This is a genomic window from Methanomicrobia archaeon (genome assembly GCA_016930255.1).
In the GTDB taxonomy this organism is placed as follows: domain Archaea; phylum Halobacteriota; class Syntropharchaeia; order Alkanophagales; family Methanospirareceae; genus JACGMN01.
Genome location: JAFGHB010000035.1, coordinates 1 through 44,728, shown reverse-complemented (window position 1 = coordinate 44,728; position 44,728 = coordinate 1). Strand labels below are relative to the sequence as shown.

General features: G+C 50.3%; 43 protein-coding genes and 1 pseudogene. 18 read left to right on the top strand and 26 right to left on the bottom strand.

Translation table 11 applies throughout. The features are described from left to right. Positions 1-563 precede the first annotated feature (563 nt). The 7 genes from JW878_05595 to JW878_05565 all read left to right on the top strand — a co-directional run bounded on the left by JW878_05595 (position 564) and on the right by JW878_05565 (position 6,048). Positions 564-1,595, top strand: a complete 1,032-nt coding sequence (locus tag JW878_05595) for a hypothetical protein (protein ID MBN1762534.1) — start codon at positions 564-566, stop codon at positions 1,593-1,595. A gap of 65 nt (positions 1,596-1,660) precedes the next feature. Next, positions 1,661-2,245, top strand: a complete 585-nt coding sequence (locus tag JW878_05590; protein ID MBN1762533.1) for a methyltransferase domain-containing protein — start codon at positions 1,661-1,663, stop codon at positions 2,243-2,245. A gap of 220 nt (positions 2,246-2,465) precedes the next feature. Continuing rightward, positions 2,466-3,500 carry a hypothetical protein gene (locus tag JW878_05585; GenBank protein MBN1762532.1) on the top strand — a complete coding sequence of 345 codons (1,035 nt, stop codon included), beginning with the start codon at positions 2,466-2,468 and terminating at the stop codon, positions 3,498-3,500. 240 nt (positions 3,501-3,740) lie between these two features. Further along, entirely contained in the window at positions 3,741-4,184 is a 444-nt protein-coding gene (locus tag JW878_05580) for a DNA-binding protein (protein ID MBN1762531.1), read from the top strand. Between the two features lie 361 nt (positions 4,185-4,545). Beyond that, positions 4,546-5,016, top strand: a complete 471-nt coding sequence (gene msrA / locus JW878_05575; protein MBN1762530.1) for a peptide-methionine (S)-S-oxide reductase MsrA — start codon at positions 4,546-4,548, stop codon at positions 5,014-5,016. Positions 5,017-5,113: 97 nt separating this feature from the next. Next, the gene (locus JW878_05570; protein ID MBN1762529.1) at positions 5,114-5,623 is read left to right on the top strand and encodes a gamma carbonic anhydrase family protein; all 510 of its coding nucleotides are present in this window, start codon (positions 5,114-5,116) and stop codon (positions 5,621-5,623) included. 116 nt (positions 5,624-5,739) lie between these two features. After that, positions 5,740-6,048, top strand: coding sequence for a DUF59 domain-containing protein (locus JW878_05565; GenBank protein MBN1762528.1), 309 nt, complete (start codon positions 5,740-5,742; stop codon positions 6,046-6,048). A 166-nt stretch (positions 6,049-6,214) separates the two neighbouring features. On the opposite strand, the gene JW878_05560 is transcribed toward JW878_05565, so the two are convergent. Then, complete coding sequence (locus JW878_05560; protein ID MBN1762527.1) at positions 6,215-6,961, bottom strand: SIMPL domain-containing protein; 747 nt, start codon at positions 6,959-6,961, stop codon at positions 6,215-6,217. A 152-nt stretch (positions 6,962-7,113) separates the two neighbouring features. Then, positions 7,114-7,806, bottom strand: coding sequence for a helix-turn-helix transcriptional regulator (locus JW878_05555; protein MBN1762526.1), 693 nt, complete (start codon positions 7,804-7,806; stop codon positions 7,114-7,116). 133 nt (positions 7,807-7,939) lie between these two features. On the opposite strand from JW878_05555, the gene JW878_05550 reads away from it, so the two are divergent. Then, positions 7,940-8,584 carry a hypothetical protein gene (locus JW878_05550; GenBank protein ID MBN1762525.1) on the top strand — a complete coding sequence of 215 codons (645 nt, stop codon included), beginning with the start codon at positions 7,940-7,942 and terminating at the stop codon, positions 8,582-8,584. A gap of 53 nt (positions 8,585-8,637) precedes the next feature. On the opposite strand, the gene JW878_05545 is transcribed toward JW878_05550, so the two are convergent. Continuing rightward, positions 8,638-11,418 (bottom strand): right-handed parallel beta-helix repeat-containing protein, encoded by a 2,781-nt coding sequence (locus JW878_05545; protein ID MBN1762524.1) that lies wholly within the window; start codon positions 11,416-11,418, stop codon positions 8,638-8,640. A gap of 157 nt (positions 11,419-11,575) precedes the next feature. Here JW878_05545 and ilvD point away from each other — a divergent pair, with 157 nt between their 5' ends. Beyond that, positions 11,576-13,213: a dihydroxy-acid dehydratase gene (ilvD, locus tag JW878_05540; protein ID MBN1762523.1), complete on the top strand. Its 1,638-nt coding sequence runs from the start codon at positions 11,576-11,578 to the stop codon at positions 13,211-13,213. 23 nt (positions 13,214-13,236) lie between these two features. Here ilvD and JW878_05535 read toward each other — a convergent pair. From JW878_05535 to JW878_05495, 9 genes and pseudogenes are all read right to left on the bottom strand, one after another. Beyond that, positions 13,237-13,566, bottom strand: a pseudogene (locus JW878_05535) (cupin domain-containing protein). Between the two features lie 26 nt (positions 13,567-13,592). Next, positions 13,593-13,994, bottom strand: coding sequence for a PaaI family thioesterase (locus tag JW878_05530; protein MBN1762522.1), 402 nt, complete (start codon positions 13,992-13,994; stop codon positions 13,593-13,595). A gap of 119 nt (positions 13,995-14,113) precedes the next feature. Beyond that, on the bottom strand, positions 14,114-14,401 hold the full coding sequence (locus JW878_05525; protein MBN1762521.1) for a helix-hairpin-helix domain-containing protein: 288 nt from the start codon (positions 14,399-14,401) through the stop codon (positions 14,114-14,116). 47 nt (positions 14,402-14,448) lie between these two features. After that, positions 14,449-14,973 (bottom strand): hypothetical protein, encoded by a 525-nt coding sequence (locus JW878_05520; protein MBN1762520.1) that lies wholly within the window; start codon positions 14,971-14,973, stop codon positions 14,449-14,451. Positions 14,974-14,976: 3 nt separating this feature from the next. After that, complete coding sequence (locus JW878_05515; protein MBN1762519.1) at positions 14,977-15,471, bottom strand: hypothetical protein; 495 nt, start codon at positions 15,469-15,471, stop codon at positions 14,977-14,979. A gap of 169 nt (positions 15,472-15,640) precedes the next feature. Next, positions 15,641-15,889: a hypothetical protein gene (locus tag JW878_05510; protein ID MBN1762518.1), complete on the bottom strand. Its 249-nt coding sequence runs from the start codon at positions 15,887-15,889 to the stop codon at positions 15,641-15,643. A gap of 431 nt (positions 15,890-16,320) precedes the next feature. Next, positions 16,321-17,538: an ORC1-type DNA replication protein gene (locus tag JW878_05505; GenBank protein ID MBN1762517.1), complete on the bottom strand. Its 1,218-nt coding sequence runs from the start codon at positions 17,536-17,538 to the stop codon at positions 16,321-16,323. 151 nt (positions 17,539-17,689) lie between these two features. Further along, a complete protein-coding gene (locus JW878_05500) occupies positions 17,690-18,031 on the bottom strand; it encodes a hypothetical protein (GenBank protein ID MBN1762516.1) in 342 nt (113 codons plus the stop codon). Between the two features lie 215 nt (positions 18,032-18,246). Next, on the bottom strand, positions 18,247-18,831 hold the full coding sequence (locus JW878_05495; GenBank protein MBN1762515.1) for a flavodoxin family protein: 585 nt from the start codon (positions 18,829-18,831) through the stop codon (positions 18,247-18,249). Between the two features lie 326 nt (positions 18,832-19,157). Between JW878_05495 and JW878_05490 the strand changes: the two genes are divergently transcribed. From JW878_05490 to JW878_05480, 3 genes are all read left to right on the top strand, one after another. Beyond that, entirely contained in the window at positions 19,158-20,051 is an 894-nt protein-coding gene (locus JW878_05490) for an NAD-binding protein (protein ID MBN1762514.1), read from the top strand. Positions 20,052-20,236: 185 nt separating this feature from the next. Further along, positions 20,237-21,523 (top strand): hypothetical protein, encoded by a 1,287-nt coding sequence (locus tag JW878_05485; GenBank protein ID MBN1762513.1) that lies wholly within the window; start codon positions 20,237-20,239, stop codon positions 21,521-21,523. 279 nt (positions 21,524-21,802) lie between these two features. Then, positions 21,803-22,783 (top strand): hypothetical protein, encoded by a 981-nt coding sequence (locus JW878_05480; GenBank protein MBN1762512.1) that lies wholly within the window; start codon positions 21,803-21,805, stop codon positions 22,781-22,783. 59 nt (positions 22,784-22,842) lie between these two features. Here the strand turns inward: JW878_05480 and JW878_05475 are convergent, their stop codons facing one another. The 10 genes from JW878_05475 to JW878_05430 form a co-directional block, all read right to left on the bottom strand. Beyond that, positions 22,843-25,035, bottom strand: coding sequence for a hypothetical protein (locus JW878_05475; GenBank protein MBN1762511.1), 2,193 nt, complete (start codon positions 25,033-25,035; stop codon positions 22,843-22,845). 76 nt (positions 25,036-25,111) lie between these two features. Continuing rightward, positions 25,112-26,233: a Coenzyme F420 hydrogenase/dehydrogenase, beta subunit C-terminal domain gene (locus JW878_05470; protein MBN1762510.1), complete on the bottom strand. Its 1,122-nt coding sequence runs from the start codon at positions 26,231-26,233 to the stop codon at positions 25,112-25,114. A gap of 1 nt (position 26,234) precedes the next feature. Continuing rightward, entirely contained in the window at positions 26,235-27,188 is a 954-nt protein-coding gene (locus tag JW878_05465; GenBank protein MBN1762509.1) for a pyruvate synthase subunit beta, read from the bottom strand. Continuing rightward, a complete protein-coding gene (gene porA, locus JW878_05460) occupies positions 27,188-28,375 on the bottom strand; it encodes a pyruvate ferredoxin oxidoreductase (GenBank protein MBN1762508.1) in 1,188 nt (395 codons plus the stop codon). Before porA ends, JW878_05465 begins: the two co-directional genes overlap by 1 nt. A gap of 73 nt (positions 28,376-28,448) precedes the next feature. Beyond that, positions 28,449-28,739: a 4Fe-4S binding protein gene (locus JW878_05455; GenBank protein ID MBN1762507.1), complete on the bottom strand. Its 291-nt coding sequence runs from the start codon at positions 28,737-28,739 to the stop codon at positions 28,449-28,451. A gap of 79 nt (positions 28,740-28,818) precedes the next feature. Then, on the bottom strand, positions 28,819-29,364 hold the full coding sequence (locus JW878_05450; GenBank protein ID MBN1762506.1) for a 2-oxoacid:acceptor oxidoreductase family protein: 546 nt from the start codon (positions 29,362-29,364) through the stop codon (positions 28,819-28,821). A gap of 53 nt (positions 29,365-29,417) precedes the next feature. After that, complete coding sequence (locus tag JW878_05445) at positions 29,418-30,578, bottom strand: aminotransferase class I/II-fold pyridoxal phosphate-dependent enzyme (protein ID MBN1762505.1); 1,161 nt, start codon at positions 30,576-30,578, stop codon at positions 29,418-29,420. Positions 30,579-30,710: 132 nt separating this feature from the next. After that, entirely contained in the window at positions 30,711-31,232 is a 522-nt protein-coding gene (locus JW878_05440; protein ID MBN1762504.1) for an Lrp/AsnC family transcriptional regulator, read from the bottom strand. A gap of 34 nt (positions 31,233-31,266) precedes the next feature. Beyond that, positions 31,267-32,772, bottom strand: coding sequence for a serine--tRNA ligase (locus tag JW878_05435; GenBank protein MBN1762503.1), 1,506 nt, complete (start codon positions 32,770-32,772; stop codon positions 31,267-31,269). 13 nt (positions 32,773-32,785) lie between these two features. After that, positions 32,786-33,031 (bottom strand): hypothetical protein, encoded by a 246-nt coding sequence (locus JW878_05430; protein MBN1762502.1) that lies wholly within the window; start codon positions 33,029-33,031, stop codon positions 32,786-32,788. Positions 33,032-33,087: 56 nt separating this feature from the next. Between JW878_05430 and JW878_05425 the strand changes: the two genes are divergently transcribed. The 5 genes from JW878_05425 to JW878_05405 all read left to right on the top strand — a co-directional run bounded on the left by JW878_05425 (position 33,088) and on the right by JW878_05405 (position 40,255). Further along, positions 33,088-35,433 (top strand): hypothetical protein, encoded by a 2,346-nt coding sequence (locus JW878_05425; GenBank protein MBN1762501.1) that lies wholly within the window; start codon positions 33,088-33,090, stop codon positions 35,431-35,433. Beyond that, positions 35,433-36,263: a restriction endonuclease gene (locus tag JW878_05420; protein ID MBN1762500.1), complete on the top strand. Its 831-nt coding sequence runs from the start codon at positions 35,433-35,435 to the stop codon at positions 36,261-36,263. Before JW878_05425 ends, JW878_05420 begins: the two co-directional genes overlap by 1 nt. Positions 36,264-36,279: 16 nt before the next feature. Beyond that, positions 36,280-37,062, top strand: coding sequence for a hypothetical protein (locus tag JW878_05415; protein MBN1762499.1), 783 nt, complete (start codon positions 36,280-36,282; stop codon positions 37,060-37,062). 150 nt (positions 37,063-37,212) lie between these two features. Then, entirely contained in the window at positions 37,213-38,859 is a 1,647-nt protein-coding gene (locus tag JW878_05410) for a phosphomannomutase/phosphoglucomutase (protein MBN1762498.1), read from the top strand. Between the two features lie 394 nt (positions 38,860-39,253). Then, positions 39,254-40,255 (top strand): hypothetical protein, encoded by a 1,002-nt coding sequence (locus JW878_05405; GenBank protein ID MBN1762497.1) that lies wholly within the window; start codon positions 39,254-39,256, stop codon positions 40,253-40,255. Positions 40,256-40,426: 171 nt separating this feature from the next. Here JW878_05405 and JW878_05400 read toward each other — a convergent pair whose 3' ends face one another. From JW878_05400 to JW878_05385, 4 genes are all read right to left on the bottom strand, one after another. Next, complete coding sequence (locus JW878_05400) at positions 40,427-40,810, bottom strand: hypothetical protein (GenBank protein ID MBN1762496.1); 384 nt, start codon at positions 40,808-40,810, stop codon at positions 40,427-40,429. 474 nt (positions 40,811-41,284) lie between these two features. Beyond that, entirely contained in the window at positions 41,285-41,449 is a 165-nt protein-coding gene (locus JW878_05395) for a hypothetical protein (GenBank protein ID MBN1762495.1), read from the bottom strand. A 41-nt stretch (positions 41,450-41,490) separates the two neighbouring features. Continuing rightward, a complete protein-coding gene (locus tag JW878_05390; GenBank protein MBN1762494.1) occupies positions 41,491-41,640 on the bottom strand; it encodes a hypothetical protein in 150 nt (49 codons plus the stop codon). Positions 41,641-41,869: 229 nt separating this feature from the next. Continuing rightward, on the bottom strand, positions 41,870-42,403 hold the full coding sequence (locus JW878_05385; GenBank protein ID MBN1762493.1) for a hypothetical protein: 534 nt from the start codon (positions 42,401-42,403) through the stop codon (positions 41,870-41,872). A gap of 121 nt (positions 42,404-42,524) precedes the next feature. Here JW878_05385 and JW878_05380 point away from each other — a divergent pair, with 121 nt between their 5' ends. Beyond that, on the top strand, positions 42,525-44,471 hold the full coding sequence (locus JW878_05380) for a transporter substrate-binding domain-containing protein (GenBank protein ID MBN1762492.1): 1,947 nt from the start codon (positions 42,525-42,527) through the stop codon (positions 44,469-44,471). Positions 44,472-44,728 lie beyond the last annotated feature (257 nt).

Below are 44,728 nucleotides of genomic sequence, written 5' to 3'. Positions count from 1 at the left end.
ATTCTGCCCGGTCTTCTTCGCATGCTCTACAAACGTATCCGCAACTCGCCCTCCTGCCTGTCCATAACCCAGTACAAATACCCGCATTTCGTATTCCTCTGAGGATTGTATTAACTCTAGAATGAGCGCTTATATTGTGAATGAATAAAAACATTGCCCGATCTGAGCAGTAAAACCGTCTACTCAGTTTATTCACCCGCATATAAATGGCGTATCAATTCCTTATAATCGAATCGCAAAGACCGCGTTGGCGACCTCGGAAGGCACAATCAGACGAGATATGAATCTGCACACTATTCCTAAATCTCTGGTTGACCGAGGGAAAAAGAGGGGGGGTATAATTTTTCGTCTTGGGAGGTGAATAAATTCGACCCCCCCTTTTCCTCCCGGTATTCTGTGTTTGTATCAAAAGCATAAAAAGTTTAAAAAATTGCTTCCTATCGGTTCACAGGCCATCCGTTTCAGAGGATGAGCGAAACATATAAATAAAAGGACGAGTGTCTTTTATTTCAAGAAAATGGCATCGCTATTGCCATACGAACCAAATCGGGAGGATCAACCAAATGCCCATCGAATTCAAACGCGAAACAAAACCGGTGGAGGTTCTGACACCTGACGGAACGCCCGTGAGTTACGAACTGGAATATCGCTGGGACCCTTTGACGGGGAGGGTTTCGATTATTTGTCCGCATTTGAAGGAGAAGTGGACGGAGTTTTACAGCATTCGTGATGAGAAGTGGCTGAAGACAATGGTTGAAGAGTCGAAGGAAAAGTGCCCGTTCTGCCACCCTGTACTCGATCAGATCGCCGCGAAATTTTCGCCAGACCAACTGGATGAGCACTCAATTACGGTTAACGGCGTCCGTGTCTTTCCCAATCTCTTCCCGCGTACGGATTTCGAAGCGGTGATCACGGCACCGGACGTGCATTATCTCTCGCTCAACGAGTTCACCCCGGATTTGCTGTACAGGTTCCTCACCGCCGCACTGGAGTGTATAAAGAAGGCGTATCAGAAAAACGGTAAACTCCGGTATCCCGTGATCGGCGGCAATTACCTGCCACCCGCGGGTGCAAGTCTCGTCCATTATCACATGCAGCTTTCGATGCAAGAATATCCGTTCGAATCAGTCAGGACGCTTATTGACGCTTCGGAACGGTATGCGAATACGGAAAATGCGAATTTCTGGATAGATCTGATGAACGTCAACACCGATCGAGAAATTGTAAGAAAGAACGCTATTTATTGGTACGCACCATTTGCACCGACGGGTTTCTGTGAGGCGCGCGCTAGCATAAGAAAATCAAACTTCCTAGATTTTACAACGCAGGACGTAAGAGCTCTGGCTGACGGGTTATCTGCTATTTTACGCTATTATGACGATCAGGGCTTTGCGGCATTCAATTTCATCGTATATTCTGGGAAGCTGGAGACGGGAAATGACGGGTTCCTCTCGGGACTTCAGATTGTTGCGCGACCCAACCCGCGACCGAATTACCTCAGTATCGATTCGTGGTACATGCCCCTGTTGCTCCAGCAGACGGTTGTGCTCGAACGGCCAGAAGAGTTAGCGCGAGAGTTGAAAGGCTATTTTTAGCTCGTCTTGAAGCTTAACTTCAGCGACTGGTAGTGACTTTTTACTATTTATGTATTGGGTAATTAATGGATGAACAGAAGCAGAAGAAAATGCGCAAAAGACCAGGGCACTCGGATCGTCATATGTCGAATTTCTCGTTCAGAATAATCGCTTTGATGCATGATAATCGACTGCTGCCATATTTTAGAAATCCATACAAACTGTTACAGACTGCCGGCCTGAAACTGGGTCAGACGGTGCTGGAAGTCGGTTGCGGCCCGGGGTATTTTACGATCCCTGCAGCAAAACTCGTTGGACCCCAGGGCGTTGTATATGCCGTGGATGTGCATCCACTTGCCGTGGCGCGTGTGAAGGAGAAAATCGAGGCAGAGGGTGTAAAGAACGTAACGCCGATGCTCGCAAATGCTGCCAATACAGGGCTGCCAGACCAGAGCATTGACCTTGCGTTCCTCTTCGGGCTGCGGTACATTGCCGGTGGGCTGGAAGACGTACTAACCGAGCTTCGGCGGATCGTCAAACCCGGAGGCGTGGTGTCATTTGAGAAGACACGGGGTTCGGCGGAAACATTGATTGCCGATGTAGAGCGCGCCGGATTTCGTTTTTCTGAGACCCGAAGAAGGATTTTCGTGTTTGCGAATGAAACTGGGTGAAAGGGAAAAGTCATTGCGATTTGTTCTTCTATCAGAGACGCAACACTTCGGAGGAGAAAGCTTGGAAAGATTTGTAAAAAGGTTTTCAAGATTCCGATGGTACATGCACGCACTTTCGTGGTGCTTTATGATACAACGATCGATATGAAATCCAACGCCAGCATAAATAGCGAAAGATATAAATGCAAGGACTGTTCACTATACCATTATGGGACCTTCTATGGACTGGAAGGATACCATTCCAGGGGATTCCCCAGTTTGCCTAGTAGGGGCGGGTTTTCAAAAAGCAGCTCTTAAAGAGCCTATGCCTTCAACGGAAGATATTATTGAAGAAACAGTTAATAATAACGGAGAGCTATTTCCAATTCTTTCGGCGCTATGTAACGGCAACATTGCCATTCGATTAGATTTGAATTATATATGGGGGAATATTGCTTTTTTATCCAAAGCATTAATGGGTTACTATCAGCAGATAAGAGAGGATTATCTATCACTAAATAATATGATTACTAAGGTAATAGAAGAATATGAGAGATATATAAAGAACGATGGATTAACTATTCTAGATAGTATAGCAGTAGTCTTAGAATTAGAATTAAAAAATATGATCGCATATCACTATGATTTCAACAAAATTGGCGATTTTAAGGAAAGTGTCGTAGATAACATGAACAGCATAATCTCAAAGGGAGAGAGGTTCACTTGGATTTCTTTAAACTATGATATTATACTTGAAAAATTGTTGGTGAGTGAGATTTATAGGGAAAATGAATTTAATTTAGACGTTAGGCAGGTAAAGTATTCATTTGATTCATTATTGACTAACAAAAGTTCTAAGACTGCTGATTCAGAACACTTACTTATCAAGCCTCATGGCAGCCTCAATGTTGTTTTTGAAACTGATAATCAAAATACAGCCAAAAAAATTCATAAACTTTACTATACGGACGAAAATAATTATTTTGATACTTTTGATTGGACGGATATGGGATATAACCTCCAGCAAAATAAGATTAATGAAAAAAGACCGTGGATGATTGGTTATTTGCCGGACGATCTAAAAGCCGAATTGAATTCAAAAGCCTACTTTTCCGATTTGGCACATGATTTGTGTAAGTGGAATATGGCTTATTCGTCATTTGCATTAGAAAAGGCAACATCTCTTTTCATTTTAGGTACAGTATGCCCGATGAAGATGATTGGATCTGGACGAGAGTTGGAAATATTGGAGATAAAAAAATCAAAATTTACATAGCATCTCGTAATGCTAGCCCAAGAATATTGAAGTCCTTTGAGAACATTGGTTTTAAGGGTGCGCATATTGTTAATGATGGTAAACTTGATTGATGAAGAGAAACAAGGTGAAATGTTAGCTGCTCGGTTCACCTTCTATGGATCTCCAACTTCCGGTTTCTTCGTAAACGCTTGTAGCCCTGCTTGAAAGCTCTAGTCCTAGATATTTAACTATCAGCGGTATTCATAGATTATCTGACAAATGAAATACTCTGAGGCAAACCAGGGCCGCACCTTTATCCTGCGCCTGGAAGACGGAGAGGTCCTGCATGAGACGATCGAAGCCTTCGCTATCGAGCACTCGATTAACGCAGCTGCTGTTATCGCAGTTGGCGGCGCAGACGAAGGCAGCACGCTCGTCGTAGGGCCTGAGCACGGCCGGAGTGAAGTCATCACGCCGATGGAGCACATCTTAGACGACGTCCACGAAATCGCAGGCGTGGGCACGATCTTCCCCGATAAAGATGGTAAGCCCGTGCTGCACATGCACATCGCCGGCGGTCGGAATGACAGAGCGGTAACGGGTTGTGTGCGCCGCGGCGTGAAGGTCTGGCATATTCTTGAGGTTGTCCTCTTTGAACTGGCTGATTCGAGTGCACGCCGGGTGCTGGATGATCAATTAGGATTTGAGCTGCTGGAGCCGTGAGATCGTTTTAACACCAATCTTTTTATGGTTCTTCTCTAACTTTAGGAATGAACAAAGGAGATAAAACTACAGCGAGATAAGTTATTTGATGAAACTATGCCTCGACTGAAGCTCTCTCCCCTATTCAGAAAACTCTTTGATTTCCGCGGATATACACTTTGAGATCTCCGCGAGGATGAGCATGGATGGGATAACGCTGGTATTGAACCGTACGCGCAGGACCGGAGACTGTTCTCATATTTTTAACTTTACATTGAGTTTATACTTATATCGGTCCCGTACTACAATTAGTTATCGGGTGATTGTTTAACCGTGAACAAATCTCATGATCAGTGTTCCGGGTTGAACGGAGGATGATAAGATGCAAAAAGCGACCTTTGGTGCAGGCTGCTTCTGGGGCGTGGAATCCCACTTTCGCTGCGTGAAGGGTGTTCTTGAAACGACGGTTGGGTATATGGGCGGCACGTTCGAGAACCCGACCTACAAGGATGTCTGTACCGATACGACCGGCCACGCGGAAGTTGTGGAAGTCGTCTACGATCCTTCCGTTGTCTCATATGACGAGCTGCTGAATGTCTTCTGGCGTATCCACGACCCCTCTGTATTGAACCGCCAGGGGCCTGATGTCGGCACCCAGTACCGCTCCGTTATCTTCTACCATATCCCGGAACAAGAAAAAACGGCGCGATTATCGAAGGAACGACTGCAGAACTCAGGCACATACAAACGTAAAATCGTAACGGAAATCGTGCCTGCAACGACGTTCTGGCGTGCGGAAGAGTACCATCAGCGGTACTTCGAGAAGCACGGGCTGGGCATGTGCAGGTACTGAAAAGTAAAAATATGATAAGTGGCTTCCTTCTTTCTATACGTGTGTTGTATCTACGCTAAAAAACGGGGGTGATGGGTGGACGGACGTGACGGACACTATAAGACGCTTTGGAAGCTATTACCCTAAACTAGCCGAGCCGGTCTACATCGATCCTGCAAGTGTGGTGATCGGAAACGTGGAGCTGGGCGACCATGTCAGCGTATGGCCTAACGCCGTGCTTCGAGGCGATCCCACGGCGATTCATATCGGCTCGTGGACGAATATCCAGGATAACTGCGTCGTGCATGCCGAGCATGAGCACGTCACGCGGATAGGCGAATACTGCTTGGTAGGTCATGGCGCCATCGTCCACGGCTGCACGATCGGTGACGGCTGTATGGTGGGCATGGGCTCGATCATTATGAACGACGTTACGTTGAGTGAGGGCTGCATTGTCGGTGCCGGAACATTGCTCACCGAGGGTAAGAGCTTTCCGCCCGGGAGCATGATCTTCGGGAGTCCCGGTCGTGTCGTCCGCAGTCTCGCCGTTGACGAGATCGCGAGCATACGGGAACAGGCCGCGTCCTACTGGGCGAAGGCGCAAGGGGCACGTAAAGGAGCCAAATGAAGATCATGCTCACACCTCGAATCGCCCGGTGAGATGAGCCAACGTTTATGTTCTATGTCACCTTTGTATGACCGAAGGTAGTAAGAAACGAAGTGAAGAGGAGGGAGAAGAAAAACATGGCTGAAACAGTAACGGAAGAGAATGCTCGTGCAGCGATCGCGCCGGTCAAACATCCTGCAATTAAACGGACGCTGGTCGATCTCGGCATTGCAAAGGACGTGAAGGTCGACGGGAATAAGGTAACGATCACGCTGGCGCTGCCGTTCCTTGGTGTGCCTGTGCAGGTCCGGCAGATGCTCATGAACTCGTTACGGGAGCCTCTGGAGAAGCTGGGTGCCGAGGTCGCGTTCGAGGTTGTCATTATGGATCCCGAAGCGCTCCAGCAGTTCCTGAAAATGGAACAGGAGGCATGGAAGGGTCTGTAAGCTTTGTGACGCGCACCGCAGAAACGTGCTCACCGTTTAAGCAGAACCCGTAAAAAGGAAGCAGAGCGTAGCTTGCTCGCGTACGTACGGTACGCGGCTACGCCCACTTTTTATCGCTTCAAACGTTCATTCAGTTTTCGCAATACCGCCATGAGTGCCGTGAGCCTCAGAGGCATCTGTATTCGACTTGGATGGTCGCGCTGACTGAAACGTCTTCCGGCTCGATTGGGGTGGGTACGGCCATTGCTGATCCGGCATACATGGCAGCCTCGTCGTAGCCGCCAGCGCGATATGGGTAGGTATAGACGCCCCCTTCCCGTGCTGTGGCTACGCCGATGATCTTCAGACTCAGGCCACCCGCGATCGCATCGGCTTTTGTCCGCGCATCCGTACAGGCCTCTCTCAGCGCTTCTTGCCTCAGCTCCTGCTCCTTCGCGTCCGTCAAGCCGAACTCCACGTTCGTCACTCTGTTCGCGCCCGCCGTGATGGCCGTATCAATAACGCCCCCCACCGTGTCCAGATCGCTCAGTTCAACAGTTATCGCATTCGTTACACGGTAACTAACGATCCCCTCTACGGGTTTCTCGTAATCCTTGACCGGATAGATACTGAAGTAACTCGTTTCGATGCTGTCCTTCGGCACGCCCTGCCGTTTCAAGGCCGCAATCACCGCGTCCATCTTCTCCGAGTTCTGCGCCAGTGCTTCCGTGACGTTACCCGATTGTGTCTCCACGCCAAGCGATACCGTCGCCTTATCCGGCGCTACCTCTAGGATGCCAGTTCCGGAAACCGCGATGGTGGTATTGCCCTCGCCATTCACCGCGCTTACCTCGGTAATGTTCTCTAAACAGCCAACCGTAGCCAGGCATACCGCTACCACTGCTAGTACGCTTATCGTCCATAGTTTCTTCATCTTCTGCTCATCTCACCTCCTAATTTTTTAATGATTGTAAAGTGCCTCTTTCTTCTTTGCCTTCTCGCTTACACAACGTTGATGTCAGGGCTATAAACCAGTTTCCATAGCTACGAGTCGATTCGTAGCTATAAGAACACCTAAAAATCAGTTTAAGCTCTTTTATGCCGTTTTCTACCGCGATAGTCCAGAAGGACCATCACCAGTATGACGAACAGGCATCCGAAGAGGAACCACAGCCCGGGATGGGCGAAGAAGTCAAACCCCGGAACTGCACCAAATGTCTTCTCCGGCGACGGTGCTGGGAGCGGTGCATATGCTGGCGCTGGTATCGGGGCTCCACCGCCTCCAGCTTCCGGTACCGACTGAATGCCAGTATCCCATGCCTGACGTCCCTTGCGCATCGCCAGAAGTTCGATCGCGCCCGAGCCGACCACCGCAACGGCTGCCACCACCAAATACCGCTTCAAGGTGGCGATAACGTCCCTCTTGCTCGTCTGCTCCGGGACGATGACCACGAGCTTCCGCTGCGGCGTGTAGAGCTTCACCGGCTTCATCTTCTTGCTGTATTTCGTCCGCGCGACCTTCACGAGCCCCGCATCGCTGAGCTTCTCCAGATTGTACTGCACGGTGGTTAACGGAATCCCGAGCTGCTCCGCTATCTCCGTTGTTGATCGCGGCGCAGAAGCAATAGCCTCTAAAATATCGCGCGCGGTATCACTCGAAATGATCTGCGAGATCTTCTTCGAGTTCCTATCGTTCAACGGCAGAATGAGCAGCTTCTCATCGTCCGTATCAGCGTCCTCGGCCATATCGTCCTCTTTCACGCTCGTATTCTGAAGCATCGACTCTAAGTTTGTTCTTTCTGCTTTTAAACCTCGCTATAACTTCGATCTCATTTGTAGCTTACCAAAGCTTTTAAATGTGGACACAACAAAAATAGTAGCAAAAACTGGAAGAGAGGGGGATCGTAGGTATATGAAGCGCACGCAGCTAGTAATTGTCTTGGTTATTATCGGAACATTCGTCACCGCGGGCTGCATAACCCCAGAAACAGACGTTGAGGTCACGGAAGCGAAAAGCAAGGAGCTCGCGCGAACGTTTGTCGAGAACTCGTCGACGTACCAGTTCGACGGCTTTGACTTGAGCTATAACCAGACGATTGTCCTGCGCTGCCCGTACTGCTGGATGTTCACGTTCGATTTCAAGTCGCTGCATGCGGGCTACGGCGACCGGACGGGGCAGGTGCTCGCGCAGGTGATCACGCCGCATCACGCGGAGGTAACGGTAATCAACGGTACGATAACCGGTGCCGTACTTGACGGACAGTGGGACATGCTCACACAAACGCTCGTTTCTGACTATGTAAACACGACAGAAGCGCAGGGCGGTCTTGAGCCGCTGACGTACGAAGCGGCGCGCGCAATCGCGGAGAACAGCACGTGCGTACAGGAAGGAACGCTTACCGATACCTACGTCTACAACGAATACACACGCACGTGGTGGATCGACCTCGAGCCTTTCACTCCGCATGAGGGCTGCAATCCGGCTTGCGTCGTCTCTGAGGACACGCGCACGGCTGAGATCAACTGGCGCTGTACAGGGTTAATCATCCCTGAGTGAAACTGGCAGCGGCAGATTTAGAACAGAAAAAACAGGAGGAATGCTTACGCTAGCTACTCCTCGTTCTTACCCCTTTTCCGTCCGCTCAGTGCAATGATACCCGAAAGCACACTGACCAGCGCGATGAGCCCTAACGGTGTTACGGCAGGCAGTTTTTCGGGTACTGCTGGTGCTGGTGCTCCTCCCACCGGGCACTCGTCCAATGGATTGTTATCTGAATTATTTGCAGTACCATTGATCGGGTACGGTCCGGTTCCGGTGTAGTCTGAATAGAAGTTGCTGCTGAAGGTGTTGTTGGTACCGTTGTCAATTGCCTGATATGGTTGGTTCGCAATGAAGCAGTTCATCGACAGTCTATTATAGGTCGATAGCTCATCCACATGCGCCCCCGTAGCCACTGCGGTGTTGTTCACGATCGTGTTCCATACAATCGTAGTGTTAAAACATTGGTCCAGGTAGATCCCATCATTCCCATCGCTAATGGTGTTGTTCGAGATGGTGAAGTTATCGCTCTCGTTAAGATAGATGCCGTACTCGGCGTTCCTGATTGTGTTATTGTCAATCAGTAACTCGCCGAGGGAAAAGGATGCCGTAGGATCGCTGCCATACCCGAAGTCATAGAAGTCATAGAGGTAAATGCCGTTATCGCTGCTCGTTATCGTAATGGTGTTATCGTTGAAGGTAATATTCCCGACCGTAACGTTTGAGCTGTTATACAGATACCAACCCACATTATAGAAATCTGCGACATAAATGCCGCTGCCGCTACAGGTTATCGTATTACCGTTGAAGAGGAAATCGCCTATGATTGCCGAAGCATTGTCGTCCATTTCATAACCAAAGTATTGAATCCCAGTGAAATACATACCATCTCCATTCTGCGAATCAATCCAGTTACTACTGAACTCGACATTGCCCATGACAAAGGAGGCGTTGTCTTCCATTTGGTAGCCAGAATGCCCCAGGGGATCGTCACCGTACAGACCGTCATCGCTGCTGGTGATGTGGTTTTCGTTGAAAAGGATGCTGCCCATTTTAACTGACGCGTTGCCGTAGAGCTCTGCTCCAAAATAGGATGGCGGATAGGATAGATATACCCCATAGCCGCTCGCGTTGATGGTATTGTTCCTGAGTTCCACATTATTCATCCTAAACGAAGCATTATCATGCATCCCATAGCCGAAATCATCCCAGTCGCCAGACGTGTGGATGCCGTCGCTGCTGTTGCTGGTGATGTTGTTGTCATTGAGTGTGATATTCCCCATGCGGACTGATGCATTACTGTACAGATCGTTGCCGAATTGAGAGATCTCCGAATCCATGTAGATGCCCTCGTCGATGCTGGTGATGGTGTTGCCGTTGATTTCGAGGTCGCCCATGACAAAGGAGGCGTTGCCGTCACCGTTGTAGTTCATATTGTAGCCGAAATTGGCGATCGCGTATAAGTAGATGCCTTTTTCATCATCTCTGGTGTTGATGACGTTGCCGTTGATTTCGAGGTCGCCCATGACAAAAGAGGCACTACCGTTACCCTTGTAATTCATATAGTAGCCGAAATCTTGAATAGAGCCCACGTTGATGCCATCGTAGCTGCTGTTAATCTCGTTCTCGTTGAAGGTGAGGTTGCCCATAGTGAAGGAGGCATTGCCGTCACCCTCTCTGTTCATCTCGTAGCCGAACTCTTCGATGTTACCTATATCGAGGCCGTAGTAGCCATCGTCGATGCTGGTGATGACGTTGTCATTGAACTCGATATCGCCCATGACAAAGGAGGCGCTGCCGTCATCGTAGTAATTCATCCTATAGCCAAAATAACTGAGCTCCCAAAGGGAGATGCCGTCAGCGTAACTCTCAATCTCGTTCTCGTTGAAGGTGAGGTTGCCCATGACGAACGAGGAAGAGTCATTCATGTGAGAGCCGACGTTTCTAAACGATGGTACAGTAGGATACCCATATCCCTTAAAGAAACGAATACCGTAGCCGGTGTTTGAGGTAAGGTTATTGTTATTAATCATGAAGTCGCCCATGGTGAAGTTTGAATAGTTGTCCATATAACACCCCCAGCGCCCCAACTCCTCGAAAAACATGCTATCATCACTGCTGGTAATGACATTGTCATTCACCATAAAGCCGCCCCAGGAGAAGTTAGCATTATCGTGCATCTCATCGCCTATATTTTTCAGTAGAGGAACGTGTATGCCGTAATTGCAGTTGATGTTATTGTCAATGATCGTAAAGGCGCCGATGTCGACTGTTGAATTGCCCGACACGTTCCGGCTCCAGTTCTGGGCATCGAGGTAAATCCCGTCATTCGTGGCATTGATCACGTTCTTATAAATGGTGGCATCCCCGATGGCATACGATTCCGTGCCCGTCAAGTCACAGCCGATGTCGTGCAGATACAGATGGATGCCATCGACGCTGGCGTTGATGGTGTTGTTCTTGATGGTGAAGCCGAGCGCGGTGCAGTTGATACCGTAGCTACAGTTGGTGATGTTGAAGCCGTCGATGGTGACATTATCCGCCGTGATGTTGATCGCGGTGCCGCCCATAGCGTCAACAACCGGCGCTGATCCCGCCTGGATCGTCACTGATTTGTTAACCATCACGTTCTCCTGATACGCGGTCGCTTCAGGGCAGACGATGATAGTGTCCCCATCACTTGCGTTCCAAACCGCAGCCTGAATCGAGGTATAGTAGTAATCCCCGGTAGCGCAAGCAGCGGTTTTGTTTACTACATGCGTTTCTTCCGCAGACGCCACACCCAACGTCAATACCAGCGCAAAAATCACGCATAAAGATGCTAAAACGAGATGAATCCTTCTCTTTTCCATTTTTTCCACCCATAGTAAAAGGTTTGGTAAGTACTTAACTGAGGTCATATAAAACTTACTATTTCTCTCAAAGAGATCCAGACATGTCCTTGTTACGTCTTGTTGATAACCGCATCTATTTATAGCTCGATTTGCTTTGTTAATGTGGGTGATGAGAATGCGATCGGACGTTTTAAAAGAAGGTATAGAGACCTTACCGCACCGGGCGTTGTTACTGTCCGCAGGACTCACGGCAGCGGATTTTGATCTGGACAAGCCGTTTATCGGCGTTGCGAACAGCTATAACGATATCATCCCGGGCCATATCCACTTGAACGCGTTAACGCAGGAAGTAAAGCGAGGAATACGGGATGCCGGCGGTGTGCCCTTGGAATGGGGCGTTCCCGGCGTCTGTGACGGTATTGCAATGCATGTGGAGATGCGGCTCAGCCTGCCGAGTCGCGAGCACATTGCGGATAATGTGGAGATCATGACCCTCTCGCACTCTATGGATGGCTGGGTTGGCGTAACGAACTGCGATAAAATCACACCGGGCATGTTGATGGCTGCGGGACGGCTGAATTTACCCGCTGTTATGCTTACCGGCGGGCCAATGAAGGCGAATGTCGTTGAGGGTCAGAAGCACCATCCGATCGAAGGGTTTGGGCTCGTGGGTAAAGTAAAAGGGGGGAAGATGACTGCGGAAGAGGCTGAAGCGTTCTTACCACACATGGTGTGTGGGGCCGGCTCATGTGTCGGGCTTTATACCGCAAATACCATGGCAACGGTTACCGAGGTCCTAGGCATGTCCGTCACACGCTGTGCGACGACGCTGGCACTCGACCCGGAAAAGAAGAAGCAGGCGTACGAGACCGGTAAGCGGATCGTCGAGTTGGTAAAGGCCGATCTGAAGCCGCGCGAGATCATGACACAAAACGCGTTTGAGAACGCGATTCGCGTCGATATGGCGATGGGCGGCTCGACCAATACCGTATTGCACATTCCCGCAATCGCCCGAGAAGCAGGGGTTGATATCGACGTTAATCTGTTCGATACGATCTCGCGCGAGACCCCCAATCTGTGTAAGATCATTCCCGCAGGGCCGCACGAAATGGCGGACATCGACCGCGCAGGTGGCATTCCCGGCATGCTCAACCGTTTAAAGGCTATGCTCAAAGACTCGCCGACCGTAAACGGTAAATCGATCAAAGAGATCGCAGCAGAAGGGAAGGTCCTGGACGATACGGTTATAAGAACGCTGGATAACGCGTACTTCGCTGAAGGCGGTATCGCCGTCCTCAAAGGAAATATCGCACACAGCTCGATCATCAAGCAGACTGCGGTTGATGAATCGATGATGGTACATTCCGGACCGGCAAAGGTGTTTTATACTGAAAAAGACTTGCTGGACGCGATCGAAGCAAAAGAGATTGCCGAGGGTGACGTCGTCGTGTTACCGTTCCAAGGACCGGCAGGCGCGCCGGGCATGCCGGAAATGCTCACGCCAACCGATGTGATCATGGGTGCCGGGTACAAACGGGTTGCGTTACTCACCGACGGCCGGTTCTCCGGGGGCACGTCTGGACCGTGCATTGGCCATATCGAGATGGAGGCATACAACGGCGGCGCAATCGGGACTATCCAGAACGGCGATATCGTCGAGATCGATATCCCGAACCGGACGCTCAATGTGAAGCTGAGCGATGCTGAGATCGAAGAACGACTCAAAAACGTACAAGTGCCAGACCGAAAACTGACACCGCTGTTAGCATCGTATCGCGAGAAGTTCACGGGCATCAATTGCTACGGTGAATAGCAGTAGAGTAGATTAGATCGCTTTCAACCTCGTTCAGCAGGATCACGATAGTCTTCGCGTACTGGATAAAGACATCGAGGATTTTACAATCGGTGAGCGCGGTTCCTGAATGGCGGACGTTAGAAGGAATGACTACGACCATGTTGGCTTTCAACGTCTGCTGTTCTCCGTCAACGATCATTTCAAACGTGCCCTCGAGCATGTTCGTAATCTGCTCATGCGGATGCGCATGTTCCGGCAGCGTCGCCCCCGCTTTGACAGTCCAATAGGAGACCGTCACGTTTGCCGAATGCACGAATTTAGCCTGGAAGCGTTTCTTTCTCAGCCAAATCTTTCAAGTCAATCACGTTCATCTCTCCTGAAAGCAGCGCACAACTAACTATTCGAGCTTCAATTTATCCCGTTTTCGGTATACCATACCCTGGAATGACGCGATCAGTTCATCCTCTTCGTTCGTCACGTCAATGGCGTAACTGGCGAGTTTCGGATGAAACGATACCTCCCGCGCTTCCGCGTATAAAATTCCTGATGATGCCGCTTTAAAGAACGAGATGGAGGAATTGATAGCCACGGAAACCGTACCATGCGAATTAGAAGCGACGCCGAACACGAAATCCGCCAGGGTGAAGATCGCGCCGCCGTGTACCGTCCCAAAGCAATTATGATGCTTCTCGGTCAGTTCCATCCTCGCTCGTGCCCGCCCTTCCGAAACTTCCAAGAGCGTTATTCCTGACAATGCCGCGTAGTTGTCCCTCTTTGAAAACTCCTCTAGCGTGCTCATAACTGCTCCTTACATAGTAGAAGTTAAAAGGATATGCGGTTGTTCCACCCCCGTTCCGTTTCACGTGCGTGACCGAGCCAGTGTTTTCGACAGGCATCTAACTAAAAGCCTTCCCTTCTCTACCGCCTCGTATCTTCGTCTTTCCAGTTCCACCACTTCAGCAGTTCAGGATTACGGCTCGTGTTTGAAGCATAATACACGGCACACCGAAATACGTAAAGCATGCATCGATCAACATGCATACCCTTTCGATCACAAAGCGCACGATAGAGTTCTGCGGGATCCTGCTCGTTCAAATCGTGCACTGAACGAACCCCTATGTCCCACAGATCCGCAGCAATTTCCCTACCCACTCCCGGTATCTGCTGTAATGCTTTCAAGACCGACTCTTTCAGCGGCTCTGACATACTAACTAACTCTCTCTCCTCTCTGCATCTGTACGTACATAAGGCTCCTATTCATGGTGCGTTTCTTCTTTACTGAACAACCGCTCGGCGGGGCAGCCGATCTCTCGTTGTTTGCAATATTTACAGGCGAACGAGCCCCGTATAACTGCAGTACCGCCGAATGCCAGTATGGCAAAGAGCGCCACGAGCGCTACGAGAAGCCACGTAAACGCCATCATTATGAGGATAATCCCACCAACGAGCGGAATGATGAATACCAGGAAATCAGGCAGTATGGCAGTCCATGAGATCTCAGCCGCAGCGAATCGTTGCGGGTCGCCCTTTTCGAAGAGTACCGAGCAGAGCTTGCCCCGTCCTAACCCGCACGTTTTGCCGTAATAAAAACAGTTCACACAACTTCGCCGCAGTACCCTTTGTTCAATCCAGAGACAGTAGAGCAGGTAGAGGATAGCGATGATAATGCTAAATCCCACCAGAATATAGGCACCGATGCCGTAGATCGCGAGGGTAACCGCAGTGGCTAAAAGCGCCATCCATGCGGGGAAGTTATCGTAACAGTTCGTTTCTTCCATGGGTTATCTTTTCACTTTATCTGATAAAGCTTTTCCGAAACAGTGCGAATACTGGCAGGTGGCGCAGACAATGAACGGCTTTACGATGCCAAACATGACGACGATGAGCACCAGTAAGGTCAGCAAATAGAACAGGTTATCTAAGACAAAAAGCATCGGAATGATAAAGAGGAGCATCAGAGCGACCACGGGATACGTCCTCTCAATACGGGAGCAATCTCCGTATCTTTGTTTGAATAACCGCTTGGCAAGCAGCCCCGCGAAGATATATGAGCACCGCTGTCCGTAATGGGGGCATTTTGCGCAGAAGATATATGAGGTACCCACAACATAGAACGCAAGGATGTAAGCAAGGTAACCGAAGGCTAACAGGGGCTCGATGCGAAAGATAGCGTAGAAGCCCAGTATGATATAGGTTATAAACAAGGGAAGAAAAGAAAACCATTCTCGCCAGCCGAAGACGGGTGCTTTCGATTCGGTTTTAGCCCGTTCGTTCATTCATGTTCCGCTCTGCTTTAACAAGGGATAGTCGAGCTCATAAAGATCGCAATTGAGAATCCCGTGATACAAACCGACAAAGATGAATAAGCCCTGTACGGTGAAGAGTAGCAATGCGCTGTAAAAGGATGATGTCTCATTAAAGCATAGACATAACGCCGAGCAACGCTCATTTGAGCTTGTATTTCCGCTTGATCTTTTCGTCAAACACCTCTAGTATGCCGCTGTTCTTCACCACGCCAATGACGTTCCCCACAGGCGGCAGTTCGTCCTTCTTCTTCAGCAGCTTTTCTACCGCATTGCTGATGCATTCATCTCCGCTTTTCATGTTCGCCAGGGTTTCATTTACATCTTCCTGAAGCGTTTTTTTCGCGCTGCCCTTTTTCCCTTCCAGCGGCTTTGATTGCTCAGTTGTCATGGGTCTTATTAATCTGTATACGTACTTCTACAGCCGTACAGGTTTTTGAAGTTATGGGTGCGCTGAATGGTGATAGCTGGTGATAGCACCTCGATTTGTTTCTTCGCCGTTTGGTTTCCCGCTGCGTTTCCAGTGACGGCCGAAGGAAAACGTGAATTACCAAAGGCATTAATAGAGTGCAAGGGGTATAGATACATGATGAGATGGCGAGAAAGGGGCACGTGAAGAAGGATAGCAGTAGTGGTGGCAGATTGCAAAGGACGATAATAGGGCTGTTACTGGCGTTAATAATGATCGGTTCTGCGATCACGGCAATGATGCAGCTCTGAAGCGCGGACGGTAATGCAGCTCTGGAATTGCCTGCTAAGCGGGTTTATTGTAATGCCCACGTGAAAAGCTCCATTAAGCGTGTGTCAACTCGTTCAGTCGCCTTACACGGGTATCGGCGCTATTTCGCTAATATTCGCGAGCGCTCTCAGTTTATAGTCCCCGAATAATACCGGTTGCACACAGTCTTCAGGTATACCCAGAGTGATTATCTTGGTCCTTCCGTATCTCCCTTTGTTAACAATAATCGCATTGAGCAATCCCAGAATGTCCAATTCGGAGACAAAATCAGTAACACGCCGGGGTGTTAATGCACTCGTGTCCAGATAGCGGCATAATCGCTGATACATGCTATACACTTCACCGCTGGAAAAGCCTCTTTTTTTTTGATCGCGGCTTAAGAGAAGCACACTGGAGAGTACAATCTTTGAGTGGAGTGGCAGCGTCTTTATCTCTTCCGCCACGTTGTCCGCCTGTATCATCTCGCGTGCGAGTTGTACATGCTCCTCGCGCACCTTTTTGGATCGTGCCCGCTCTGCATTTTCGCCTGATACCCGAAGGAGGTCAAGAGCATACTTTGCATCGCCCTGTTTCGAGGCTGCGAGGGCTGCACAGCGTGGTAACACCATATCGTCAAGCGCCGCATCAGTAAACGCCATTTCCGCCCGTGCGTACAGGATATCCTCCAACTGCTCGGCACTATACGGTGAAAATAGTAGCTCTTCTTCGCTGAGCGACGACTTTACACCGGGGTCCAAGAAATCCGTGAAGGCCGGATCGTTTGAAATCCCGATCACGCTCAGGTGCGCATTATTAAGCTCTCCGTTAATCTTCAGGAGGTTATGTAACGTCTCGCCTTCTTTACTCGCTAACAGGTCAAGCTCATCTAGGGTCACAATGACGTGTCGCTCCTCGGCGTCTATCTCCTTCTTTAAGACAGAATACACCAGATCCGTTGGCCAACCGATCATAGGGACACGTTTATTGAATACCCGTGCGATATAGGCAAAAATCCGGTACTGCGTATCAAACATCTCGCTGTTGATATACAGCAGAGCGCAATTACTGCCGGTCTTCCGTGCCATCTCCTCAAATTCACGGCACACGAATTTTACCGTAGAGGTCTTACCGGTCCCCGTATGCCCGTAGATCAACACATTAGGTGTTGTCTTCCCCTTGAGCGCAGCGGAGAGTATCTGAGCTAAACCGGTTAGGTGCTTCTCCCGATGCGGTAGCGTGTCGGGGGTATACGTAGGTCGGAGTACCTTTTTATTTGCAAATATCTCGCCTTCGCTTATCTGATCTTCGAACAGGTTTTTCATACGGTGACTTACACAAAAGAAAGAGTGCATATATAAAGCTTTCCATTTATGCTTGAACCGTAACACGTGCGTATAGGTCGAGTTTATCCCAGCACTTCGCGTGCGGTTCGGTGTTTTTCGAGCGTTTGCAGTGACAGGAGAGGCGTGCCTTCTAAGAGCACATCCACTCGAGATATACCATTGTTACTTCATCGGCGGCCTCGTACGAAATTTTCTCAGCAACGAGCGAGATGAACGCCTCGGCATGATCGGGCGGCACGCATGACAGACTTTCCGACCCGTCAAGGATCATATCCACCAGATACCTCAGTTCGTCGTCACGTAATGCTCGAAGTCGGCGCTCGAAGTCGTCCGCGTCTTTCGAGAAATGGTTGGAGAGCGGTGGTAATATGGACCTGAAGGGCATCTGCACGTGCTCGCAGATAATATCTCCTAACTCAGGCGCGAGCTTCTTCAGGAGTGCGATATCCTTCTCGCCGAGTTCTCTTGCCATGGTGGTTAGTGTTCCCGCAGTCCGATGGATTCCCGTGCGACCTTCGGTATCTCTCGCCGCACGGCGGCATAATCAACATACAGGTTACACCGTATTCAAGTTATGCCCATCTTCGGGTCACTCTAAACTCAGAAGCTGTTTACAATTCCCCCTTCAGAGAGTCGAATTGAAAGCTATTTCACCGCTTTTGGCTCCCTCTCATCCAGTTATTCTCTCTAAAACGTAGTATACTCCCGGTCCGGTATATGTTTTGCCACTACTCTCCCGAGGTCGTAGGCTTCCGATAGGCTCGCCGTTTTTTCCGCAATCTTGCCTTTCCGGCCAACGCCAGGGACGATGACGCTTCCAATGAGGTTCATTTGCACGTACCGAAGACTCTTCTCAAAGAAGGCGATCAAAAGCGCGGCGGTTTCCGGATCCTCTTCTTCAAAGGGCACCGCGAGCACCGCCGATTTACCTTCGATTTGTGCCCGATGCTCGGGGCAATTGAAGTAGACAAAGCGGTCGATAAATCCTTTTATCAATGCCGTCGGCCCGTACCAGTAGACCGGTGTGCCAAAGATAATCACGTCGCTTTCAATGAGCGTTGGATAAATGGCATTCATATCATCGCTCTTACTACACGGTTTGCCCTTCCAGCAGGTATGACAGCCGTCGCACTCCCGGATGTGCAGATCATTGAGGAAGAGGATGTCGCAGATAGCGCCTTCTACCTGTGCACCTTCAAGTATTTTTGATACAAGAATATGCGTATTACCGTTTCGCCGTGGACTGCCCACAACGCCGAGTATTCGCTTCATGAGTTACCTTCACCATGAGAATATTAGAGCGCGTAGCTAATGTGGCTTTTCATAATCGCTTCGCGTTTCCTGACCCCCGCGAAGTCCACCGCCTCCACTTATTATGCGTCGTCCGCTTTGCGATCTCGCCCATCGGGCTTGCGCGTGACGTGATAGCACCATGACCTGCCCCCGAAAAATCATACCGCATCTGTTAGTAAATAACTTAACAACCCGATACTATTTCAGTATATACATACGCTACCATGTTACTCTGGCTGATAAGAAGATTACGGGCTTTACACTTGGAAAAATACGAGGACAAGCTTTTTCTACTCTCGTTACTCATGGCTGTGCTCGTATTCGGCTCCTTCGCATTCTACTATTTTGAAAGAGGCAGTGCGGGAGTAACCGGAATATGGGATGCCGTTTATTGGGTTATCGTGACCATTACAACCGTGGGATACGGGGATTATACACCCAAAACGATAGGTGGTCGCGTTACCTTTGTGCTGGTTGCGCTGGGGGGTATAGGCACCATCGCGTATGTATTCGAGCAACTCGTATCTTTTTCTACTAAAACGCAATTAAAAAGATTATTCGGATCGGGATCGCTGAAGATGAAGAGCCATACGATAATTGTGGGATGGAACGCGAAAGCAGAAGAGGCGATAAAAGAGCTTGAAACTGATAATGAAGCGTTTTTAGTGGTAGGTAGCGATCTGGATCAAACGGCGTTGAACGCTCAGGGGATATCTCATGTCAGCGGCGACCCGACAAAGAGTGAGACGCTGGAACGATGTAGTATTAAAGATGCAAAGACACTGATGATAATGCTGGATAACGATTCTGAGACGATAATGACCGCGCTCTCAGCTCGTAGACGGAATCCTGCTATCGAGATCGTTGCAACCTGCGAGGCGCAAGAACATAAGGAAATGATGCAAGGAGCGGGAATCAACCATATAATATCCTACGCGGAGATAAGTGGGCGATTGCTTGCTCATGCGGTTACCGAGCCCGTAGTTGCAGAGTTCATTGTGCAAGCAACGTCAGCGGTCGAAGGATTTAACGTGAATCAGATAAAAGTAGATAAAAAAATGCCGTTATCAGACATCTCACTGAATGAAAATGAAAAGGTAATCGCGGTGTATAAAAACGGTGAGTTTATTTTTGTTTTTTCGCCTGATGCTGAGCTGGAAGAAGGAGACTATTTGCTGGTAATAGCGTCCCCGCACTAAAAGGTCCCTCTCTCACATTGTGAGATCTCCTATCTTTATATAAGGTTTTCCTTTACTTCAGGTGCGCACAGGGCCTGCTCTGCTCGTTAGCCATTGAGAAAGTACCGACCAAGGGGAAGGAAGTGAGAAGTGCCCCTAAACAAGAAGCGAAAACAATTTATACTAGGTAGTTCAAAGAGTATGCCATGAAGCGCTGGTTACTAGTGGTAGTGGCTCTGTTGCTGCTTTCCATAGCGGTTGCTGCTGCTCAGCCTGCCGATGATACGGATCTCACCCAGGAGCAAGCGGCTGTACTGGAGAAGTACCAAGCAGAGCTTGAAAGCGGATTAATCATCATGGAGGGAAATCCGTTCTCACAACATCTGCCAAACCCCCTCATTGTGATTGGTTCACACCTTGACGCCGTTGAGAAGAAGTACTATCCCACCATACTGGCTGAATACCCGGGAGTACCCCAAATTCAGGATACTGACACAGCCTATAATGGCAAGTCCATTTACGACTATAATTTGATTTTAATCGGTGGTCCAACGCACAACCGGATCAGCACGGAACTTTACGAACAAGGCGTCTATGATTTTGAGCGGAAAACCAGCCGGCCTAAGATTGTCATACTAGGCATCCAAAATGCAACCTCTGCCGGCGCAGCAGTACTGTGCGGAACCATCTATGGTTTCAAGTTTGTCCCGGACAAGACGGTACCAATGATGGAAGTAATACCGCCGGAAGCTGTTCCAGTTGCCGCTGCAACAACCGGTATCGCGCTTGCGGGCCTCGGTACAAAACTCCTCGCTTTTCTCAGAAAGTTCACCCAAACGGCCGTCGAGGAAATCGGCGAGGAAGTGCTCCTCGAGAAGGCCAGCTACAAACAAATCCCTCGTGGCCTCAATAAGATTGCTTTGCTCGGGTTGAGTCGGATTGAATTCATGCATATAATCGCCTCTTTTGTGCTCTTTGGCGCTTTTATGGCCTGGGCCGTGAGCCCCGCATCGCTCTTTTTAGAGAATCTCCCGGCATACCTGATCGGTGCTGGGCTGGTGTTGATCGTTCATGAGTTCATGCACAACTTTACCTCGCACCGCTTTGGAGTGGAGTCCGAGTTTAGAACTTCCGCGGTCGGTATGATTGCCGTGGCAATAACTTCCGTTCTCTTTGGAACCGTGTTTGCAGTTCCCGGTAAGACTATTCTCTATGGCGAGCCAACACAGGACCAGCGCGGGAAAATAGCCCTTTCAGGCCCGGTATTAAGCTTTATCATGGTGCTGCTCTTCTGGCTGCTTGCTGATTACGGGGGCTTCTTGGGTTCTATAGGTCTGGCAGGTTTTAACGTCGCGTTTATCATGGCAGTCTATGAGATGCTGCCAATAACGCCGATGGACGGCAAAGAGGTAAAGAGCTGGAAGCGCTGGGTTTGGGCCTTATTTTTCTTCCCCGTGTTCGCGCTGTACGCTTGGATGTTCCTGTTCGTGTAACGGAACTTTATTTCAGCCCTGCTACTCGGTAGATCACCCATGAATCGTTATTTAATTTGGTCGGTAGCAATGATGTGTGTCGAATTTACAGATGCATGTGGAAAGAAGGCCTTACTGAGTCCGTAGATGACTGAATTAAATCGTGATAACTCAGGATAACTAGCTAAGAATGATAGTGTCAGGTTTTTCACTGGGAAAGTTGAAGGTATGTCTGCAGGAGATGGTTTTTGGCTACCTATAAAGCACCATCGAAAGTGTTAGTTACCGAGAAGAAGCGTAATGAAAGCCTTAGCGTTATTATCCGGCGGATTGGATTCGATATTAGCAACGAAGTTGGTCCTAGATCAAGGTATAGAGGTTATCGCCGTGACGTTTATCCTGCCGGTCGTTGCCGAGAAGGGGGATTATGCGGGTAAGACGGCAGAACGGTTCGGCATTCCGCAGATACGAGTAGAAGTCGGCGACGACTATCTTGAGGTTATACGAAACCCGAAGTACGGCTACGGCTCGGGCATGAACCCCTGCATCGATTGCCGGATCTATATGCTGCGTGAAGCGAAACGGATAGCGAAGGAAATCGGCGCGAAATTCGTCGTTACCGGTGATGTACTCGGTGAGCGACCAATGAGCCAGTATCGAAAGGCATTAATGCTTGAAGAAGAAGAGTCCAGATTAGAGGGGCTGATCGTGAGACCGCTTTCCGCAAAGCTCCTATCGGAGACGATTCCGGAGCGTGAAGGCTGGATAGATCGGAGCGCACTTTTGGCCATAAGCGGGAAGAGCCGAAAGCCGCAGATTGCGCTCGCCCACGAATTTGGTTTGGAGAATGCGTATCCCTCGCCATCAGGCGGGTGTCTCTTGACCCACAAGGAATTCGCATCGAAGGTCAAGGATTTGTTCGAGCATGAAGAGCACGTAACGACGAGAGAGATCGAGTTCCTACGAATAGGCAGGCATTTCCGAGTGGCTTCCTCAAAAATCGTTGTGGGACGAAACGAAGCGGAAAATGAGCTCCTGTTAGAGCTGAAGAATCCCGAAGATTATGCGTTTGAGGTCCCAGGTTATGGGAGTCCGATAACGATTTTGGAACAGACCAACGAGAAGGAGACGATCGAACTCGCGGCACGGCTGACGGCACGATATTCAGATGTAGCGAGCGGTGAAGAGGTACTGGTGGAATACTGGAATGAAGCGGCGAAACAGAGGATAGTCGCAGCACCGCTGGATGACCGTGAGGTTGAACATTTACGGATACAATAGAAACGGAAATGAAGAGCGCGCTCCGCTTTAGTTTTTAGTTTGCGCCGTCCTGTTCTGTTCTATTCTAATCGCATCGCGAGTATCCAGTTACTGTGCTCATTTCCGTTGACATCAACAAATGAGTCCCAGGCGATTGTTCCGCCGGTCACTGGCTTGCTGGCTGCATGTATGATCTGGGGGTACGAGCCTGTGGTTATTTCATAGTTGTACGTCTTTCCTGTTTTGAGCGTGAAGGGAGCGCTGAAGGTTATGTTATGCCAATCGCCACTGTAACCGGCCCATGAAGCGTTCTCGTCCACGCCATTTCCCCAAATGTGGACAGACTCGGTATGCCCGCCGGTACCCACGCAGGGATAGGTGTACATACGGGAGACATTAATATCATATATCGGTGTGATTGTACCTGTGTGCGTTCCCGATATGCTCGGATACGTGCCCGTGCCGGTGTCGAACTCGTCGTCTTCTGGTGGGCTAACCGACAAATGCACAGGAATCATCACGGGATTTTCGTCAGGGTCATTATTCGTGATGGTGATATTTGCATAGTACTCATCAACAGGAAGACCCGTTGTATCTATCGTAACGGTTATGTTATCGTATTCACCGGGAGGAACAGAACCTGATTTTGGGTTCTCATCCAGCCACGAGTCGTTATCTGTTATACTATAGGTGAGCGTTTCATTGCCATCGTTGCCAATCTCCAGAATATCGTTCCACGTATCGCTCTGATTCAATGACACATCGAAGCTGATTGGCTCGACAGAGATATCCGGGACTCCCCCTACTATTCTGGCACGGAGACAGGCGTTCCAGTCGTAAATTGCCAGATCTTCCCAAGAATCGCTAGCCGTATGCCTTACAAAGCTCACACCGGATTGTATGGGGGGGCTAACATCGCCAAAATATTTTGATTCAACGGGTATGGGATAACCATAGCCCAGCGTGATCATCTTGACGCCTATTGTAAATTGCTGATCAGCATCGAGTGAAACTGGCGCGCTCAGTGGTATAGAGTAATAACCCAACTCTTGGCAGCCACCAGTCTGGCGGGCAAGCTCACTTCCAAAATAACCATCCCAAACGCGGATCTCATACCGGGCATTGCTGCTCGTCGTCCAGAAGTCAACGTGGGTCAAATTCCCGGATTGGGCTGCAGTAAAGACACTTGCCATCCAGGCACTGCTGTCAATGTACCCCACAGAATCAGTGAAGCCTGCCTCATCCCAGTAAAGCAGTTCTTCATGCTGGTCGTAATCTCTATACGTTAGATAGGCTACTTCAGTGACACAACTTGAGTCGTATGCAAGGTAGAAGAAGCCATTATTTCCCCAACCGGTCCCCCAACTGTTTTTGGCAATCCAGGCTCCTGTGCCCGTATGGTCTGGGTCGGGATGCGGGACGTCATCATCCCAGCCAACGATTGATACCATGTGATTTGCATCTACCTCACAGGGATAGAAGTCATAAATAGTTCCCCACGGTCCAACCGAATATACTCCGCCTGAGTTGTAATAGAACGCCATTGTAACCGGGCCCTGATTATAGATCGCATTTTTTATCAGATCGATTTGTGACCCGTCATTCGTTACCAGTCTGTACCCATCAGCATTCTTAATCGGAGGGCACTCATCACACACACAGGATCCATCACAGCGCAAACCTGAAGTGTCGTAGGGATTGCATGATTCCAAAACAGCACCTTTCTTGATAAAAACCTCGCTGGCAAGCCAACCCCAGCCACCTGCAAGGCAGGGATCTGTCACGCCTTTATACAGATAAGTCCAAGAACGGTCAACGCACAAGGCTACGCTCTGCTCTGAAAAATCAAATGCTTCGCTTTCGCCTATGAGTACTGCCGATTCCAGTACTGAAGTAGGTCCGAAAATCCAACAGGTTCCGCAGGGGTTCTGGTTCTTGACCGGGGTCACTTTGCCATAATCTCTCCAGTCAAAGCTGCTGGGAAGCGACAAAGCAGATACCTCAGACTTGTCGACGGGACGCTCAGACAGGTGGCTTAAATCCACAGGAGGAGGGATATAACCGTAAAACTCATCGGGGGTGGTCTCGACATAATTCGTAGAGTTAGGGCTTAGAGGAGCCAACTGGAGTATTTTAGTATCTTCTACGCTTCCCTCATCGCGGTTATCGTCGGTCACTGCCGAAAATCGAGTGCCAACGGATAACGGTAATACACTTACAGCTATGCAGAGAATCAGTATTGTCGTTACCGATATCGCTATTGGTTTGCCCATTTTTTCATCTCGTCGCTTTTATTACGCAACAAGTCTGCATTACTTACTGAAGGCGTTCCGATTTACGTGCGATTATTCACGCGCTCCGCTTCATGCCGTTCTCTTTCTTCCGCTTCGCCAGTTTCGTTAACGATCCCACCCCTTTCTCGTCCAACTCTTTTAGTTCGATATAGTCCTTCTCAGCCGCGGCTTTAACGAGTTCCTCTCCTTGCGCCGTGCGAGCGAAGACCGTTGACCAACCGTCTTCCGAGCCAACCGAGCCGACGGAGATATCCGCGAGTTCCGCGGTATAATCCATGCAAACCAGGCAGCCCTCGCCGATGTAGCGCTCTATATCCTCTAACGGGATACTGAATGTCTCCTCTTCGGTGATTAACAGCTCTTTACCCTTTATGTTGAACTTGTTCACGCCTTCCAACGAGCCGCTGGCGCACTTCCGCGCCACGAACGCCAGCAGTGCCTCTGTAAAATTCTCCATGCAGAAGAGGCCGATTGACAATTTCACCTTATTTACGCCCACATCATAGGGCTGTTCCGCCGTTTGCACTTTTCTCAGTCCCTGCATTTGGCAGGGTAGCCCGACGAACCCTATTTTCTCGCAGCCGGCTTTTATCGCGTCTCGTACACCGGTTACGCCCGGATGAAGTGTGTATTTCGTGCCTGCACCAGCCTTCAAGTCCTCGTGCGTGCGTGCTAACTTCGTCATCGGCCGCCATTGCTCGTCAGCGGTCGTAATCACGCTGCAATCGATGATACCTTCGTCGAGCGCATACGCAAGAAGAGAAGTGACCACACCACCATCTTGTCCTTCATTCAGTGTATCAGCCTTCGTCGCGCGAGCCGAGAAACCGCTGCGATAAACGCCAAGAACCTCGCCGTCATCTCCTGCAGCACGTGTCTCGCCGAATAATCGCCACTCGATTTCGGCCAGTGGTAGGAACGTCCGTGGGCAGAACGTATAACACAGCCCGCATACCGTATCGTAGTCCTCAACGAACCGCGGCTCCTTCTTGCCCGTCTCGTCACCGGTTATCGCAATTTTATCACAAAACGCTGCGCACGTGCCGCAGAGGCAGCAGATTCGCTTCGCTGTTACGTCATTCGTCAGGTTGCCAAAGCCGCATTCTAAAAACGTGGGTAGCCGCACATAGTCCTGTATTTTCGCGCTCGCTTCGCCGGGATTCGCTTCTCGTGCCATTTTATTTCACCCCCGCCTTCTCTCGCAGTTCTTCATACTCCTTCGTCACTCTCGCCTGTATCTCCTCGACGATCTCATCGGTAAGGTGCCGGAACCGTCTCTGGTGCTTCATATAACCCTTCACGGGCTTCAATTGCGGTACATCGACGGTTACGCGGTACTCGCCGTTGACCACTTCGTAAAGCGGGAATATGCCGGTCTCCACCGCCAGACGGCCGATTTCTATCGTTTGATCCGGTGACGATCGCCAGCCTGTCGGGCAGACGGACAATACATGGATATACGCGGGGCCTTTCATTTCCAAACCCTTCTTCACCTTATCCAGCAAGTCAAAGGGATACGAGGGGCACGCCGTCGCCACGTACGGTATTTTATGCGCAACCGCGATCTCAGGCATGTTCTTCTTCCAGGTCACCTGTCCGATGCTCTGCTTGCCCACCGGCGCGGTCGTTGTCCACGCACCGTACGGTGTAGACGAAGACCGCTGAATGCCCGTGTTCATGTACGCCTCGTTGTCAAAGCAGCAATAAAGGAAGTCATGCCCGCGCTCCATCGCGCCTGAGAGCGCTTGTAAGCCGATATCGGTAGTGGCACCGTCGCCACCGAACCCCACGAATTTAACGCCTCGATCAGGGATTTTTCCCTTTCGTATCCGCGCTTTATATGCGGATTCAACGCCGGACATTACCGCGCCCACATTCTCGAATAGCGTGTGAATCCAGGGCACCGTCCATGAGGTTAGCGGCAACAGTGATGAGAAGATCTCCAGGCAGCCCGTAGCGTTAATAATGATGACATTGTCCCCGAGGGCTTTGCACACATGTCGAGCCGCGAGCGCCTCTCCGCAACCGATACAGGCACGATGCCCCGGAGCGAAGATCTCTTCCGTTGTGATCAATCGCGGCGCAAACAAAGCCTCTTCTCGCTCCATCTCTGCTCTTCCTCCTTCTATCATTATTCTCTCACCCCTATCATTCTGGCTGCGATATCCTCGCCTCGTTCTACGGCATTCGCTCGCTCTGGAGCGTGCGTTAACATGTATTTGAAATCTTCTATCGGGATGTCCCGGCCACCGATTCCTGCAATGAACTCCACGATCTTCAGATTAGTTCGCATATCGTACAGTGCTGATTTCACCTCCGAAGTCACGGGACCGCCCATGCCGAATGATATGGCACGATCCATCACCACGAGAAGTTCGAGATCCTTTACCGCCTCTCGCAACTCCGCGAACGGGAACGGCCGCCACAAACGTAACCGTATAAGGCCGACATCCTTCCCTTCTGCTCGCAGCTCGTCCACGGCCAGCATTGCGGTCTCACTACTGCTTCCCATTGTCAGCAGCGCGGAACTCGCATCTCCCATCCTGTACGTCTCAACCGGCGCGTACGACCTGCCGAAGGTCTCTCCGAACTCCTTCCATGTCTCCAGTATCGTGGACTTCGCGTTCTCGAAATCCACTTCCTGCGCCTTCTTCGCCTCGGGATAGATAAAAGGCGGTGCGTAACAGCCCATGCTCACCGGGTTCTCGGGATCTAACGCAAACGGATATGCGAAGTCCGGGATAAAATTCACTACCGCTTCGTCCTCCGGCAGCACCATGTCCTCGATCACGTGCGAGAGATAAAAGCCGTCAATGTGCACCATTGTAGGAAACAAGACGTCCTTATCCTCTGCGATCTTAAAAGCGCAGACCGTGAGGTCGAATGCTTGCTGATTATTCTCCGCGAACATTTGGATCCAACCTATGTCCCGAAGGGCCATGGCGTCCGAATGATCACACCACACCGAAAGAGGTGCGGATAATGCTCTGTTCGCTGCCACCGCGACTACCGGGAGCCGCATAGATGCTGGTATGTACAGAACCTCATGCATTAATTCTAGACCCTGGCCTGCAGAGCAGGTAAAAACCCGTGCGCCCGCCGCCGAAGCACCCACACAAGCGCTCATCGCGGAATGCTCCGATTCCACACAGATGAATTCCGCATTCAACTCGCCATCGGCGATCATCTCCGCCAGGCGCTCTACAATGTGTGTCTGTGGTGTAATTGGATATGCCGAGATGACATCGGCGTTTGCCATCCGCACCGCTTCCGCAACAGCAAAGGAACCTTCCAAACCTACTCGTTTTCCTTCTGGCATTTTATATCAGATAGATCCTCCCATTTTCTTTTGATTTGATCTGATTCGGATTCGTAGGCGTTACGCAACTCGCCTATTCCTCCTCTTCCTCAATCATCGTTATGACTCCGCGCGGGCATTCATGTGCGCAAATACCGCATCCCTTGCAATAATACAATTCGGTCGCGAAGAATCCGTCCTCGTCCTCGTTTATGCATCCTTCCGGGCAGTACAGATAACACGCCCCGCACTTCATGCATTTCGTATTGTCACGAATCGGCCGCTCTGACCGCCACTCGCCCGTTTTTGTCGACGATGCACTGCCGGGCTCGGTAACCACACAGCCGAGTTTTAAATCTTTCCACCCTTTTTGTTTACCACTCATTTTTTCTCCATCCATCTCTAACACCGCATCTTCAATCTGAATGAATACCTACGCTCGCGTTGTGTTGCTCACCTCACCTCTAACGTACCACCGTCTCCTCGTACGCTCTCTTCATCGCTTCGATGTTCTTCGCGGCAATTTTTCCGAATCGCTCGTTCAGCGGCTCCTCCAGGGATTCCAGCCCGACTATTTCCGTCGCCTTTATCAGCGCGCCAAGCATGGTCGTATTGACGATAGGTAGTCCTAAAACCTCCTTCGCGATACTCATTGCATCCACCGTCGCCAGGCGTCCCGCATTGATTCCCGCTTTCATCTCGTCATGCGATTTCTTCGTATTGATCACCGCCGTTCCGTCCTTCTTAAGCCGCGAAACGACATCGCCCACTTGAAGCAACCCCGGGTCAAGCACGACTAACACGTCTGGTTCTGCGATCTCCGTCCTTATTTTTACCCGCTCCGCTTCATCCACACGTAAAAAGGCGAGCACCGGTGCGCCCCGTCGCTCAGGCCCAAAAGCAGGCATTGACTGTGCATGCTTACCCTCTCGGATAGCTGCATGCGCGACCACCTCTGCTAGGGTGACTCCTCCTTGCCCTCCTCTTCCGTATATACATATCTCTATCATTTCAATCCAACCAACCCTTCTCCGGAAAGGATGCTTATTCGTGCAGTATTCTATTACCTGATCCCGCCCACGAATCGTTCTATCCTCTCCAAAGCCTCCTTTAGTTCGTACTGCGATACTGCGTAAGCACACCTCACGAACCCTTCGCCACACGCACCAAATACGCTTCCGGGTATGACGACCACTTTCTCCTCAAAGAGCAGTCGCTTTGCGAACTCTTCCGAGGTGAGCCCGGTGCGTTCAATAGAAGGGAAGGTATAAAATGCACCCTTGGGCTCGAAACAGCTCAAGCCAAGGGTATTCAGCCCGTCCACCATCACTCGCCGCCTTCTGTTGTATTCGCTTACCATCTGCTCCACCTCGTCCTCGCAACGCAACGCTTCGATCGCCGCCATCTGCGCGGTAATTGGTGCACACATCATTATATATTGATGGATCTTCATCATCGCTTCGATGATCTCTTTATTACCTGCCGCGTAGCCCAATCGCCAGCCGGTCATGGCGTAAGCCTTCGAGAAGCCATTCAGCAGTATCGTTCGCTCTTTCATCCCATTGAGTGACGCGAAGCACGTGTGCGTACCTTCGTAAGTCAACTTGTCGTAGACCTCGTCGGATATAACGAGCAAATCGTGCTCAGTCACCACATCGGCTATCTCTTCCAGCTCTTTCCTGCTCAAGGTTGCGCCGGTGGGATTGTTTGGATAACTCAGGATAATCGCCTTCGTGCGATCCGTTATCTTCTCCTCGATTTGTTCCGCTCGCACCTTGAATTCGTCCTCAACGCTGGTAGGTACGCATACGGTAGTCCCGCCAGCGAATGCCGTACACGGCTTGTAACTCACATAGGAAGGCTCGTGCAGTATCACCTCGTCGTCGGGATTGATAAGAGCGCGAAGTGCCAGATCAGCCGCTTCACTCACGCCCGTGGTTATCAGCAGCTCGCCTTCGGGCTCGTAATGCACTCCGGTCTCTTTATGAATCGAATCAGAAAGTGCCTCGCGTAATTCGAGCAGCCCCCAATTAGACGTATACGAGGTGTATCCTTTCTCCAAAGAGAATATGCACGCTTCCCGTATGCGCCAGGGCGTTACGAAATCAGGCTCGCCGACACCCAACGAAATCGCCCCTTCCATCTGCTGTGCGATATCGAAGAACTCCCGTATACCCGATCCCTTCATTTGCCTTACCCGCTCGGCAACGCTATCAGACCTCATGCCCATGTTCCTCGTAGCTCCTCTAGTCTTCGTAAGAATAAAAAGTGTTTCGTTATTGCACGGTTTGGATTTTGCGTTTTTACATTACAATTACGGTTATGATTATGGTTACAGTTACAATTACACGTACAATTACAGCGTCACGGCCAATCGTTTACTCTGCTCCTCATCGCCGTATATCTCGCCGTTCTCCTTGTATGTCTTGAGTAAGAAATGGGTCAGCGTGTTACGAACTTGTTCCAGCGGTGCTATCTTCTCCGCAACGAAATACGCGACTTCTTGCATCGTCTTCCCCGTCACCAGTACCAAAAGATCGTACTCGCCGGAGACAAGCCGCACCGATTTGACTTCAGGGAACCGGGCAATCCGTTTCGCAACAGAATCATAGCCCGTATCACGTTCGGGAGTGACATGAACGTCTATTAGCGCTTGCACGATCTCTACTCCAGCTTTTTCGTAGTTTATCACCGCTTTATATCTCCTGATGATCCCTCTGCGTTCCAGATCCGCGATGCTCTCCTTCACTTCAGTCGCGGTCATGCCAGTCATCCGTGCGATCTCCGCATCACTCTGCCGTGCGTTCCCTTCCAATATCCGCAGTATTTCCTTCTCGTTCTTTTTCACTTTCACTTTCTCTCCGCCCTTCTTATCCATCCAAATCACCTCTTACTTACTGTAGGTACAAGGTTTAAAGGAAGCTAAATACCTCAGGCAGCTCGCCAACGACCGCTTTGAACTTCTCAGGCCAGTTCTCGGCGTCCAGCCCTTTCTGCGCGAGGAAAACCGCAGCCCAACGCTCCAAGCCCACGCCTGAGCAGCCCGACCACAATTCCTCACCGCTCTGTAGCTTCACGCTAAAGCCTTTCGGATATTTGTCACCGTTCACGCTCACATTCTGAAATTCCAGCCATTTGTCGCTGTACGGCAGGACCGCTTCGTAGTCCACGGTTCCGACCTCTTTCAATTCAGCCAGGCCGGCTTTGCCCTCCTGCGCCATGAACCACGGGGTTACCCAGGCCTCACGCCACTCGATGTCAAGGATATCATTAAATATGTGGCGATACATCTCCCGCAACTCCTTTGAGTGCGCGATCGTCTGCTGCTTATCCCCGATCCATACGATCTCCACGCGATGAAACTCATCGAGCCGCTCGATACCGTGAAGGCCGCCGCTCTCATAGCGGTACGAGGTCCCGGAGCGATCGAAGACCTTGATCGGCAGCGTTTCGTTCGACAGGATTTTACCCTGGAGGAAGACCCAAAAAGGCGGGCATTGCGCGTAGCACATCCCGCCAACGTTCTCTATCTTGCCCATGATCATATCGACGGGGACTTCGTTCGTCACCTTGAAATAGTCCATCACGTCCTCCCAGTATTCGGGATCGCGCGTCTTTGGCGTGCAAACGTAGTACGCTTCCGGGTAGATCCCCTTCGCGTGGCCCGACCGTTTCCAGACGTCCCAGGCAACGAATTTTGGGAAGATCATTTCTTTATAGCTCAACGGCATTAAAATCTCGTCAAGCAGTATCTTCTCAAACGCCCGGAAGATCTTGGTCAACTGCGGCCCGTAGATGTACTGACCTCTGCCCGCGGCATGCTGTATCCAACCCCGCTGCAGCATCTCTTCCGTGGGGTCTTTATCGAAATGGAATGGCTTCTTATCACTCTCGAAGAGCAATTCCCAGTGCTCAGATTTACCCTTCCATCGAGCCGCGTCTCTCTTATCCTCTACTAAGCGTATGAGTCGATCCGGGATTCTTTTATCTAATGCGGATTCGTCAACATCGAGTAAGAGCTCCAAACGCTCTTTTTCTTGCCTTATTTCTTTGACAAACGGTAATTTATGTATCTTTAGTTCTCCTTCCACTTTCCATTCCAGCGCAATCTTATATTTCTCGACCTCAATACCGCGTATTCCTATACGGTGCTTCCCTAACAGTTTACCAAGCTCTTTCTTCACTCGAAGCAGCGCGTCATGTGCCCGTACAAAACGGTCAGAGACTATTTTAAGCTCTATTTGATCCTCGGCAACGTTCCATTTTACAATCTCCGCGCCGCATCCTGGTGGCGCACCTCGTCTTAATAAGTCCGTGTTACAAGAAGTGACGAACTTTTCTATCTCCGACGGGTCCACCACTCCGCTGAGACTTCCGCTGCATTTCAGAGCGGCTTTCAACTCGAATTCCATATCCATTGGCTTTTCTTCTTCACTCTCGTTCGTCATCTTCATCCACCGCCAATTTTACGATATCCTCTGCCACCTTGGCATTCATCAAATAATCGTCCACGCTCGCTATAACCGACCCGATCTTCTCGGATTCGAAGCAGGTGACTGCGTTTTTCTCCGTTACAACCGTCTTCATCGTATCCGTATTATCGTGCATCAGAGGAATCGCTGCTAACTCGGCATTTTCGCCGCTTATCGTAATTTTCGCTTTTATCTTCATTTTCATTCAGTAGGGGCTACATTTAAATGTGATTGCCATGTATAAAAAATTGGCGGGAATAAATGTTCGATTATATTGTGGTGGTTGTTACTAACGATTCAGACGCCCGGAAATTGGCGTGCACGCCGTTCAGAAAGGACGTACTCCGCGATTCTATCTTCGTGCTGGTTTACGAGAGTGCCTGGCATGGTCGTGCGGGTAATGGACTTGGCACGCTCTTCGCGATCGAGAACGCGAGTAAGGCGATAGGGCAGGACCTGGTGGATGAGGTGAAGCGCGGTAAAAGCGTGCTTATCGTGCATACCGCGGGCGAAGGCACCAGAAACCTGCTCACGAGGACGGTGAAGAACAAGGCGCTCATTGAAGTGCCCAAGCTCACGCTCCTGGAGGGCGTGATAAAGCAGTTTCAGGATTACGCGATACCGTCGCGTATTCTGGTCACGTGGGGCGATCAGTTCCTGCTATTCGATGATCGCGCGGAGGATATACGGGCCTGTGCGGAGAGGACGCACGTTATGCTCTTCGGCTTGAAGACCGAGCTTACCGAGGAGATTGCGAGTACCTATGGGATCCAGATAGTCCGGTCTGCGGATGCGGACGTGGATGCGGACGCAGGTGCGGAGGAGGATGACGGGTGCGAGTTGCTCGATTTCGAGGACACACGGAACTACGACGTGGCGAAGCTGCTGGTAGAGAAGTGGGGCGGCGAGGTGATGGTGAATATGGGCATGTTCGCGCTGAGCGGCGTTGCGGCGGAAAGCATGCTCGATGCGTTTAGTGATGCGCTCGCTGCACGGGAGGGCATGTTCAATTCAGACGAGCTGTGGCAGACCTGGATTTCGCCCGAGTACGAGGCTAGCGATTGGCTCCGCGAGCGTGCGGAAAGGATACGGGGCGAACTCACACGTGCAGAGCCTCGCGCACTGATAAAGAGCTATCCGTTAAGCGAGAGGACGATCTGGGAGGATTTTGGGACGAACAAGAATTATTACAAGAGTATGATGAAGCTTCTGGGAGATGACGAAGTCGGGCGGAGAATGCGCGATTTTTTAGGTGTTGAGGTCAGCGCAGTTAAAGATGGCTGTGACGTTTCCGGTTCGATCTATGAGCATGTGGAGTTTGAAGAGGGGTCGGTAAATGAGAGCGTAGTCGTGCATTCGAGGGCGACCTACGCAGAACTCGAACAATCCTGCGTCTTCAACTCGACGCTGAACCGTGTGAGAGGTAAGCGATGCGTTATTTACAATGTGGTTGACGAGGGGGAACTCGACGTGGAGGACTGCGTGGTGGCGGACGTGTTCCATCCGCGAAAAGGCAAAATACGGCTTACGATACGGATAGGCGCGGAGAAAGGAGCGAAGGATAGGTGGTGGCACACGTGCCTGCCCGAGAATGAATTTTCGCTTTGTGACGTAGCGGAACTGCTGAAGGGCGTTTCGGACGATGAGAAGGAGACGACGAAGAAGCGATTTGAGTGCGTGGCGAAGACGCGGATTTCCGGCGACGAAGCATTAAGACCCTTTGTTGAACGTCCTTTTACGATAAAGCCGTTCGTGGAGCCGAAGCCGTGGGGCTACGAGCTGTGGTGTGCATCGCCACGGAATTATGCTGAGCTGGAGCAGGAGCTGGAGCACGACCTGACCCTTGATGACCTGACGTTGCTGTTCCCTGAACAGCTTTTCGGATCAGGCGCTCCCTCGAGCGATACATTTCCACTGATTATAAAGATAATCCGGGCGGATGAGAACCTCTCCGTGCAGGTACATCCAGACGATACGTATGCGAGCTTGATGGGTGATGCATTCGGTAAAGAGGAGGCCTGGCATGTCCTTGAGGCGGCACGAGCTGCGCGTATTTATCTTGGCTTTAAGAGTGAACGGCCACTTTCTTACTTGCATACGTTTGATGCACAGGTCGGTGATACTTACCATATCCCTGCTGGTGTCATTCATGCATTAGGGGCTGGTACGAGGATCTATGAGATTAGTACAGCTTCTGAAAGAACCTTCAGGCTCTACGATTATGGTCGGGGTAGGAAATTGCATTTGAAGGATGCGATGACTGTGTTGAAATTGGATGAGGAAGCACGCGGCAGGGACTTAAAGAAAGAGCCTGAACTTCTGCGTACAGAGGCCGGATTCGAGGATTATCAGCTTTTGCGGGGCGATAATTTTGAATTGAGGCGGTTTAAGGTGCATGGTGACATGAACGTCGATACGGGAGCAAGACTCTGTGTGGTCACCGGTATGCAGGGGCTGGTTACGCTTAAAACGAAGGTGAACGAGGTAGAATTGAGGCCATTGGAGACGGTGGTGGTGCCGGCGTGTGTGGATGGATTTACGTTGAATGGAGAAGGGGAAGTAATATGCGCTCGTTTTATTAATGTCGAAGGTTATGGTGATAAATGATGACGACAGATAAAGACGACTTTAGAGAGAGGTTCTTAGAGTATCTAAATCAATATCTTTCCGATATCCAGGATTCTGAAGGTAATTGGACGGTAAAAGGCTTTGTTGACATTTTTAAGAATGTCTATACGATCTCTCTGGATACAAAAGTGATTTCAAAGGTTTTAGAGATCATGCTATTCCCAAAAATCCAGCAGTTCGCGAGAGAGAATAATTTTGACCTCATTTTAAGCAGGGAGCAGAACTTTTACCCCGACCTCAGTTTTATTGACAAGAATAACGGCGATAAGGTAGCCTTGGATATAAAGAGCACCTATCGAACCTCAGAAACCACAGTTTCGGGATTCACACTTGGGGCATTCACGGGCTATTTTCGGAATAGAACCGGTAGAAAGAATATTACGTTCCCCTACAAGGAGTACAAGAAGCATTATGTGCTTGGAGTTATCTACACAAAGCAGGATGAACGCATAGATGAATATAAGATCTGCTACTCTATTGAAGATCTTGGAAAAATTCTGCCTGTGATGAAGGATATTGAATTTATCCTGCAGGAGAAGTATAAAATTGCTACTGATCGACCTTGGTATGACAACAGCAGAGACATCGGCTCGACGACAAATATAGAGGAACTAAGAGAAGGAAGGGGTATTTTTTCAAATTGCGGTGCGGATGTATTTGATGATTATTGGATGTACTATTTGACAGCGGATATGACACAACGGCTTGAACTACCGCGGCCACCCTATCGAGACATAGGAGCGTATTTTGGATATAAACCCGGAATATATCAAAGAATTGTGGAAAATTTAAAACTTCGAGATAATTAATACGGGAACCGTTACGATGGAAAAAGTCAAAAGGATAGGAATAGAAACCTCATCATTGATGCCACTCGTAGTGGTTTCCCCGTTTTCAAATTCAGTTTATAATCGAATATGGTTGGAAAATAGGGTAAATAAATGCGAATTTTTTACCACATCGGACTGTGTAGATGAGGCCATAGATGTAATGTTGAAATATATTCAATATCCTCTTAAAAAAATTGAACAGATGAGAGATGAATCACAACCACACGAGATAACCCCGCTATTTGTTCAAGCACTCAAGCACATTGCAGAAACCAGGTATAACGCTAAGTGGATCTTCTTTTTAACTGACGTTGCTGCTAAAATAGACCAAGATTGTAGCCGAACCGAATTTTGTAATAAACTAATAAAAGCAATGAATGAAAAATTTGATAATTATAGACGCATGTTGACACCTGAAGAGGGTATCTTGACAATAGATATCTCAAAGATACTCCCTTATTGGGGCTATCATAAAATTGACGGTAGTTTCTTGAAAGAAAAGAAGAGTGTAAATATACTTGTGAATGAAACCTTATCACAAGAAGAATATGAAGAGCAATACGAAATCTGGATTGATAGTTTCACTTCTGCATTGAAAAAGGATCTAACATTAAATTCCAAAAGAGATATGTACCATTATCATGTACTCCACTTATTAAACTGTGATGAGATATGGGTTGGAAACGAAAATTTCCACGAACATCTATGTCCATGTCCGTCATGCAAAGGCAGTTCTAATCTAGTCGGAAGAGACCTTGTTCGTTTGAAAAAATGTTGAAGAAAGTACCATTGTTGGGAGGGATATGAATAATTGGATACTTCATGAAAATGAAAAAACTATAGTGGTTACAAGTATGTGCTCAGTAATAGCAATTCTGAGGAATGTTTGTTAGTGGGATTGGATGAGAAGTAAGGTTTAAAACACGGGATGATAATAGACAGAACTGCCTATCGGGCGAATGATATTAGGGGCTTGGCCGCATCGCAGCTTACCGACGATTTTTGCCGGTTAACCGGTTTGGCTTACGTTGAATTGCTGCGAAAGTATCGCGGTAAGGACCCGCAGGAGCTGCGAGTCGTGGTGGGAAAGGACGTGCGGAACAGCGGCCCGCGTGTAAAGGCCGCTTTTATCGAGGTTCTTCTGAGCAAAGGCGTCCATGTCATTGACATTGCACCTGCAGAGAAGGTTAGCTCGACGCCCTTGATGTATTTCGCGACCTGGCTCTTCAATGCGGACGGCGGCGTGGAAGTGACCGCGAGCCACCTGGAGAAGGAATGGAACGGCTTCAAGTTCACCCTTGGCTCGGAAAGCGCTGCGGAGCATCACGTACGCGAGATGCTGGAAACCGTTCTGAAGTCTGGGGAAGCGTTTGAAAAGGGCAAGCTCAGCTTCGAAAGATCAGAAAAAGGCGAGCTTGAGGAGGTGGATGTGCTGCCGGATTATCACGCGATGATCACGGCGAACATTATTTTACGAGACCGCTGGGAAGCGCTAGCGTTGCAATCACTTTCCGGAAACCTCACGTTAAAGGGTGCACTTGTCACCGCGCGGCAAGAACTTGACCGTTTACCACCGACTAAAAGAAAGCCGTTGGCAGGCTTGAAAATCGCGTACGACGCGGGCAACGGAACGACCGGTGTGATCGCCCCGCCCCTCTTCAGGGATTTGGGTGCCGAGGTCTTTGAGCTTTACAGCGAGCCGGACGGTAATTTCCCGCACCATCTGCCCGATCCCACGATACCGCGGTTCCTAGAAGATCTGCATGCCGAGGTTGTCCGCAAAGGTGTGCACATCGGGCTTTCTTCAGACTGCGACGGCGACCGGGCGGGTGCAGTCTCGCCGAGCGGCAGTATGATCATCGGCGAGCAGATCCTCGCACTGCTCTGCAAGCACATTTTGAAAGAGCATCCGCGCGGCGCAATCGTGTACGATACCAAATGCTCCGACGCGATACGTGAGATAATAACAGAGAATGGGGGTATACCGGTCGAGTGTAAGACCGGTTTTTCGTTTATCAAAACGAAGATGCATGAGATGGGTGCCGTAGCAGGCGGAGAGATGTCGGGCCATGTGTATTTCGCAAAGAACAACCGTGCAGACGACGCGGTATTTGCGTTCTCGGAGCTGTTACTGTTGACTGCTGAGGAGTTGCGTTCTGGGAAATCAGCGGAAGTGGTTGACGAGCTGCTTGCGGACTTTGTGAGACGGTACGTGAACACGCCGGAGATACGGATTCCTGTGGTGAACGATGAGGAGAAGGAGCGAGTGAGTGATGCCGTGGAGACTTATTACCGCGAGCTTGCTGCTGCTCATCCTGAGCTGTACAAACGACGGGTTGACGAACAGGGGAACGACATCGACGGGGTTAAGATCGATTTTGTGGATGAAAGGGGCTGGGCGCTTATACGCCGGTCAAATACATCGCCCGTAATCATAGTGAGGATGGAGGCGCGCACTTCAAATGGTCTGAAGAGGATAGAGGAGCAGGTGCTGCAGAAGTTTAAGGAGTTCGAGACGGTGGATCTCAACGCGGACGAGTACGTTAAGGGGATAATGCAGCGACTCGCGAGATAAAATTATCTCTATGTAGGAGGTAATACTGACTGAGAATACCCAAACTCACGTTCGATTATCCTTCTAAATGTTAAAAAACACGAAAACTTCGCTTATCCGTAAATCTGGGCGATACCGATGTTTGGTCATGCTTCGCTGCCTTCTAAATGCTGAAAAAATAGCTGCTCATCCCGAGTATACTACGATTTACGGGTTCTTGAAGGAAGGATTCGCCAAACCGATTCTGAGCAAATACAGGGTAAATGCAAGACTGCCCAGAGCACACTCTTGTATCTGGCGAGAGATACAGAGTACTGGACGGCGAAATTGAGTAGAGATCTTCAACGCCCAGCAAGTTGACTGACCGCCCGTTGCCAGCGAAAACTTTAACTTTCGAAAGCGCAAATAGTTGAGCATGAGGTTCTTGAGGTCCGCACTCTGGTGTGGTATCTCTTTGCTCTGCATTATGCTGCTGACGGTTGCGCAGGCGCACGTGCCTATCACGACGGGCGATAACGAGGCGATCGAGACCGCTACGCACATTCACGACCCGCTCAAATCCTGGGCGGTCTACGCTGAACTCCACGACGGCGGTATGGCCAACTATTTTGAGTTCGAGATGGAGCAGGGCCAGCGGCTGCGGCTTTCACTCTTCACACCCCGTGAAAGCGCCTTTACACCCGGGCTGGTGGTTATGGGGCCCGGCATCGAACCGCAGGGTACCGTACCCGCATTTGTTACCGTGCCTGCGGGGTTGGATGCGCGAGTGGTAGAAGGACAGCGTCCCGATCGGGGGAGTTACGAGCCCTTCACACCGTCGGCGCTCTATGAGCTCGCCGATGTTGATACCGCAGTCACCGCAGCGGGCACGTATTACGTTGCCGTTTATGAGCCGACAAACAGTGGGCGGTATGGGCTGGCGATCGGCTACCGTGAGGATTTCTCGTTGGTGGAATGGATACGCGTGCCTCTGGATGTGCTCGGTGTGCACCGCTGGGAAGGGCAGTCCCTGGCCGTTATCCTGGCACCCCTGCTTGCTCTCGTTATCATTGGATTCGCGCTCCTCTTCTGGCCGCGACGCACAGTGAGCCCACCTGGCTGGCTCGGGTGCCTTGCTGGGCTGCTTTATATAGGAAGCGGTGGCATCACGCTCACGCAGATGGGCATCGCTCTGAACCAAACCTCCGTGACCGCTGCGGTCGTCGTTACTCTTATCTTCGCCTTGCTGCCTATCATCGTCGGTATTTCACTCCTGCGGCTCGCCCTGCGCCTACGTGCTCCCGTAGCGGCAAAAGAGAGGGTCGTTATAGCAGTCCTCGGCATCATCGGCCTCTTCATCTGGGCGGGGCTTGTGATCGGCCCGATCCTGGCCCTCCTTACCAGTATTCTACCCGGCGGGAGCACGAAGGATCAGTAGTCCCAAGGTTAAAGCACCGCCTCTATCCACGCCTTTAACGCCTCTATAACGATCGGATCGTCATTCCACGACGCGCCCATATTGAACATCGTCACGTTTTCATGTGCGAGGCTGGTAGCGCTTACAATTACGCGAAGAATTGTGACTACGCATTTTTCAAAAAAAGCGGAACTACTCGTTCAGCCGTGCAAGGACTATGCCTGCGCAGATTGCCTGGACCAATATGCTTACGCTCCATGAAACGGCCATTACCAGCGAGATTTGGAAGCTGCTGTAGGTGATTACCATGCCTGAAATGGTAAGAAGCCAGTAGAAGAACCCGAAATGCATGCCTCTTCTTCCTGTAGGACCTTGAATTAAAACTTTGGTCTTGTTCCAGATTAGAGCGAGTACAATTCCAAGGATGAATGGAGCCGCGAAGTAGAGCGACATGAGAGGATCAGACCATGGCCGAAATAACGCTACATTACTGTACTCTACAGCTACCGATGGGAATACCATATTGAGCAGCCAGCCAAAAGCCATGCCAACAGCAAGCATAAACGCTCCAGCCACAATCCCGGGCACAACAACTTTTTTCATCTTGGACCTGTTATTAACATTCTACCCTTTTATATTTTTAGGTATATCCCCTATCCCGTTAGAGATTAAGAACCCTCTTCAATTCGCAGAAGGATTTTATTCGAGTTTACCATAAGGACCTTTCCAGTTAATAGTTCTCTCTAAAAATTTTGTATAGCCATTCTTTCGAATAAATTCGATTGATTGCTTATATTTCTTGTATTTATAGCCGTTTTTGCTATGAAACTCTTGCATTATGCTACACGATGAATATTCAGGGCAATCGGCACAGGTTTCATATCCCCCCTCCTTGAAGCAGCATACCTTGATCTTACATTTAGCCTTGTTGAGGTCTCTTTCACCGTTTTCATAGCCCAATTTACAACCACGACACGTTTTGTCAAGTAAGGCAAGGCACGTCTTACAATATGCACCACAACACCCGATTTCTCGTATCGACATCGGTTCTTATTTCTCTTTTCCCTTATATGAGGGCACACCCATAAAGAACAGAGATACCACAATACATAGCGCCCCCGCTATCGTCGCATATGTCCCGGAGAACTCACTGCCCAGCAACAGCCCTAATCCTACACCGCCGGTGATTCCGATTAGTAAACCCTTTTCGTCCATTTGCTTTCCCCTTCCTTCTTTTTCTCTTTGCTTCCTTCCAGTTAGCCGTAGTTACCCCGACTGAATCCTAAGACGGCACCGCAGTACGGGCAGGAGTACATGATCTCCTGTTTGAGGAACCCTTTACCGACCACTTCTCTTTTAACGTCTTTTAATGAGAGCTGCTGTTTACAATACGGACATACAGGCATGATCGATCACCCTCTTTTTTTTCTTCCACTTATCTATCGCGATTCACCAGGCCAATTAGCATATCAGGTATATGAGTCCCAGACCGGCATCCCCAGAATCCAGGGTTGCCCGTCGTGATCATTAAGACAACTCCTGGTGTTTAAAAACTAAACACTTGTTACCATTCCTCGCCACGCTACGTTTAGCCACGCTACAATCAATCCGAGCAAGATCTGAATGAAGAATCATTCAGTTCTGTACCTTCAGATACTCGTCACGGATGATCTCGTAGACGACGTTATCATCTTTCTGGTCCAGGGCGAGGTAATCCGATCGTGAGAGGCGTTTCTGCTGCAGGTGCTCCGTCAGCGTTAGGGGTGAATCGGCAGTTACCTCCTTGGGCCGGCCCTCGAAGACGTGGTTCAGCACAAAGACTTTCTTGATATGGCTGTCCTGGAAGAGGAGAGCCACGAGGTCGTCCGGGATCAAGGCCCAGTGTGCCATGAGAATGAGGCCGTCGGAACCGCCAAGTCGCTTCTTGAAGTACTCGTGAATGAGCAGGCACAGGTTGCAGACGTTGTTGTACTCGGACGCGTTTAGCGGATCGAACATCTCCGAAAGCCCCCGGCAGATCTCGCAGGTGCAGCAGACGTGGCAATCGGCGTGGCCCGTAGCCCGCCAGAAGCCGTCCTTTACCCCTGCGTTCAATGATGCTTTGAACTTCTCCTTCCACTGGTCCTGGGCGAAGATGGTGATGCAGTGGTGCTCGGTAATGTATGCCATCAGCCTTTACAAAGGGATGCTTCGTATTTATTCTATCTTGATTCGTTTCTCCCCGACTAGGCGTTTTGACCGTCTGGTTATTTTTAACCACACCCCCTCTTTCAGAACGTGAAGCTGGAGCATGGCGAAGAAGAAGCTCGTCATTAGCATCATCGGCGTGGTGGTTGTGCTCGGCCTTGTCATTTCTACTCTATTCTTGGTCAGGGTCCCGGGGCCGGAAGACCTCACCTTTATGACCGAGACGTATCCGCCCTTCAATTACCATGAGGGGGGTCAGCTTCAGGGTATCTCGGTCGAACTCCTGGAAGCGATGACGGAGAGTATGGGTATGCAGGTTTCCGATGAGCAGCTACAGCTTCTGCCGTGGAGTGAGGGGTACCAAACCGCACTCACGCAGAAGAACACCGTTCTCTTCTCCACGGTCCGGCTGCCGGAACGCGAAGCGTCGTTCACGTGGGTTGGGCCCATTTACACAGAAGAGAAGGTCCTCTTCGCCATGCGCGACCGTGAGATCACTATTACCGAGCCCAGTGATCTGAAAGCCCATAACTATACGATCGGCGTGATTACCGATGATGCCGCAATTGGTGAACTGCTTGCGCTCGGCGTAGCACGTGAGCAGCTCGTCGCGGATGAGGATCCCGGTGTGATCATCCAGAAACTGGAGAACGGTGAACTCGATCTCTGGTGCTATGGCGAAGCGGCAGGCAATTACCTGACCGCGGAGCAGACCGGTAAGTACGGGTTTTTCAAGGCGGTCTACACGCTCCAAAAGTATGATCTCTATTACGCATTCAATAAGGATACACCCGATACTGTGGTGGAATCCTTTCAGCAGGCGCTGGATACGGTGAAGGCGCAGCAGCGGGATGCAGAAGGCCTGAGCACTTATGAGATAATCATGGCTCGTTATCTCCCGTCCATCGGCCTGCGGTACTATACCTACCTCACGGAGGAGTTCCCGCCACTGAACTACGAGGCGGCGGAAGGAGGTCAACTGCAGGGTGTTGCCGTGGATCTGCTCGAAGCGGTCTTCACGAGGCTGGATACGGGACTCACACGCGAGGACGTTCGACTCATGACCTGGCCGGAGGCCTATCAGGCGGTGCTCACCCGGAACCGAACGGTGGTCTTCTCGATGGCACGGCTCGACGAGCGCGCAGAGCTCTTCAAGTGGGCCGGCCCGTTTGTGAGCGGCGATAACGTGCTCTTTGCACTGAAGGACAGGAATATCACGATAACGAGCCCGGAGGATCTGCAGAAGTACCGGATCGGCGTAATTACGAATACCAGCTCGATACCCATCCTGCTCGGGCTTGGTGTCGAGCACGACCAGCTTGTGCTCGGAGAGACCGCCGCGGTTTTTATTGACGCGCTCGAGCAGGGCGAGATCGATCTCTGGGCAACGGGCAAGCTCTCGGGTAACTATCTCATCCATGAGCACGCGACGCGACCTGAGGAGTTCGAGAGCGTGTATGTCATTCACACGAACGAGTATTACTATGCGTTCAGCCGTGATACGCCCGACTCGCTCGTTGCCGCGTTCCAGCAGGCGCTGGAAGCTATCCCAGAGGAGAAGGACGCGCAGGGGATCAGTGAATACGAGCGAATTCTGTACAAGTATATCGGCGTCGAGTGCGCCCGGCAGCCGATCAGTGACGAGGCGGTTATCCGGCTGGTCAACCTCACCGCCGTTGCGATCGCTTCAGATGCACCCGGTACCTTCCAGAAGATCTCCGCAGGCGAGCACCCTTACAAGGACGGGACCAACCCCGCGCTCTATGTCTTCGTCTACGATACCAATGTCACCATGGTCGCTCATGCGGCTAATATCCGGCTCGTCGGCGAAAACTACCGTGGTAAGACCGACGTCTCAGGCAAGCCATTCCGGGACGAGATCGTGGCTGGCGCGCTGGCAAACGGCACTGGCTGGGTCGATTACATCTATATCAATCCTGCGGAAACAGACCTCTATTACAAGAAGACCTACTATCAACTGGTGAGGGGTAGTGATGCGCGTGAGTACGTGGTGTGCGGCGGCACGTACAAGACATGCAGCGAGGAGTGAAAACCGCTTTTCACGCACGCACTCCGACAGAGCTAAAGTTCTTTACTTTGCTTTGTTTTGGCCCGGCGCATGATGGGTGTCTGCGGGTATGGCCGGTCTGCGCAAATATGGGGGTGTTGCGAGTTCGTAAGAATATCTTTAACTATACCCGTCCACATAGATACAGAGTAGTGATGCAAAAATGCCTGGAGAAGACAACGTGATATATATCGGAAATAAGTCTGTGATGAGTTATGTCCTGGCGGTAGTGACGCAGT

What these genes read in the sequence shown, in the direction of transcription:
- JW878_05565 (MBN1762528.1), top strand. Translation starts at nt 5,740, where the DNA reads ATGGCTGAAACAGTAACGGAAGAGAATGCTCGTGCAGCGATCGCGCCG.
- JW878_05545 (MBN1762524.1), bottom strand. Translation starts at nt 11,418, where the DNA reads ATGGAAAAGAGAAGGATTCATCTCGTTTTAGCATCTTTATGCGTGATT.
- JW878_05420 (MBN1762500.1), top strand. Translation starts at nt 35,433, where the DNA reads ATGACGACAGATAAAGACGACTTTAGAGAGAGGTTCTTAGAGTATCTA.
- JW878_05395 (MBN1762495.1), bottom strand. Translation starts at nt 41,449, where the DNA reads ATGGACGAAAAGGGTTTACTAATCGGAATCACCGGCGGTGTAGGATTA.
- JW878_05495 (MBN1762515.1), bottom strand. Translation starts at nt 18,831, where the DNA reads ATGAAGCGAATACTCGGCGTTGTGGGCAGTCCACGGCGAAACGGTAAT.
- JW878_05510 (MBN1762518.1), bottom strand. Translation starts at nt 15,889, where the DNA reads ATGACAACTGAGCAATCAAAGCCGCTGGAAGGGAAAAAGGGCAGCGCG.
- JW878_05470 (MBN1762510.1), bottom strand. Translation starts at nt 26,233, where the DNA reads ATGGCACGAGAAGCGAATCCCGGCGAAGCGAGCGCGAAAATACAGGAC.
- JW878_05515 (MBN1762519.1), bottom strand. Translation starts at nt 15,471, where the DNA reads ATGAACGAACGGGCTAAAACCGAATCGAAAGCACCCGTCTTCGGCTGG.
- JW878_05415 (MBN1762499.1), top strand. Translation starts at nt 36,280, where the DNA reads ATGGAAAAAGTCAAAAGGATAGGAATAGAAACCTCATCATTGATGCCA.
- JW878_05505 (MBN1762517.1), bottom strand. Translation starts at nt 17,538, where the DNA reads ATGAAAAACCTGTTCGAAGATCAGATAAGCGAAGGCGAGATATTTGCA.
- JW878_05500 (MBN1762516.1), bottom strand. Translation starts at nt 18,031, where the DNA reads ATGGCAAGAGAACTCGGCGAGAAGGATATCGCACTCCTGAAGAAGCTC.
- msrA (MBN1762530.1), top strand. Translation starts at nt 4,546, where the DNA reads ATGCAAAAAGCGACCTTTGGTGCAGGCTGCTTCTGGGGCGTGGAATCC.
- JW878_05530 (MBN1762522.1), bottom strand. Translation starts at nt 13,994, where the DNA reads ATGAGCACGCTAGAGGAGTTTTCAAAGAGGGACAACTACGCGGCATTG.
- JW878_05385 (MBN1762493.1), bottom strand. Translation starts at nt 42,403, where the DNA reads ATGGCATACATTACCGAGCACCACTGCATCACCATCTTCGCCCAGGAC.
- JW878_05580 (MBN1762531.1), top strand. Translation starts at nt 3,741, where the DNA reads ATGAAATACTCTGAGGCAAACCAGGGCCGCACCTTTATCCTGCGCCTG.
- JW878_05475 (MBN1762511.1), bottom strand. Translation starts at nt 25,035, where the DNA reads ATGGGCAAACCAATAGCGATATCGGTAACGACAATACTGATTCTCTGC.
- JW878_05525 (MBN1762521.1), bottom strand. Translation starts at nt 14,401, where the DNA reads ATGTCAGAGCCGCTGAAAGAGTCGGTCTTGAAAGCATTACAGCAGATA.
- JW878_05485 (MBN1762513.1), top strand. Translation starts at nt 20,237, where the DNA reads ATGAAGCGCTGGTTACTAGTGGTAGTGGCTCTGTTGCTGCTTTCCATA.
- ilvD (MBN1762523.1), top strand. Translation starts at nt 11,576, where the DNA reads ATGCGATCGGACGTTTTAAAAGAAGGTATAGAGACCTTACCGCACCGG.
- JW878_05555 (MBN1762526.1), bottom strand. Translation starts at nt 7,806, where the DNA reads ATGCTTCAGAATACGAGCGTGAAAGAGGACGATATGGCCGAGGACGCT.
- JW878_05590 (MBN1762533.1), top strand. Translation starts at nt 1,661, where the DNA reads ATGGATGAACAGAAGCAGAAGAAAATGCGCAAAAGACCAGGGCACTCG.
- JW878_05585 (MBN1762532.1), top strand. Translation starts at nt 2,466, where the DNA reads ATGGACTGGAAGGATACCATTCCAGGGGATTCCCCAGTTTGCCTAGTA.
- JW878_05435 (MBN1762503.1), bottom strand. Translation starts at nt 32,772, where the DNA reads ATGGATATGGAATTCGAGTTGAAAGCCGCTCTGAAATGCAGCGGAAGT.
- JW878_05430 (MBN1762502.1), bottom strand. Translation starts at nt 33,031, where the DNA reads ATGAAAATGAAGATAAAAGCGAAAATTACGATAAGCGGCGAAAATGCC.
- JW878_05520 (MBN1762520.1), bottom strand. Translation starts at nt 14,973, where the DNA reads ATGGAAGAAACGAACTGTTACGATAACTTCCCCGCATGGATGGCGCTT.
- JW878_05425 (MBN1762501.1), top strand. Translation starts at nt 33,088, where the DNA reads ATGTTCGATTATATTGTGGTGGTTGTTACTAACGATTCAGACGCCCGG.
- JW878_05550 (MBN1762525.1), top strand. Translation starts at nt 7,940, where the DNA reads ATGAAGCGCACGCAGCTAGTAATTGTCTTGGTTATTATCGGAACATTC.
- JW878_05595 (MBN1762534.1), top strand. Translation starts at nt 564, where the DNA reads ATGCCCATCGAATTCAAACGCGAAACAAAACCGGTGGAGGTTCTGACA.
- JW878_05410 (MBN1762498.1), top strand. Translation starts at nt 37,213, where the DNA reads ATGATAATAGACAGAACTGCCTATCGGGCGAATGATATTAGGGGCTTG.
- JW878_05480 (MBN1762512.1), top strand. Translation starts at nt 21,803, where the DNA reads ATGAAAGCCTTAGCGTTATTATCCGGCGGATTGGATTCGATATTAGCA.
- JW878_05450 (MBN1762506.1), bottom strand. Translation starts at nt 29,364, where the DNA reads ATGATAGAGATATGTATATACGGAAGAGGAGGGCAAGGAGGAGTCACC.
- JW878_05560 (MBN1762527.1), bottom strand. Translation starts at nt 6,961, where the DNA reads ATGAAGAAACTATGGACGATAAGCGTACTAGCAGTGGTAGCGGTATGC.
- JW878_05465 (MBN1762509.1), bottom strand. Translation starts at nt 27,188, where the DNA reads ATGATAGAAGGAGGAAGAGCAGAGATGGAGCGAGAAGAGGCTTTGTTT.
- JW878_05390 (MBN1762494.1), bottom strand. Translation starts at nt 41,640, where the DNA reads ATGCCTGTATGTCCGTATTGTAAACAGCAGCTCTCATTAAAAGACGTT.
- porA (MBN1762508.1), bottom strand. Translation starts at nt 28,375, where the DNA reads ATGCCAGAAGGAAAACGAGTAGGTTTGGAAGGTTCCTTTGCTGTTGCG.
- JW878_05445 (MBN1762505.1), bottom strand. Translation starts at nt 30,578, where the DNA reads ATGAGGTCTGATAGCGTTGCCGAGCGGGTAAGGCAAATGAAGGGATCG.
- JW878_05380 (MBN1762492.1), top strand. Translation starts at nt 42,525, where the DNA reads ATGGCGAAGAAGAAGCTCGTCATTAGCATCATCGGCGTGGTGGTTGTG.
- JW878_05440 (MBN1762504.1), bottom strand. Translation starts at nt 31,232, where the DNA reads ATGGATAAGAAGGGCGGAGAGAAAGTGAAAGTGAAAAAGAACGAGAAG.
- JW878_05405 (MBN1762497.1), top strand. Translation starts at nt 39,254, where the DNA reads ATGAGGTTCTTGAGGTCCGCACTCTGGTGTGGTATCTCTTTGCTCTGC.
- JW878_05490 (MBN1762514.1), top strand. Translation starts at nt 19,158, where the DNA reads ATGGCTGTGCTCGTATTCGGCTCCTTCGCATTCTACTATTTTGAAAGA.
- JW878_05455 (MBN1762507.1), bottom strand. Translation starts at nt 28,739, where the DNA reads ATGAGTGGTAAACAAAAAGGGTGGAAAGATTTAAAACTCGGCTGTGTG.